At 39.1% G+C, this 57,671-nt stretch carries 48 protein-coding genes and 1 riboswitch (1 of these 49 running past the window's edge); of the genes, 21 read left to right on the top strand and 27 right to left on the bottom strand.

The window, feature by feature from the left end; genetic code table 11:
• From rfbA to cpxR, 3 genes are all read right to left on the bottom strand, one after another.
• Positions 1 to 375, bottom strand: the 5' end (the start) of a protein-coding gene (rfbA, locus tag QSH13_RS10740) for a glucose-1-phosphate thymidylyltransferase RfbA (RefSeq protein ID WP_286039123.1). It extends 486 nt beyond the left edge of the window; only the first 375 of its 861 coding nucleotides appear in the window; the start codon lies at positions 373 to 375; its stop codon lies off the left edge, out of view.
• A gap of 447 nt (positions 376 to 822) precedes the next feature.
• Positions 823 to 2,214: an envelope stress sensor histidine kinase CpxA gene (gene cpxA / locus QSH13_RS10735; protein ID WP_109398474.1), complete on the bottom strand. Its 1,392-nt coding sequence runs from the start codon at positions 2,212 to 2,214 to the stop codon at positions 823 to 825.
• Positions 2,215 to 2,226: 12 nt separating this feature from the next.
• Entirely contained in the window at positions 2,227 to 2,925 is a 699-nt protein-coding gene (gene cpxR, locus QSH13_RS10730) for an envelope stress response regulator transcription factor CpxR (RefSeq protein ID WP_109398473.1), read from the bottom strand.
• A 198-nt stretch (positions 2,926 to 3,123) separates the two neighbouring features.
• Here cpxR and cpxP point away from each other — a divergent pair, with 198 nt between their 5' ends.
• The gene (cpxP, locus tag QSH13_RS10725) at positions 3,124 to 3,666 is read left to right on the top strand and encodes a cell-envelope stress modulator CpxP (RefSeq protein ID WP_286039122.1); all 543 of its coding nucleotides are present in this window, start codon (positions 3,124 to 3,126) and stop codon (positions 3,664 to 3,666) included.
• Between the two features lie 150 nt (positions 3,667 to 3,816).
• Here the strand turns inward: cpxP and QSH13_RS10720 are convergent, their stop codons facing one another.
• The 3 genes from QSH13_RS10720 to fabG all read right to left on the bottom strand — a co-directional run bounded on the left by QSH13_RS10720 (position 3,817) and on the right by fabG (position 7,136).
• Positions 3,817 to 4,548, bottom strand: a complete 732-nt coding sequence (locus QSH13_RS10720; protein WP_286039121.1) for a glycosyltransferase family 32 protein — start codon at positions 4,546 to 4,548, stop codon at positions 3,817 to 3,819.
• A 172-nt stretch (positions 4,549 to 4,720) separates the two neighbouring features.
• Positions 4,721 to 6,259 (bottom strand): phosphoethanolamine transferase, encoded by a 1,539-nt coding sequence (locus QSH13_RS10715; RefSeq protein WP_286039120.1) that lies wholly within the window; start codon positions 6,257 to 6,259, stop codon positions 4,721 to 4,723.
• 121 nt (positions 6,260 to 6,380) lie between these two features.
• Positions 6,381 to 7,136 (bottom strand): 3-oxoacyl-ACP reductase FabG, encoded by a 756-nt coding sequence (gene fabG / locus QSH13_RS10710; RefSeq protein ID WP_286039118.1) that lies wholly within the window; start codon positions 7,134 to 7,136, stop codon positions 6,381 to 6,383.
• Positions 7,137 to 7,668: 532 nt separating this feature from the next.
• Here fabG and pfkA point away from each other — a divergent pair.
• Both pfkA and QSH13_RS10700 read left to right on the top strand, forming a co-directional pair.
• Positions 7,669 to 8,646: a 6-phosphofructokinase gene (gene pfkA / locus QSH13_RS10705; protein ID WP_023583426.1), complete on the top strand. Its 978-nt coding sequence runs from the start codon at positions 7,669 to 7,671 to the stop codon at positions 8,644 to 8,646.
• 268 nt (positions 8,647 to 8,914) lie between these two features.
• Complete coding sequence (locus QSH13_RS10700) at positions 8,915 to 9,916, top strand: sulfate ABC transporter substrate-binding protein (protein ID WP_185901533.1); 1,002 nt, start codon at positions 8,915 to 8,917, stop codon at positions 9,914 to 9,916.
• A 105-nt stretch (positions 9,917 to 10,021) separates the two neighbouring features.
• On the opposite strand, the gene tpiA is transcribed toward QSH13_RS10700, so the two are convergent.
• Together tpiA and QSH13_RS10690 are read right to left on the bottom strand one after the other, a co-directional pair.
• Positions 10,022 to 10,792 (bottom strand): triose-phosphate isomerase, encoded by a 771-nt coding sequence (gene tpiA / locus QSH13_RS10695; protein WP_069366847.1) that lies wholly within the window; start codon positions 10,790 to 10,792, stop codon positions 10,022 to 10,024.
• A gap of 106 nt (positions 10,793 to 10,898) precedes the next feature.
• A complete protein-coding gene (locus QSH13_RS10690; RefSeq protein WP_109398467.1) occupies positions 10,899 to 11,534 on the bottom strand; it encodes a DUF1454 family protein in 636 nt (211 codons plus the stop codon).
• A 97-nt stretch (positions 11,535 to 11,631) separates the two neighbouring features.
• Between QSH13_RS10690 and QSH13_RS10685 the strand changes: the two genes are divergently transcribed.
• Positions 11,632 to 12,063: a DUF805 domain-containing protein gene (locus QSH13_RS10685; RefSeq protein ID WP_185901534.1), complete on the top strand. Its 432-nt coding sequence runs from the start codon at positions 11,632 to 11,634 to the stop codon at positions 12,061 to 12,063.
• Between the two features lie 55 nt (positions 12,064 to 12,118).
• Here the strand turns inward: QSH13_RS10685 and fpr are convergent, their stop codons facing one another.
• Entirely contained in the window at positions 12,119 to 12,865 is a 747-nt protein-coding gene (fpr, locus tag QSH13_RS10680; protein WP_109398465.1) for a ferredoxin--NADP(+) reductase, read from the bottom strand.
• 332 nt (positions 12,866 to 13,197) lie between these two features.
• Here fpr and emrD point away from each other — a divergent pair, with 332 nt between their 5' ends.
• Positions 13,198 to 14,382, top strand: a complete 1,185-nt coding sequence (gene emrD, locus QSH13_RS10675) for a multidrug efflux MFS transporter EmrD (RefSeq protein ID WP_286039117.1) — start codon at positions 13,198 to 13,200, stop codon at positions 14,380 to 14,382.
• 84 nt (positions 14,383 to 14,466) lie between these two features.
• On the opposite strand, the gene glpK is transcribed toward emrD, so the two are convergent.
• The gene (gene glpK / locus QSH13_RS10670; RefSeq protein ID WP_109398463.1) at positions 14,467 to 15,999 is read right to left on the bottom strand and encodes a glycerol kinase GlpK; all 1,533 of its coding nucleotides are present in this window, start codon (positions 15,997 to 15,999) and stop codon (positions 14,467 to 14,469) included.
• 42 nt (positions 16,000 to 16,041) lie between these two features.
• Positions 16,042 to 16,857, bottom strand: coding sequence for an MIP/aquaporin family protein (locus QSH13_RS10665; protein ID WP_109398462.1), 816 nt, complete (start codon positions 16,855 to 16,857; stop codon positions 16,042 to 16,044).
• Between the two features lie 294 nt (positions 16,858 to 17,151).
• On the opposite strand from QSH13_RS10665, the gene zapB reads away from it, so the two are divergent.
• Positions 17,152 to 17,394: a septal ring assembly protein ZapB gene (zapB, locus tag QSH13_RS10660; protein WP_072064652.1), complete on the top strand. Its 243-nt coding sequence runs from the start codon at positions 17,152 to 17,154 to the stop codon at positions 17,392 to 17,394.
• 93 nt (positions 17,395 to 17,487) lie between these two features.
• Here zapB and rraA read toward each other — a convergent pair whose 3' ends face one another.
• The 7 genes from rraA to priA all read right to left on the bottom strand — a co-directional run bounded on the left by rraA (position 17,488) and on the right by priA (position 25,507).
• The gene (rraA, locus tag QSH13_RS10655) at positions 17,488 to 17,991 is read right to left on the bottom strand and encodes a ribonuclease E activity regulator RraA (protein WP_006534154.1); all 504 of its coding nucleotides are present in this window, start codon (positions 17,989 to 17,991) and stop codon (positions 17,488 to 17,490) included.
• A gap of 109 nt (positions 17,992 to 18,100) precedes the next feature.
• Positions 18,101 to 19,018 carry a 1,4-dihydroxy-2-naphthoate polyprenyltransferase gene (locus QSH13_RS10650; protein ID WP_072064651.1) on the bottom strand — a complete coding sequence of 306 codons (918 nt, stop codon included), beginning with the start codon at positions 19,016 to 19,018 and terminating at the stop codon, positions 18,101 to 18,103.
• Positions 19,019 to 19,115: 97 nt separating this feature from the next.
• Positions 19,116 to 20,450 (bottom strand): ATP-dependent protease ATPase subunit HslU, encoded by a 1,335-nt coding sequence (gene hslU, locus QSH13_RS10645; protein WP_196543979.1) that lies wholly within the window; start codon positions 20,448 to 20,450, stop codon positions 19,116 to 19,118.
• Between the two features lie 12 nt (positions 20,451 to 20,462).
• Positions 20,463 to 20,993, bottom strand: coding sequence for an ATP-dependent protease subunit HslV (hslV, locus tag QSH13_RS10640; protein ID WP_006534149.1), 531 nt, complete (start codon positions 20,991 to 20,993; stop codon positions 20,463 to 20,465).
• Positions 20,994 to 21,106: 113 nt separating this feature from the next.
• Positions 21,107 to 21,898 carry a cell division protein FtsN gene (gene ftsN, locus QSH13_RS10635; RefSeq protein WP_109398460.1) on the bottom strand — a complete coding sequence of 264 codons (792 nt, stop codon included), beginning with the start codon at positions 21,896 to 21,898 and terminating at the stop codon, positions 21,107 to 21,109.
• Between the two features lie 70 nt (positions 21,899 to 21,968).
• The gene (gene cytR / locus QSH13_RS10630) at positions 21,969 to 23,000 is read right to left on the bottom strand and encodes a DNA-binding transcriptional regulator CytR (RefSeq protein WP_072064648.1); all 1,032 of its coding nucleotides are present in this window, start codon (positions 22,998 to 23,000) and stop codon (positions 21,969 to 21,971) included.
• Between the two features lie 305 nt (positions 23,001 to 23,305).
• On the bottom strand, positions 23,306 to 25,507 hold the full coding sequence (gene priA / locus QSH13_RS10625) for a primosomal protein N' (protein WP_109398459.1): 2,202 nt from the start codon (positions 25,505 to 25,507) through the stop codon (positions 23,306 to 23,308).
• Between the two features lie 203 nt (positions 25,508 to 25,710).
• On the opposite strand from priA, the gene rpmE reads away from it, so the two are divergent.
• A complete protein-coding gene (rpmE, locus tag QSH13_RS10620; RefSeq protein WP_006534140.1) occupies positions 25,711 to 25,923 on the top strand; it encodes a 50S ribosomal protein L31 in 213 nt (70 codons plus the stop codon).
• A gap of 135 nt (positions 25,924 to 26,058) precedes the next feature.
• Here rpmE and metJ read toward each other — a convergent pair whose 3' ends face one another.
• The gene (metJ, locus tag QSH13_RS10615; RefSeq protein WP_109398458.1) at positions 26,059 to 26,376 is read right to left on the bottom strand and encodes a met regulon transcriptional regulator MetJ; all 318 of its coding nucleotides are present in this window, start codon (positions 26,374 to 26,376) and stop codon (positions 26,059 to 26,061) included.
• A gap of 282 nt (positions 26,377 to 26,658) precedes the next feature.
• Between metJ and metB the strand changes: the two genes are divergently transcribed.
• The 3 genes from metB (at position 26,659) to ppc (ending at position 33,809) form a co-directional block, all read left to right on the top strand.
• Positions 26,659 to 27,819, top strand: coding sequence for a cystathionine gamma-synthase (gene metB / locus QSH13_RS10610; protein WP_109398457.1), 1,161 nt, complete (start codon positions 26,659 to 26,661; stop codon positions 27,817 to 27,819).
• A 9-nt stretch (positions 27,820 to 27,828) separates the two neighbouring features.
• Positions 27,829 to 30,267 carry a bifunctional aspartate kinase/homoserine dehydrogenase II gene (locus QSH13_RS10605; protein ID WP_286039116.1) on the top strand — a complete coding sequence of 813 codons (2,439 nt, stop codon included), beginning with the start codon at positions 27,829 to 27,831 and terminating at the stop codon, positions 30,265 to 30,267.
• A gap of 905 nt (positions 30,268 to 31,172) precedes the next feature.
• Positions 31,173 to 33,809, top strand: coding sequence for a phosphoenolpyruvate carboxylase (ppc, locus tag QSH13_RS10600; protein ID WP_109398455.1), 2,637 nt, complete (start codon positions 31,173 to 31,175; stop codon positions 33,807 to 33,809).
• A 76-nt stretch (positions 33,810 to 33,885) separates the two neighbouring features.
• On the opposite strand, the gene phrB is transcribed toward ppc, so the two are convergent.
• Both phrB and proP read right to left on the bottom strand, forming a co-directional pair.
• The gene (gene phrB / locus QSH13_RS10595; protein ID WP_286039115.1) at positions 33,886 to 35,313 is read right to left on the bottom strand and encodes a deoxyribodipyrimidine photo-lyase; all 1,428 of its coding nucleotides are present in this window, start codon (positions 35,311 to 35,313) and stop codon (positions 33,886 to 33,888) included.
• A 10-nt stretch (positions 35,314 to 35,323) separates the two neighbouring features.
• Complete coding sequence (gene proP / locus QSH13_RS10590; RefSeq protein ID WP_109398453.1) at positions 35,324 to 36,826, bottom strand: glycine betaine/L-proline transporter ProP; 1,503 nt, start codon at positions 36,824 to 36,826, stop codon at positions 35,324 to 35,326.
• 706 nt (positions 36,827 to 37,532) lie between these two features.
• Here proP and QSH13_RS10585 point away from each other — a divergent pair.
• Positions 37,533 to 38,546 carry a LysR substrate-binding domain-containing protein gene (locus QSH13_RS10585; RefSeq protein ID WP_109398452.1) on the top strand — a complete coding sequence of 338 codons (1,014 nt, stop codon included), beginning with the start codon at positions 37,533 to 37,535 and terminating at the stop codon, positions 38,544 to 38,546.
• Between the two features lie 73 nt (positions 38,547 to 38,619).
• Here QSH13_RS10585 and QSH13_RS10580 read toward each other — a convergent pair whose 3' ends face one another.
• Genes QSH13_RS10580 through QSH13_RS10570 form a run of 3 tightly spaced genes read right to left on the bottom strand, consistent with a single transcriptional unit; the run spans position 38,620 to position 41,065 of the window.
• Positions 38,620 to 39,798 carry a M20 metallopeptidase family protein gene (locus tag QSH13_RS10580; RefSeq protein ID WP_109398451.1) on the bottom strand — a complete coding sequence of 393 codons (1,179 nt, stop codon included), beginning with the start codon at positions 39,796 to 39,798 and terminating at the stop codon, positions 38,620 to 38,622.
• Positions 39,798 to 40,247 (bottom strand): hypothetical protein, encoded by a 450-nt coding sequence (locus QSH13_RS10575; RefSeq protein WP_006534124.1) that lies wholly within the window; start codon positions 40,245 to 40,247, stop codon positions 39,798 to 39,800. The genes QSH13_RS10580 and QSH13_RS10575 overlap by 1 nt, the downstream gene beginning before the upstream one ends.
• The gene (locus QSH13_RS10570) at positions 40,244 to 41,065 is read right to left on the bottom strand and encodes a DUF3100 domain-containing protein (protein ID WP_023583450.1); all 822 of its coding nucleotides are present in this window, start codon (positions 41,063 to 41,065) and stop codon (positions 40,244 to 40,246) included. Before QSH13_RS10570 ends, QSH13_RS10575 begins: the two co-directional genes overlap by 4 nt.
• A 567-nt stretch (positions 41,066 to 41,632) precedes the next feature.
• Between QSH13_RS10570 and poxB the strand changes: the two genes are divergently transcribed.
• Positions 41,633 to 43,357, top strand: a complete 1,725-nt coding sequence (gene poxB, locus QSH13_RS10565) for a ubiquinone-dependent pyruvate dehydrogenase (RefSeq protein ID WP_286039114.1) — start codon at positions 41,633 to 41,635, stop codon at positions 43,355 to 43,357.
• Positions 43,358 to 43,483: 126 nt separating this feature from the next.
• Here poxB and argE read toward each other — a convergent pair whose 3' ends face one another.
• Positions 43,484 to 44,647, bottom strand: a complete 1,164-nt coding sequence (gene argE, locus QSH13_RS10560) for an acetylornithine deacetylase (protein WP_196544858.1) — start codon at positions 44,645 to 44,647, stop codon at positions 43,484 to 43,486.
• A gap of 100 nt (positions 44,648 to 44,747) precedes the next feature.
• On the opposite strand from argE, the gene argC reads away from it, so the two are divergent.
• The 5 genes from argC to oxyR all read left to right on the top strand — a co-directional run bounded on the left by argC (position 44,748) and on the right by oxyR (position 50,397).
• Positions 44,748 to 45,752: an N-acetyl-gamma-glutamyl-phosphate reductase gene (gene argC / locus QSH13_RS10555; protein WP_109398448.1), complete on the top strand. Its 1,005-nt coding sequence runs from the start codon at positions 44,748 to 44,750 to the stop codon at positions 45,750 to 45,752.
• Between the two features lie 20 nt (positions 45,753 to 45,772).
• A complete protein-coding gene (gene argB / locus QSH13_RS10550) occupies positions 45,773 to 46,546 on the top strand; it encodes an acetylglutamate kinase (protein WP_109398447.1) in 774 nt (257 codons plus the stop codon).
• Between the two features lie 75 nt (positions 46,547 to 46,621).
• Positions 46,622 to 47,830 (top strand): argininosuccinate synthase, encoded by a 1,209-nt coding sequence (locus QSH13_RS10545; RefSeq protein ID WP_109398446.1) that lies wholly within the window; start codon positions 46,622 to 46,624, stop codon positions 47,828 to 47,830.
• 76 nt (positions 47,831 to 47,906) lie between these two features.
• Positions 47,907 to 49,289 (top strand): argininosuccinate lyase, encoded by a 1,383-nt coding sequence (gene argH, locus QSH13_RS10540; protein WP_109398445.1) that lies wholly within the window; start codon positions 47,907 to 47,909, stop codon positions 49,287 to 49,289.
• Between the two features lie 190 nt (positions 49,290 to 49,479).
• Positions 49,480 to 50,397: a DNA-binding transcriptional regulator OxyR gene (gene oxyR, locus QSH13_RS10535; protein ID WP_023583455.1), complete on the top strand. Its 918-nt coding sequence runs from the start codon at positions 49,480 to 49,482 to the stop codon at positions 50,395 to 50,397.
• On the opposite strand, the gene sthA is transcribed toward oxyR, so the two are convergent.
• Entirely contained in the window at positions 50,389 to 51,786 is a 1,398-nt protein-coding gene (gene sthA, locus QSH13_RS10530) for a Si-specific NAD(P)(+) transhydrogenase (RefSeq protein WP_023583456.1), read from the bottom strand. The genes oxyR and sthA overlap by 9 nt on opposite strands.
• 199 nt (positions 51,787 to 51,985) lie before the next feature.
• Between sthA and fabR the strand changes: the two genes are divergently transcribed.
• Positions 51,986 to 52,672, top strand: coding sequence for an HTH-type transcriptional repressor FabR (gene fabR / locus QSH13_RS10525; RefSeq protein WP_072064633.1), 687 nt, complete (start codon positions 51,986 to 51,988; stop codon positions 52,670 to 52,672).
• Positions 52,672 to 53,073 carry a YijD family membrane protein gene (locus tag QSH13_RS10520; protein WP_109398444.1) on the top strand — a complete coding sequence of 134 codons (402 nt, stop codon included), beginning with the start codon at positions 52,672 to 52,674 and terminating at the stop codon, positions 53,071 to 53,073. Before fabR ends, QSH13_RS10520 begins: the two co-directional genes overlap by 1 nt.
• Before the next feature lie 123 nt (positions 53,074 to 53,196).
• On the opposite strand, the gene trmA is transcribed toward QSH13_RS10520, so the two are convergent.
• Positions 53,197 to 54,294, bottom strand: a complete 1,098-nt coding sequence (trmA, locus tag QSH13_RS10515) for a tRNA (uridine(54)-C5)-methyltransferase TrmA (RefSeq protein ID WP_109407009.1) — start codon at positions 54,292 to 54,294, stop codon at positions 53,197 to 53,199.
• 111 nt (positions 54,295 to 54,405) lie between these two features.
• Positions 54,406 to 54,612: riboswitch (cobalamin riboswitch) on the top strand.
• A gap of 69 nt (positions 54,613 to 54,681) precedes the next feature.
• On the opposite strand from trmA, the gene btuB reads away from it, so the two are divergent.
• Positions 54,682 to 56,538 carry a TonB-dependent vitamin B12 receptor BtuB gene (gene btuB / locus QSH13_RS10510; protein ID WP_286039113.1) on the top strand — a complete coding sequence of 619 codons (1,857 nt, stop codon included), beginning with the start codon at positions 54,682 to 54,684 and terminating at the stop codon, positions 56,536 to 56,538.
• Complete coding sequence (gene murI, locus QSH13_RS10505; protein WP_196544854.1) at positions 56,483 to 57,349, top strand: glutamate racemase; 867 nt, start codon at positions 56,483 to 56,485, stop codon at positions 57,347 to 57,349. The genes btuB and murI overlap by 56 nt, the downstream gene beginning before the upstream one ends.
• Positions 57,350 to 57,671 lie beyond the last annotated feature (322 nt).

The raw sequence follows: 57,671 nt of genomic DNA, 5'->3' as shown, positions 1-57,671 counted from the left end.
ATTAGCAGCATTTATTAGTTTTGGAGAGAATCCTTGACCCCAGAATATATTATCTCCTAAAACTAAGCAGACACTATCATTACCAATAAATTTTTCACCAATAATAAATGCTTGAGCTAACCCTTCAGGTTTTGGTTGTACAGCATATTGAATAGAAATACCAAATTGTGAACCATCGTTTAATAAGCGTTGAAAACCATTTTGATCTTCTGGTGTTGTAATAATGAGTATTTCTCTAATACCTGCAAGCATCAATACAGATAAAGGATAGTAGATCATAGGTTTATCATAGATAGGTAGTAATTGTTTAGATACACCCATTGTAATTGGGTAAAGTCTTGTCCCTGAGCCACCAGCTAAAATAATGCCTTTCATTTTTAAATCCTAAGAAGGTATATTTATTTTATATAAAAAATAAATATACATAAAATATTTACTAAATTCGTATAATTTAAATATTCTATATTAAAGATACTATAAATTTTATATAGCCTTTTCTACAAAGCTACCGCACTGGGTTTACGGCCCCCAGAGCGCCAAATTTATCTCAAAAAACCCTTATCTATATGTAATATAAAGGTTTTATTATATAAGCATACTTTAACAATATGCGAAAAACCGCACTGAGAGTAGACTCTTCAAACCAGACGGTCAAGTAATAGCTGGGTATTTTAGCATTGATTGTAGATATATAAATATCGGAATAGCGGTCGATTCAGCCAGATCATTCTGAATTGCATCGTTAGATGCTAGCAAAAAGAATATGCCACCTATTCTTCAATAGATGGCAGTATATTTTGATACAACAGTTTAATTACTCTATTAAGCCGTTGGTGATTTATTACTTGCGCCCGCTCTTGGCAACCAAATCTCTACTCTTAAACCACCTAATGGACTGTCATCGGCTTTAACATGGCCTCTGTGTTGGCTGACGGCAGTTTCAACAATCGCTAATCCTAAGCCTGTACCACCGGATTCACGATCTCTAGCTTCATCAGTGCGATAGAATGGTCGGAAAATATGCTCTCTATCTTCAGGACTAACGCCAGGGCCATCATCATCAACAATAATGGTGATGCCTTGGTTCTGTTCAGTAAAGGCGACTTCAATGCGAGAATTTGAATAACGCAGGGCATTACGAACAATATTCTCAAATGCACTCGCCAGAGAATATGGATTGCAGTAAATAGGCCATGCTCCTGGAGGTGTAGTGACTTGCAGTGTCTTATTATTTTGTTCGGCCTCAAATTTAGCGTTATCTAAAATGTCATCCCACAATTCATTGGCTTTTACTGTTTCGCGTAATAACTCGTTTTTATACTGATTACGGGAAAGCACCAGTAAGTCATTAATCATACCATCAAGGCGTTGAGTCTCAGTTTCAATACGCTCTAGCTCCTTGCTCTCTCCACTACGACGACGTAACAATGCGCTGGCTAATTGTAAGCGTGTTAATGGGGTACGTAGTTCATGAGAAATATCAGAGATCAGACGTTGCTGAGCCTCTACCATACGTTCAAGAGCGCTTATCATCTGATTAAAACTCGTGCCTGCGGCTAAAAACTCTTGAGGACCCGTTTCTAGTTCAGGGTGAGGGCGTAGGTTACCTTTAGCTACATCATCAGCAGCATTTTTAAGTTGTCTTGCGGGTTTTGCTAAGCTCCAAGAAAGCCATACTAATAATGGTGTGCTGATAAGCATGGTGAATATGAGTAACAATAATGGTTTATCAAATAATAAGTTGATAAAGTCAGATTGAGGGCTACTTGAAGGGCGTACGAGATAAAGTTGGTAATGATCTTCACCATCCCTTACAGAAAAAGGCCCTAACATCTCAGAGCGACCATATTTTTTCTTTTTGGGGTGATCGGCGTTATCAGATTGACCAATAAAGTTTCTGACAACTTGCATCTCATTACGTTGAGCACCGATGATCCGGCCTTCACTCGTGACAATAATTAAACGTTGGCCAGGGGGAGCCCATTTATCAATGGCTCGAATTAATCGACGCCACCAAAGGAGATCGTTAGCCGGATCTTGAGCTAATTCAGCTTCGATATGTTGTTCTAGCATAACGCCTTGACGGTATTCACTCTCTAAAAGAGGGGTAAGCTGGCGCGAGTCCAGCTTTGGAACCATCATAACTAGCACGAGAACTAATGCTAGCGTCAGCCAGAATATTGCGAAAATGCGCGCTGACAGACTATTTATCATAAAGAATATTTATCAAGTTATTGAAACCATTAGATAACCGCGGCCACGTAACGTTTTAAACCAAGGTTGTCCATCTGTTCTTTCTGGTAATTTACGGCGTAAATTAGAAATATGCATATCGATCGCTCTATCAAACGGTGTTAAGCGCTTGCCAAGGACTTCTTGGCTTAGATGTTCGCGTGATACGACTTGTCCTAAATGCTGAGCAAGTAAATAAAGCAAAGTAAACTCTGTTCCTGTTAACTCTAGCGGTTCATTATCAAAACTTGCTTCTTGTCGGCCAGGGTTAAGTTGTAATTTATCAACCTGTAATGTTGGAGATGTAGTGCTATCAGTCTGTTTTTGTTCGCTCCAGTTTGAACGACGCAAAATAGCTCTGATACGTGCAACCAGTTCTCTATCATTAAAAGGTTTTGGTAAATAGTCATCAGCACCTAGCTCTAAGCCAAGAACTCGGTCAAGATCACTGCCTCTTGCCGTTAACATAATGACTGGGGTCTGGAAATTTTGGCGTAACTCTTTGAGTGTCTCAATCCCGTTTTTACGTGGCATCATGATATCCAGTAATAACAAGTCGATAGAAGCATCCAAAAGTTTAAGTGCTTGCTCGCCATCAGAGGCGATTACAACATTAAAGCCTTCCATTTCAAGTAGTTCTTTCAATAGCGATGTTAATTCGCGATCGTCATCCACTAATAAGATTTTATGCATTCGTCAATTCCTCCAAGAGAAAAATACGATAATAAATAGCGCGAATCTATGACTTTACGTTCTTTTACACGCTCTGACGCTAGTTTGCAGCCGTAACGGTATAGTAATCCACATAGCAAAGAATTACACATATGAATTATACACATTGAGGTCGTATTAATTAGGTCGGTATTAATTTACCGAATTAGGAGTGAAGCAATGCGTAAAGTAGCAGTAGTTGCACTAGCATCAATGTTTTTGGCAGCTCCGACGATGGTATTAGCTGAAACTGCAAATACTAATCCGCCTACTGAGCAACAGTATAGTGGTAACTACCACTGCGGTTATGGCTATGGAATGCATGGCGACCGTGATTATAGAGGTCACCGCGGACAACGAGGACATATGATGGATCGCAATTATGGCGAGTCACGTATGTTTAACGGTATCACATTAACTGAGCAACAACGTACTCAAATGCGTGATTTAATGCGCCAGCATCATCAAGATAGATATAACGGAAATTTCCGTCAGCATCATGAGAATATGCATAAATTAGTCACTGCACCTCAATTTGATGAAGCTGCTGTAAGAGCACAGATGCAAGATATGGATAAACAAGCAATAGAGCGCCATGTAGAAATGGCAAAAGTCCATAACCAAATGTATCAGTTGTTAACCCCAGAACAGAAAGCGCAGTTGGAAAAGAATTACCAACAGCAAATGTCATATTTTGACCAACAAAGTCAACAAAATCAGTAATGAAGTAAGAGTGTAGTAAAGAAGTACCTAGTTAGAGAGTAAGTAGCAACAACGAAGTTTTTTCCTTGCCATAGACACCATCCCTGTCTTTTGCAGCCCCTCTGGAGAGGGGCTTTTTTTTTGCCCTTTTGTTTAATAATTTTTAATTGTTTAAAAATCAATTGAAAATTTTTCCTTTTTTCTTTCTGAAATCTTTTTAAGAAAAATTTTTCTCATTTTTTTCTGTTGTTTAGCTTTAAAGATATTAATGGGATTAATACTTTTTTTATATTTTGCTGATGTCGAGCCAAATAGTTGTTTTGAATAAACTTTATCATCACCGTTATAAACTATTCCTTCATAATGAATAGGATTAAAATAGTGTGATGGAAAAATTGTGATATCTGGATTATATTTTTGGATCATCTTGGCTACAAAAAAGTTTCCTGTTGATATCCAAGGATAATCCAAGTCTAAAGGTGTTAATTGCAGTAATTCATTTATCAATTGTCCAACGAATTCATTTTTAGGTTCACATGCATAAATAGGTGCAACCAAATTTCCTCGAATAAATTCATTTTCATATACGGTATAGGCTTGCTTTTTTGTAAATAATTCATTTGTATTATGATAACAGATGCTATCTGCTTCAGGAATAAATCCACCAAATTCGTATAAAATTTCATATCGCATTAAGTCAGCGACACCAGCATATAGGCCTAGTTTATAATAGAACTCAATAAGGTTTCGTGTTTTGAAATGATAATTATTTAAAAAATTATTATCATAAACAGTGTATTTCCAATCCGTATGTTTCTTTTCCCATGTGTTCATCCATTGAGTCGGTTTAGGATTAGGACCTATCCATATATGTCCTAGTAGCTTAGGGATTAAGATATTCATGATTTTAAATCACATTTATCAATATAAGGTTATCTAATTATATATTAATTGAATGTAATTGGATAATATTTTGAAAGCTTTCGATTGGTTAGGATAAAATAATAGCTCTCTTTATTGAGAGAGCTATATAAAGAGCTATATAAAGAGCTATATAAAGAGCTATATAATGTGGTTAATTGATTTTGTCTTCTGGTAGCAGATTATAATTAATTTCTTCTTTTTGGAAGTTTATAACTGTATTTTGATCAGAACAAATATCATTAGATATCATATGACAATGATTAGGAATTTGTGGCTCTTGAATACTTGTCCATTCAGAGAAAATAGACATGAAATATCGGCCATTTCTTCTTTCGGTTACATGTATTTTTTCTTTGCTATCACTGGATAGGATGAAAAGAGGTACTTCGAAATTTTGCTTAAATTTATCGTCATGACTTAACTTTGCATAACTTTCACCTTTATGTTCATAAGATACCCCATGATCAGAAAGGTAGAGTAATGACCAAGATTTTCCTGTTTTTTTAGACATGGAAACAATATCTTCTAATAACTTATCTGTATTCTTAATACTTTGAATATAACAAGAAATTTCAGTAGATTGGAAAAATTCATCATATTTATCTTGTGTTCTAGCACAGGCTTGTGAATGCGAACCAATTAAATGAATAACAATAAGATTGGTTTTTTTACCGCTAAATAATGCCCTTTTAATATCAGTTAATAAATCATTATCGGTTGTTAATCCATTATTATGATAATCACCTTTACTTAAAAAATGATAAGAATCAGCGCGTTTACCTATAGTGGAAATAACCGAATCTGAACCAATCATAGAGCCTTGGTTTGAAAACCAATATGTATTTAATCCAGCTTTCTTTGCTAATGTGATGATATTGTTTTGTAATTCAATATTATTGGTATTCTTATTTTTTAATGTTAATGAAGGTGGTAATGAAAACAGTGTTGAAGGCGCTGCTGAAATATAGTTATCAAATTGAATAACAGGGCTTTTTTCCAAAAATGGTGTGTTTTTTATAGAAAAACCATAACTTTGCATAAAGTCTCGCCTAACACTTTCTCCAATAACTAGAATATAATTATTATATTGTGAATTATTAATAGGTTGCCAATTATCTTTTTTATTGAGCTCTTTATTTATCCACTCATTTTCTATTTTTACAGTATCATAATATTTTTTTATATCACTAAAAAAACGAAGTATCGGTAATTTGGCTTCAAAGTTATAGGTGCCATTATTTATTAGATCTTTTATTGGCCAAGTAATGCTCGTCATTATAAAAATAAAGATAATGAAAAGAGATGACTTATTTTTAATAACAATGCTAACTTTTAGACTGAGAAGGCCAAATAAAATAATTAAAAAACTAAACATTAAGTTTATGGGTGAAAGGGTTTGAATAAACTCTAAAGTCTCATTCGTATTTGTATAAAAAAATGAAATTACAGAGTTAATATTAGGAGAACCATATTTTAAACCGATAGGCGTATAAATAGCACCTATTATAGATAACAATATTATACAAATAGAATAGATTTTTTTAACACGACCAGATAAGCATAAAAGAAATGCAGTAAAAGTAAGAACATAAAAAAAACGTAGTATATAGCCTAGAGAAATGTGTAGTAACAAAACGAAAATAAGTAAAATTAAAAATTGAATAATGTTGTTTTTGAAGGTTTTTTTCATGATATCAATTATGGGTTAATAGTTATTGATTAATTATGGCTGTATTATTTTCAGCATTATAGTTTTTTTTAAGGATAGGAAAACCAAGGAAATCAAATTATTTCCTTGGTTAATGAGATTATTACAACAACGCCTCTGGAGATTCAGGTAAAATCTGTCCGCCATCGACGATAATTGTCTGGCCTGTAATATATTTTGCTTCATTCGACGCAAAGAATGAAGCAGCGTAACCGATATCTTCTGGTTCACCTAAAGTATGTGTTGGGATTGACGCTTTCATTTGATTTAAATAGGCTTCGCCTTGCGCTTGTAAGCCTTCGGTGAGGATATTGCCCGGCATCACTGCATTAATGGTAATACCATGACGTGCATATTCAAGAGCTGCGCTACGCATAAAACCTAATTGTCCCGCCTTACTTGCACCGTAGTGGCTCCAGCCTGGATAACCTGTAATAGCACCGGTAATAGAAGAGGTAATGATCACTCGACCTTGTTTTTGTTTCTCCATTACACGCAGTGCCGCTTTAACTAAAAAGAACATGCCTTTTAAGTTTACGGTATGCATTTTATCCCAGTCGGCTTCCGTCATCTCTTTAATGGTAGCTTGAGGGAAAATACCAGTATTGGAACAAAGAATATCAAGTTTGCCATACTCTTTTACAACATTATCAATCACTTTTTCACAGGCGGATTGTTGGGTGACATCAAGGTGCATAAAACCTACATCTAATTCATCTTTTGTTTTATTACCTGCTACATCATCAATATCGGCAATAATCACTTTCGCACCACTCTTTTTAAGTGCGATAACGATACCTTTACCAATGCCTTTTGCACCACCTGAAACTAAAGCGATTTTACCCGTTAAATCAAACATAAAACCTCCTATTAAGTGAAAGTTCCACTGTATCAGTCTAGCTTGAAAAGCGGTAAATCAACCAGAGAACTTTGTTGTTGGTCACAAATGTACCCTAGATCATTTTTTTCTTTAAAAGGATGACATCACAAAATAGAGAGATAAACGGCAGATAGAACATCACACCAGAGAAAATTGAATATTTATCAAAATATGCCGATGCTATTTTTTAGCATAAATAGCGTTTTTTTGAGATGAATGCAAAAAGGCAGTAAAGTGTCTGTATAAAAAGTGTTAACTTATTAAGGAAACACATTTGAGATAGACTAGTATAATCTTTATACAGGCTATTTGATTAGTTTAATGCGCATCAAGTTTATGAAAAAAAATGTACGATAATGATGAACTGGTAAAAAATATGCGTACAATGGTATTGTTGAATCAATTCAGCATTTACGATATCGGTATATAACACCAGACAAACCGGTATTGAGATAAAAAGTTATTCCAACAATTTTGCAATAATTACATCGAATAAGAATCAGAGGTAATCATGGTCAATAGGATCAAAAGAATTGGGGTTTTAACAAGTGGTGGTGATGCACCAGGTATGAATGCCGCGATCCGTGGTGTTGTTCGTGCTGCACTAAGTGAAGGTTTAGAGGTTTATGGGATTATGGATGGCTATATGGGGCTATACGAAAATCGCATGAAAAAACTCGACCGTTTTAGCGTATCAGACATGATCAACCGTGGTGGTACATTCCTTGGTTCTGCTCGTTTCCCTGAATTTCGTGAAGACAATGTGCGTGCTGTTGCTATTGAAAACATGAAACAAAATGAGCTTGATGCCTTAGTCGTTATTGGTGGTGATGGTTCTTATCTAGGTGCAAAAAAATTAACGGAAGCAGGTTTTCCATGTATCGGTTTACCGGGCACAATCGATAATGATGTTGCTGGTACTGATTACACTATCGGATATTTTACTGCATTAGAAACGGCTGTTGAAGCAATTGACCGCTTACGTGATACCTCAACTTCTCACAAACGTATCTCTATCGTGGAAGTGATGGGACGCTACTGTGGTGACTTAACACTGTCTGCGGCAATCGCAGGGGGTTGTGAATTTGTTGTTCTGCCTGAATCTGAATTACCTTTTAATCGTGATGAATTGCTGGCAGAAATCAAAGCGGGTATTGAACGTGGTAAACGCCATGCAATCGTCGCTATTACCGAACACGTTTGTGATGTGCATGAGTTAGCACGTTTTATTGAAGCTGAAACTAAACATGAAACGCGTGCAACGGTATTAGGTCATATCCAACGTGGTGGTTCTCCAGTTGCTTACGACCGTATTCTTGCTTCTCGCATGGGTGCTTACTCTGTACAACTGCTATTAGAAGGCTATGGCGGTCGTTGTGTCGGTATTCAAAACGAAAAACTGGTTCACCATGATATTATTGATGCGGTTATGAATATGAAACGTGTCTTTAAAGCAGACTGGTATGAGACAGCGAAAAAACTGTATTAATAGATTTTCCGCAATACCAGAGCCTTTCTGAGTTCTATCCTTATTCGTGAACTGCTCTGATACATTTTCTTTGTGTCAGAGTAGCTTCTCGAGTGAAAATATTTCATTTAGCTATTTCTATCCTCCTTTATTTCTTCTTATCCCCTTATATTGCCCTATATTGCTAGTCATATTCCCGTTGTGTATATCCATCGGTTTTTTGTTATTTCATCGTGATAACACTTTCTGTCAGCCTAGTTAAATACTTAACGATAAAGGGTGGATAGCTATGTTTAAACAATGGGGCTTATTATCAACTGTTTTAGCGACGTTACTTTTTTCCAATACCGTATGGGCTAAAGATATTCAATTATTGAATGTCTCTTACGATCCAACGCGAGAGCTTTATCAGCAGTATAACCAAGCATTTAGTCAGTATTGGAAGCAGAAAACGGGAGATAGTGTCACTATTCGCCAATCACATGGTGGTTCAGGAAAGCAAGCGACATCAGTTATCAATGGTATTGAGGCCGATATTGTGACATTAGCACTCGCTTATGATATCGATGCGATTGCACAAAGAGGAAGCATCGACAAGCAATGGATAACACGATTACCTGATAACTCAGCCCCTTATACTTCAACAATCGTTTTTCTAGTGAGAAAAGGAAATCCCAAACAAATTAAAGATTGGGATTCATTGATTCAACCGGGTGTTTCCATTATTACACCTAATCCCAAAACCTCAGGAGGTGCAAGATGGAACTATCTTGCGGCATGGGGTTATGGATTAAAAGCTAATCATCAGGATAGTGAAAAAGCGAAAGCCTTCGTTAAAGCTCTTTATCAGCAAGTTGAAGTATTAGATTCAGGTGCGAGAGGAGCAACAAATACCTTTGTTGAGCGAGGTATCGGCGATGTATTAATTGCATGGGAAAACGAAGCTTTATTAGCGATTAATGAATTAGGCGCTGATAAATTTGAGATAGTTACACCATCAGTATCTATTCTTGCAGAGCCTACTGTGTCGGTAGTTGATAAGGTTGTTGATAAACGAGGAACACGAGAAATTGCCACAGCATACTTAGACTATCTTTACTCACCAGAAGGACAAGAGATCGCGGCAAAAAATTATTACCGTCCCAGAGATAAAACAATAGCAGAGAAATACCAAAGCAGTTTTCCAACACTAGAACTCTTTACTCTTAATGATGTTTTTGGTGATTGGCAATCTGCGCAGAAAATACATTTTGCGACTGGGGGGATATTTGATGAAATTAGTCGCCGTTGATTAAGCCGAGGTAAGCAAAACAAAAAAATCACCTTCTGCTTTATATTCAGTAAGGTGATTTTCTCTATTTTTATCGATTAATGGCAGAAGCCAGAAAGATAAAAATTATTTTTTCGCTTTAGCTTGTGCAGCTGCTTTAACGATAACGGCAAATGCGTCAGCTTTCAGTGAAGCGCCACCGACTAATGCACCATCAATGTCTGGTTGACCAAACAGTTCTGCTGCATTTTTATCGTTAACAGATCCACCGTACTGAATGATAACTTGTTCAGCAATAGCCGCATCTTTCTTCGCAATATGATCACGAATAAATTTATGAACAGCTTGAGCTTGTGCTGGAGTTGCAGATTTACCTGTACCGATAGCCCAGATTGGTTCATAAGCGATAACGGCATCTTTAAATGCTGCTGCACCATGTGCATTTAACACGGCATCGATTTGGCGAGCACAAACTTCTTGTGTTTTGCCAGCTTCATTTTCTGCTTCAGTTTCACCAATACATAATACTGGTGTTAAACCTAACTCTTTTAACACGCCGAATTTTTGAGCGATAAACTCGTCAGATTCTTTATGATAAGTACGACGCTCAGAGTGACCAATGATAACGTATTTAACATCAACGTTTTTCAGCATTTCTGCTGAAGTTTCACCAGTGAAAGCACCTGATAAGTTAACACCTGTATCTTGAGCACCTAATGCGATACGGCTTCCACCAATTTCATGGCGTGCTTGGCATAGGTAAACTGCGGGTGGTGCGATAGCAACATCACAACCTGCAACACCGCTAACTTCTTTACGTAATGCAGCAATTAATTCATGAACCATATGAATGCTGCCGTTGAGTTTCCAGTTACCCATGACTAATGGATGGCGCATAACTTTTCCTCCAACCGAGTGGTTTAAATTTAGTTTGCTAATAAACACGAATTCTGTTGATGCACAACAGTATAGAGAACAATGAATAGAATAGCTTTGTTTTTTATCACGGAATAGCTGAAACGATCTTGCTGTTTAAAGAAAGCTTAATCGGTTCAATAGCAAAGGTTGTTAATTGATCATCTTCATGGGCAATAATATAGCGAATAGCCCCCACATCATGGCTAATATAATCAGAAGTTTGATTTTTAAAAGCGAATAAATTGAGAGCCTCTTGAATTTGCTCTTGGGTTATAGATGGATCAAATTGAGTGACTAAAGTGATAATGTATTGTGTTGTGATCTCACGATTTCTCTTTTCTAATTCAGGTGCATCAGGGGTATGGATCAGCGTGAGTTGTAAACTTTTTATTTTTTCGCTACCACGCTCTAATATCGCAGATGAATAGAGATAAGGCGTAATACGCGTTGCGGCTCTGACAAGAGGGATGGCAATATCGTGATTAGTGATAATTTTATATTCATTAAGCGATAACAACGGATTTTGTTGATTGAACTTGGCTCTTAGCTCCGGAATGGTCATCTCAAAAACAGGCGCATCTTGCTTAAGATAGGCAATATCATCTTTACTGGGCTGTTTTTGTGCGACAGACATCTCTGTTGCAAAAACAGAAGTTGGCAAACAAAGAGCAATGCTTATGATTATCAGGTATAACGTAGAAAGTGTGCTTGCTTTTATCATCTGTCCTCCGTTTGTCTGTGCTGTTATTGGCTAGTCTGTATTATTTGATACTAAATGGACAGTGTAATTCACAAATTAAGTAAATTATTGAGAGTTTATGACCTTACAACATTGGGCATTTTCATTCAAAGGGCGAATTGGGCGTCGTGACTTTTGGGTTGGTTTTGGTGTTTGCTTTGCGCTGTTTTTAGGCCTCATTATTATTAATGATGTGATTTATCCATTACCTACCACTGTAATATGGATAGTGTTCTTTTTTATTCTTTATCCGCTATGTGCAATTTTTACAAAAAGACTTCATGACAGAAATAAAAGAGGAATATGGCTTTTATTACTCTTACTTGCAGTGATGTTAGGATTAGCCGATACCAGTAGTTTAGAACCATTTTGGCAATGGGCGATAGGGCGTTTTCTTCCTTCTTTTATCGGAATGATTATGTTGCTTGATTGCGGAGTCTTTGTTGGTAATGACGGTGAAAACTATTTTGGTAAACAGACTGAACAAGTGGATTATCGTCGCTGGCGTTAATCTATATGGTGAAATCAATGAGGGTGAGAGAAATAAGCTCACCCTTATTTTTTTATTACCAATATTGCTCACTGGTGATATGTCCGGGTTTGCGTCGTAAGTGCTTACGCATTTCTCGTTGTTCTTTTAAGAGTTGTTGTGTCTCTCTGACCATTTGAGGATTACCACATAACATAATATGGCTCTCTTCCGGGCTGATGGTTAGGCCAACTGTTTTTTCTAAGGCACCACTTTCAATTAATGCAGGAATACGTCCGGTTAATGAGCCAATATGATTTTCACGGCTGACAATGGTTTGAATGCGCAATTTGCCTTGATAACGTTCAACGAGTTTTTCCATTAAAGGTAAATAGCTTAAGTCATTAGCATATCGAACAGCGTGAACAAGAACGATATTTTCAAATCGCTCAAGATCGTGACCTAATTGCAAAATAGATAAAAAAGGCCCAATGGCGGTTCCTGTCGAAAGCATCCAAAGTGTATTTGTTGTGGGGATCTCTTCTAATACAAAAAAACCACTGGCTTGTTCAGTGATCAGGACTTCATCACCAACCTCTAGTGCGCTTAATTTAGGGCTTAATTTTCCATCAGGCACAGTTACCAGATAGAACTCTAAATTGGGATCATCTGGTGCGTTTACATAAGAGTAGGCTCGTTGTACTCGCTCGCCATCAATATCTAGTGCTAATTTTGCAAATTGTCCGGCTGTAAACTTATCAATAGGAGCATTGACGACGAGACTTATTAACGCATCAGTCCAGTGATGAACTTGAATAACTTTTCCATTCACCCAATTAGCCATAGAGATTATCTCCTTTTGATAAACACGCTTATGTTGCTTATTTATTCTAAATAGGATGTGGTTTTTTATTTATCAATATGGTGTGGTGATGTGATTAATCTAAGATTTTGTCAATAATTGACACAATATGTACATTTATATTGACAACTATGGTGTATTTCTCTGACATTAATCTTTATACAAAAATTGCTGGCTATCTCGCAAATTTCTCCAAATTTGTTAACTTAGTCTCATTCTGAAAAGGTACGCATTTTGCAGAGTTTATTTTTATAAATTCTCTGTGGTATGCGCCTGTCCGTTAATGTATTTATCTAAAATTCTTGAGAAAAGAAATGAGAAAGTTAGAGCATGCAAATCTATTATTATTGATAATTGCATTGGTTGCTGTGGGTCAAATGACTCAAACTATTTATGTTCCTGTTATTGCTGATATGGCCGTTTACTTTGGTGAACCCACAGGGGCGGTACAGCAAGTTATGGGAGCTTATCTTTTTTCTTATGGTTTTTCACAGTTAATTTATGGACCTATATCCGACAAAGTAGGGCGCCGTCCTGTTATTTTAGTCGGAATGACTATCTTTTGTTTATCAACGCTGGTGGCAATTTTCTCGCAAAATTTAACCACTCTGGTTATCGCAAGTACCTTACAAGGAATGGGAACGGGTGTTGCAGGCGTTATGACACGTACTCAACCTCGTGATTTATATACAGGAACTGCATTACGTTATGCCAATAGTTTGTTAAATATGGGCGTTTTAGTTAGCCCATTATTAGCGCCGATGATTGGTGGTGTTGTCGCTCATTTCTTTGGCTGGCATGCGTGTTATATTTTCTTATTATTATTAGGAACCAGTGTCCTACTTTGTATGTATCGTTGGATGCCAGAAACGCGGCCAGTGCGAGTTGAAAAGCGTAATATGTTGTCATCATTTTACTTACTACTTTCAAATAGTACTTTTAGTGCATTTTTGATTATGCTGATTTGTGCATTATCCGGTATTGCTGTTTTTGAAGCATCAAGCGGTGTGTTAATGGGAGGAGTATTAGGATTAAGCAGTATTACTATCAGTATATTGTTTATTCTACCGATCCCTGCTGCATTCTTTGGCGCTTGGTATGCAGGTCGTGAAGGTAAAACCTTTGTGCAACTGATGTGGCACTCTGTTTTTTGTTGTTTATCTGCGGGTATCTTAATGTGGATCCCTGGTTGGCTAAATATTATTAATATTTGGACATTACTGGTTCCTGCTGCACTGTTTTTCTTTGGTGCAGGTATGCTATTTCCGTTAGCAACGACAGGAGCAATGGAACCATTTCCTTATTTAGCGGGCTCTGCTGGTGCGCTGGTAGGTGGTTTACAAAATGTAGGTTCCGGTGTGGCAACATGGTTTTCTGCTTTACTGCCACAGCATAATCAATTTAGCTTAGGGATGATTATGTTTGCTATGTCAGTGGCGATTATGCTTTGTTGGCTTCCGTTAGCTCATCGTTTTAGCCATGAAGAACATACTATTTAGTGGAATAAAAAATGCCGAGATAAAAAATCTCGGCATTTGGTTTTGTAGCCTAGGCTACTTCTCTCTCAAACTGTTTTACTGCAATTAACCGCGATCTTCCCACTCTTGAGCGCGCGCGACAGCTTTTTTCCAGCCGTTATAGCGATAGTTACGCTCAGTGGTTTCAATGCCTGGACGGAATTCTTTATCAATAGCTGCTTTGTTTTTCACTTCTTCTAAATCACTCCAAAAACCGATAGCAAGACCTGCAAGGAATGCTGCACCTAATGCAGTACTTTCACGAACTACAGGGCGTTCTACTCGAGTACCTAAAATATCGGATTGGAACTGCATTAAGAAGTTGTTGGCAACGGCGCCACCATCAACACGCAGTGATTGTAAACGTGCACCTGAATCGGCTTGCATTGCATCAAGCACATCGCGTGTTTGATAAGCGATAGATTCTAAGGTTGCACGAATAATGTGATTACGGTTAGCACCACGGGTTAAACCGAAAATAGCGCCACGGGCATACGGATCCCAATATGGTGCGCCTAAACCTGTGAATGCAGGAACAACATAGACGCCGTTAGTATCGTTCACTTTCGTTGCAAAGTATTCAGAGTCAGTTGCTTCATCAATAAGTTTTAGCTCATCACGTAGCCATTGAATAGAAGCACCCCCAACGAATACTGCACCTTCTAGAGCATAGTTCACTTCACCACGAGGGCCACAACAGATGGTTGTTAACAAACCATGATTAGAACGAACCGCTTCTTTACCTGTGTTCATCAATAAGAAGCAACCCGTACCATAGGTATTTTTTGCCATACCGCTTTGTACGCAAAGCTGACCATAAAGTGCTGCTTGTTGGTCACCCGCCATACCTGCGATAGGAATACGTGTCCCCCCTTTACCACCAATGTTTGTTTGGCCATAAACTTCTGAAGATGGCACCACTTTTGGTAGCATATTGCGAGGAATATCCAGTAGGTCGAGAATTTTTTGATCCCAATCTAAAGAGTGGATATTGAATAACATAGTACGTGAGGCGTTAGTATAATCTGTAACGTGAACGCGGCCTTGTGTCATTTTCCAAACTAACCAAGTATCAACAGTACCGAATAACAATTCGCCTTTCTCTGCTTTTTCACGTGCACCTTCGACGTTGTCGAGGATCCATTTTAATTTTGTACCAGAGAAATAAGGGTCAACCATTAAACCTGTGTTTTGGCGAATATATTCTTCAACGCCTTCTTTATCTTTTAAGCGAGTGCAGAAATCCGCAGTACGGCGACATTGCCAGACAATCGCGTTATAAACAGGTTTACCGGTTTCTTTATCCCATACAATCGTGGTTTCACGTTGGTTTGTGATACCGATACCAGCAACGTGGTCGGAGGGAATATCTGCTTTTGCTAATACTTCAACTAAGGTTGCGCTTTGTGTTGCCCAAATTTCCATTGGATCGTGTTCAACCCAACCCGGTTTAGGATAGATTTGGGTGAATTCACGCTGTGAAATACTGACGATATTGGCATTGTGGTCAATGACTACGGCACGTGAACTGGTTGTGCCCTGATCCAGCGCAACAATGTATTTTTTCTCGGTATTCGATGTATTTGTTTCTGTTGTCATATTAGTAACCTGTTCTGATAATCAACAATATTGCTCTTAATTTTATTTATCGTCTTCAATTTTGCAGGTATCGCAAGGCAAGTGACGGCCAATTAATTTACGGTAAGCCAGTGCACCTAAAATACCACCGATAAATGGAGCAATTATTGGAACTAAGAAATAAGGGATATCGCGTCCACCAGTCAGCGCAATATCACCCCAGCCAGCAAAGTACGCAACCAATTTTGGACCAAAGTCACGAGCTGGGTTTAAGGCGAATCCGGTTAATGGGCCAAATGCACCACCGATTACGGCAATTAAGATACCAATTAATAAAGGTGCTAATGGGCCTTTAGGCACACCGTTGCCATCATCAGTTAAGGCTAAAATTAAGCCAACTAATATAACGGCAATGATAACTTCAACAAAAAAGGCATGTATAACGGAGATTTGAGCTGCAGGATAAGTTGAAAATACACCGGCAGTGAAGAGACTTTCTTGTGAGCCTCTGACAATACCATTAACTTGTTCGTAGTCGAGGAAAACATTGTAGTACATAAAGTACACAATTGCTGCGGCAAAGAAGCCACCTAACATTTGTGCAATAATATAAGGGATGACTTTTCTGCGTTCAAAGCAAGCAAATAACCAAAACGCAACAGTCACTGCAGGGTTCAAGTGAGCACCAGAGGTACCAGCGGTAAGATAAACGGCTAAGGCAACACCCAGCCCCCAGATAATACTTATCTCCCATAGCCCTAGCTCTGCGCCTGCAATACGTACCGCAGCAACACAACCAAGACCAAAGAAGACTAGCAAAGCAGTTCCGATAAATTCAGAAATGCATTGACCCATAAGAGAGGTTTTCGTCTGGCTCATATATTCTATCCTGAAAGAGGGTTATTTATTGTTAGTATTCTTTTCGAATTGAAAAGATAACTGTGAATTTATCGTTAATGAGCGTAAACGAGAATAAGCGAAATTGAAATTTGTGTGTCTCATCAAGAAAATGAGTGAAAACGCTCTTAATTAGTGACTTGATCGACATTTGTAATGTGATCTGACCAGTGTTTTTGAAAAATTGAAAAAAGAATGTAATTCCTCGGAAGATGCTAGACAGTTGTTGATAGGCTACTTACAATCGGAAGTATCGATTATATGGGGGATTACAGTATGTCATTTGAAGTTTTCGAGAAGTTAGAATCAAAAGTACAACAAGCCATTGATACCATCACGTTATTACAGATGGAAATCGAAGAGCTAAAAGAAAAAAATGATGCGCTGAGCCAAGAAGTTCAAGAAGCGAAAGGATCACGCGAAGCCCTTGTTCGTGAAAATGAAGAATTGAAACAAGAGCAATCAAGCTGGCAAGAGCGTTTACGCGCGCTGTTAGGTAAAATGGAAGACGTGCAGTAATTGTCTTTGTTTGCTTAAAGCCTAAAAAACAAAAGCCACCGTTAGGTGGCTTTTGAGTATTGAAATCGTAAGAATATAACTAAAAAGTAACAATTACTCTTCAATCAAATCTTCATCTAAGCCTAATGGCTCTTCAGATAAAATAATCCCTGTGTTATCAGCATAAAGATAATCACCAGAGAAGAAGGTAACACCACCGAAGTTAACACGGATATCACTTTCACCAATGCCTTCACTTTGACAACCCGCAGGGATAGCTGCCATTGCTTGAATACCTAAATCAAGCTCTGATAATGCATCAACTTGACGTACTGCACCGTAAACAACAATGCCTTCCCATTCATTAGAAACGGCAAGTTGCGCTAGTTCAGCATCAACTAAGGCTTTACGTACAGAGCCACCTCCATCAACTAAAAGAATACGGCCTTTACCATTTTCTTCGAGTAAGTCATAAAGCAGGCCATTATCTTCAAAGCATTTAACGGTGATGATTTGCCCGTTAAAGGCACTTTGACCACCAAAGTTTGAGAAAAGCGGTTCTACGACATTGATATCTTCTTGATAGATATCACAGAGTTCAGAAGTATCATATTTCATAGGAGATTACGTCAGGTTGCCACAGGAAAGGTCAGTATATCCCTTAACAGGGGTAGTTGGCAAAAGACTCACTGAAAATTCAGTGAGTCAAATCAACAATCGAGTGAAATTATTCTAAAACTAAACCTAAAGAGAAAAGAACGTTAGTTAGCAGTGCTGCTTTTACCATGTGTTCGAGTAGGGGACGCATCCCTTCACCGGAGTGATCGGCATTTACACGTTTGATATGCAGTAAAAGCATTGGGGTGGCGAGTAAAAATAACCACGCGGTCCAGCGATGCATATAGAGTAGAGTAAAGATAATTAAGCAGGCAATAGAGAGAAAAATAACACAGGTATGGTAAGTTCGTGAGCCAGCAGGGCCTAAGCGAACCGCTAATGTATTTTTACCTGCCTGAATATCACTTTCTAAATCGCGCATATTATTAATGTTTAGAACAGCGACAGAAAGTAAACCACAGGCTGTAGCAGGAAGTAAGGTAACAATATCAAAGGTGTTGGATTGTAAGTAATAAGTTCCGATGACACTTAACCAGCCAAAGAAAATTAACACAGAGATATCACCTAGCCCCATATAACCATAAGGGCGCTTACCCACGGTATAAGTAATTGCGGCAACAATAGCGAGTAAACCCATCACTAGGAAGCCAATAGCGTCTTCAGGCTTTTTACAGGCGACAATAATCAGTGCAATACCACAGATACAGGAAATAATAACATTTAAGATCAGCGCTTTTTTCATTTGAGCTGCTGTTATTATGCCTTTTTGCATTCCACGAAGTGGCCCTAAACGTTCTTCAGTATCTGTTCCTTTTACGGCATCACCATAGTCATTGGCAAGGTTTGATAGGATCTGTAACGTTCCCGCTGTCAATATAGCAAGCAGTGCAATAGGTAGCTCAAAATGACCCATCCAATACGCTAATGCGGAACCCGTCACAATGGCAATTAACCCTAAAGGCAGTGTTTTGGGTCGTAAACTTTCAAGCCAGGCTTGAGTCCGGCTAGTGGAATTTAGAGAGCTCATGCTGAAATTCGATACTCATGTTCGTTGTTATTATAAAAATAAGAATGGGAGGCAAGCCTCCCACGTAAATATTGCTGATAAGGATCGCACAAGTTGATTATAAAATAAATCGACTCAGATCTTCATCTGCGACAAGCTCATCCAGATGCTGTTTCACATATTCTGCATCAATCAATATTGATTGACCTTGACGTTCACTCGCATCGTAGGAAATTTCTTCCATCAAACGCTCTAAAACAGTATGCAAACGACGAGCACCGATATTTTCAGTGGTTTCGTTTACACGCCATGCTGATTCAGCAATTTTGCGAATACCGTCTTCGGTGAAGCTAATAGTCACCCCTTCGGTTGCCATTAATGCTTCATACTGTTTTGTTAACGATGCGTTAGGTTCAGTTAGAATACGCTCAAAATCTTCTGCTGTCAGCGCTTGAAGTTCAACACGAATAGGTAGACGTCCTTGTAATTCAGGAATTAAATCAGAAGGACTTGAAACTTGGAATGCGCCTGATGCAATAAACAGAATATGGTCTGTTTTTACCATACCGTGTTTTGTCGAAACAGTACAACCTTCAACCAGTGGTAAGAGGTCACGCTGTACGCCTTCACGAGAAACGTCTGGGCCAGAACTTTGTCCACCACGTTTACAGATTTTATCTACTTCATCAATAAAGACGATACCGTGTTGTTCTACCGCATCAATTGCTTGTTGTTTAAGCTCTTCAGGGTTAACTAATTTCGCAGCTTCTTCTTCAACAATAAGTTTAAACGCATCTTTGATTTTCATCTTGCGCGCTTTTTGTTTCTGACCTGCTAAATTTTGGAACATAGATTGTAATTGATTAGTCATCTCTTCCATTCCTGGAGGAGCCATAATTTCAACACCCATTGGTGTTGCAGCTAACTCAATTTCAATCTCTTTATCGTCTAATTGGCCTTCGCGTAATTTTTTACGGAAAGATTGACGTGCTGCTGAAGGTTCAGACGCTTGTTCCGCTACACCCCAGTTATTTTTTGCTGGTGGAATAAGTACATCGAGGATACGTTCTTCAGCCATTTCCTCAGCACGGAAACGATTTTTATCGATAGCTTGGCTACGTACCATTTTGACCGCAGAGTCGGTTAAATCACGGATAATAGAATCAACTTCTTTACCTACATAACCCACTTCGGTGAATTTGGTTGCTTCAACTTTGATGAAAGGCGCATTTGCCAGTTTAGCTAAACGGCGTGCAATTTCAGTTTTACCTACACCAGTAGGTCCAATCATCAGAATGTTTTTAGGTGTTACTTCGTGACGCAGCGCTTCATCAAGCTGCATACGACGCCAGCGGTTACGCAGGGCAATTGCCACGGCACGTTTCGCTTTATCTTGGCCAATAATAAATCTATCGAGTTCGCTGGCAATTTCGCGAGGAGTCATTTCAGACATGCTCTCTAATCCTTACTCTTTTGAAGAGAGTTCTTCAAAGTTGACATTGTGGTTAGTGTAAATACAGATATCTCCAGCGATGCTAAGTGCTTTTTCAGCAATTTCTCGTGCAGAAAGTTCGGTATTTTCTAGCATAGCTCTAGCCGCTGCTTGTGCATAAGGACCACCAGAACCGATAGCAATTAAATCGTTTTCTGGTTGAACCACATCACCATTACCGGTGATGATAAGAGATGTATTTTCATCTGCAACAGCAAGCAACGCTTCTAATTTGCGTAGCATTCTGTCTGTACGCCAATCTTTAGCAAGTTCTACCGCAGCTTTAGTTAAATGCCCTTGGTGAAGTTCTAATTTGCGTTCAAACAGTTCAAAAAGAGTAAAAGCATCAGCAGTGCCACCAGCAAATCCCGCAATGACTTTGTCGTTATAAAGACGGCGTACTTTGCGAACATTGCCTTTCATGACGGTATTACCCATCGTCGCCTGTCCATCACCACCGATTACAACTTGGCCCTTACGGCGAACACTTACGATTGTAGTCATGAGTCAGCCCCTGGTTTAATCAATAAAAAATGAGACGGGAAGTGCTTTTATCTAAGATAAAGTACGACCCGTTGTGTGAATTAGAATTATAGGTGGGGGAGATAATTTATTTTTCAACCCCCAGAAGAGCGAAGAATACAACCTGATACACCAGCTCCAGCCGCTTGTTTACTCACAGAGTTGGCTTGTTCCTTACTGTAAGGACCTGATAACACGCGGATCCAGCCATCATTGCCTTTCGTTACTCGGCTTTCAACACCAGAAAAAGCTAGCGTTGCTCTCACTGATTCAGCTTGTTCGGTATTTTTAAATGAGCCACATTGCACTAAAAAGTTTGCTTCAGTCACCGCAGGTTTAGGCGTTGTAACAATCGCAGGTGCTTGCGGTTGTTGAGTTTGTACTGGCTGTTGTGTAACAGAAGGCGTTGTTGTTGCTGGCGGCGTTACAACCACTTGTGAGCGCGGTACTTCACCATTATAAGGCACTTCTGGCAGTTGAACGGCGGGTTGGCGTTTATCCGCTTCAATTTGTTGTAAAAAACGCAACTGTTCAGGCGAAAGTGTTGCTTTCGGATTAATCTGGCTACCCGATGAAGGAAATTCAGGTTGTAAAGGTGTACCCACCTGACGATTTTCCAATTCTTTAATATATTGCCAACGCTCTTGCGGTTTGGGCGGTAAGCTATTTGCTGGATGTTGCCCAGTGATAGCTGGCGTTGTTTCTACGGCTTCTTTTTTATTATGTGTAATAAAATAGAGGCCGCCGATAAACAGCGCCACAATAGCGATTGCCGCGATAAGCGTCGTTAAAGGCAGCCCTTTAGCAGCCTTTTTGCTCTTACTTTTCGTTGTTTTTTTACGACGAGCAGATGTCTGCCCTCGTCCCACATAGTCTCGTTGTGCCACAGTTCGATTCGCTGGTAATTAAAGGAATAGGTATCACAAACGATATGTTACTTAACATAGTGTGTTTTGCCTAGCTTTTAAGCCGACAGACACTGTCTCTTATAATTAGCTCACAATCTAATAAGCGAGATCCGGGTGCAACAGGTCTACCTTGTAGTTGGTCGAGTAATAACAACATAGATTCACGTCCAATCTGATAACGAGGTTGTTCCATTGTGGTGAGAGCAGGCTCGCTATAACGTGTGATATCAAGATTATCAAAACCAATCACAGAGAGATCTTTAGGGAGCTCTAACCCTAATTTTTTTGCCTGCCACATAACGCCAATTGCCATTATATCACTATGACAGAACACAGCAGTTGGTGGCTCAGGTAATGAAATCAACTTTTTCAGACTTTCTGCACCGCTTTCATGGGTAAAATCACCACGAATAATATAATCTTCACGCAAGGGGACGCCTGTTCTACGCATGGCTTGAATGTAGCCTTGTAAGCGATAACGACATAAAGGCATATCTTCAGGGCCTGTAATACAGGCAATACGCTTATGCCCCATTTGCTGTAAATAGTGTGTCGCTCTAAACGATGCTGTCAGATTATCGATATGAACAGTAGGTAATTCAAGTTCAGGTGCAAACTCATTTGCCATGATCATCGGCGGTAAATTTTTCTGCTCTTCTTTGGAAACATCAAAAGGGATGTGTGAGCCAAGAAGTAACATGCCGTCAATTTGTTTGGTGATAATAAGATTAATAAAGGCATTTTCATGTTTTTGCTGATGCTTACAGTCACCAATTAATACGAGATAACCATGTTGTGCAGCGGTTTCTTCGATGCCACACACAACATCAGTAAAAAAGGGATCGCTGATATTAGGGACGATCACAAGGATCGTTTTTGACTCGTTACGTTTAAGGTTTTTTGACAGGTTATGTGGATAATAGCCCACATCAAGAACAGCCTGTTCAACTTTCTGACGGGTTTGTGAGGATACTTTTTCCGGATTCATTAATGTACGTGACACAGTTGCTGTGGACACGCCGGCTGCAAGGGCAACATCTTTCATTGTTGCTTGCGTATTATCTTTATTATTTTGTTGCAAACCCCATACCTCCCTTTTGGATGGTTTAGTTAAACGATTGCTTTTTTATTGCAAAAAAACCGCCAATATTTAAAAAAGGATTTTATCGACGGTTTTTAATTCAAGAAATATTCTAAATTGTTATTCTACCCACTTTTTAAATAGATACTGTTACCTAGTTTGCATAAAAAGTGTGATACCAATCGTTTTTATGAGGTAGTTCGCAAAATTGATAAATAGTCTTGGATTGTAACTAGTATTCAAGCGGAATTATATCCTTAACATAACACTGGCTAAAATATATTCAATTTAGGCAGAAAAGAGCCTTAACAATCTGTTGGGTCAACATCAATATTCCATTTCACTTTTTTACTCTCAGGTAAGGCGACAATCTGAGGATAAGTGACAGACATTAATTTTTGTAAATAACTTCGCGAAGGATGTTGGAGCAATAATTGCCAACGATAATTTCCACCTCGTTTAGCTTGAATGGCAGGAACAGGCCCCATTACCCATAAATTAGCATCTCGCATCGGGTGTTGTTCAAAAAACTGCTTAAGCTGTCGTAAGAACTGGGGTGCACGTTGATTATTGTGATCTTCAGAGCGGATCATAATATGACTAGAATAAGGTGGTAAAAAAGTGGCTTGTCGCTCTTGTAAAGCCTCTTTAGTGAAAGCGTCATAACCTTTTTCTAATAGTGTCAGCAACAGAGGGTGATCTGGCTGGTGTGTTTGTAAATATACCGCGCCTTGTTTACCCGCTCGACCTGCTCGACCTGATACTTGTATATAAAGTTGAGCAAAACGTTCGGCTGCACGAAAATCACTAGAGAACAGTGCTCCATCCACATCAAGTAAAGCCACTAAGGTGACATCAGGGAAGTGATGCCCTTTGGCTAACATTTGTGTACCGATAAGAATACGTGAGCCACCTTGATAAATATCTTCCAGTTGTTGTTCTAAAGCGCCTTTGCGACTTGTTGTATCTTTATCAATCCGCGTCACTGGTGTGTCAGGAAATAATTCACCAATCCCTTGCTCAAGTTGCTCGGTTCCCAACCCTACGGGGATTAAATTTGTTGAACCACATTGTGGACATTGTGCTGGAATTCGTCGCTGACTATCACATTGATGGCAACGTAACATGCCATGCTTTTGATGGATCGTATAATAGTGATCACAGCGGGGGCATTCTGCTATCCAACCACATTCATGACATAACAATGCGGGCGAAAATCCTCTGCGATTTAGAAAGAGCATCACTTGGTTACCCGCATTAAGGTGCTCTTTGATTGCTTTAATAAGAATTGGAGACAACCCTGTTGTTAACGGTTGGCCTTTTAAATCAATTAAATGCTCTGTTGCAGGTTTTGCATTGCCTGCACGTTGAGTCAGAGTGAGTTGTCGGTATTTTTTTTGCTCAACATTAAAACTGGTTTCAATTGATGGTGTTGCGGTTCCCATCACGATAGGAATATTTTCTTGTTTGGCACGGAAAACAGCGAGGTCACGAGCATGGTAACGCCAACCATCTTGTTGTTTATAAGAGCCATCATGCTCTTCATCGATAATGATAATACCAAGATGCTGGAAAGGGGTGAGAAGCGCTGATCGCGTACCAATAATAATGGCATTATCACCGCGTTTTGCTCGTAACCAAACGGCTAAGCGTTCAGTATCATTTAATCCTGAATGAAGTACATCAACAGGAGCATTAAAGCGCGCCTTAAAACGACGGATCGTTTGAGGTGTTAAGCCAATCTCTGGCACGAGAATCAATGCTTGTTTACCTTCCGCGAGAATTTTTTCTAATACACTTAAATAAACTTCTGTTTTACCTGAACCTGTAATACCCAATAATAACCAAGGTGAGAATTGATTAGCCTGTGCTGTGATCGCACCAACTGCAATAGCTTGTTCAGTGTTTAATTTAAACCGTTCGCCTTGAACAGTGAGATCCTTGTGCCAGTGTATAGGAGCAGGTTGGATAGGACGGAGATCTGCAAAGGCTTTCTTTTTTAAGTTATTGAGTGTTGCCGTGGTGATCTCAAATTCATCAAGTTGATGGCGATATAATGGTGTACGGCGAAGCGCCGCTAATGCTTGTTGCTGTTTTTTGGCACCTTTTAAACTATTGAGGTCAAGATTAAGCCCCTCTTCAGTGGCGTACCATTGCCATAATGGTGTGAATTCGGCGGGTTTTCCTTGTCGTAACAAAATTGGCATGGCGTGAAATAGCACTTCCCCTAATGGATAGTGGTAATAAGCCGATGCCCAATTTAACATATCCCATAGCACCCCAGGAAAGAGTGTTTCGCTATCAAGGATCTCATCAATAGGCTTTAGCTTTTCGATAGGAAACTCACTGTGAGTACTGAGTCCTTTGACAATACCAAGAGAGCGACGTTTATTACCAAAAGGCACGATCACCCGACTGCCGATAACAGGCGCATCAATCCCTTCTGGTAACAGATAATCAAAAGAGGAAAATAGTGGTACAGGTAAAATCACCTGAACTATGGTCATATCAGGGTTTCCGAGAGTTTTAGCGAAAAGGTGGCCTTAAGAATATCACAAAAAGTGTGCAGATTTCATTGCGCGTTTAGTGGATATTCTGTATGATCCGCCCCCTTTGGTAGATAAATTACCAAACACTTAATTTCAATCAACACGACGTGTGGTGTTCGGCTGTGGGCTGAATGGCGACACGGCCTTAGTAGAGGTTTTCCATGCAAAAAGATATCCATCCTAAATACGAAGAAATTACTGCATCTTGTTCTTGCGGTAACGTTATGAAAATCAACTCCACTGCGGGTCATAACCTGAATCTGGACGTTTGTGACAAATGCCACCCATTCTATACTGGTAAACAACGTGATGTTGCAACTGGTGGTCGTGTTGATCTGTTCAACAAACGCTTCAAAATTCCAGGCAGCAAATAAGATATTTGTTGTCACAAGATGTCAGCCTAGTCTGACATCTTGCAGACAGTTCGGAATTGAAAAAAAGCCCAAGGTTTTTGCTTTGGGCTTTTTTTGTTCGTGTTAATCAAGCAATAAGTCAAAGACTGACGCTGATTAATACTCCCAAGTATCGGGATCAACCCCGTGCTGGCGCATTATTTTTTTTGCCTCTTCAGGGATTTCATCATTACGTTCTTTACGTAAATCTTCATCATTTGGCAGAGGTTGTCCAGTAAATGCGTGCAAAAATGCTTCACACAATAATTCACTATTGGTTGCATGTTTTAGGTTGTTAACCTGACGGCGAGTGCGTTCATCAGTCAAAATTTTTAGCACTTTCAATGGAATTGAAACTGTAATTTTTTTAACTTGCTCACTCTTTTTGCCATGCTCAGCGTAAGGGCTGATATATTCACCGTTCCATTCAGCCATGGATTACCTTAATTAATATCATTTAGTTGAAGCCAGAATAGGGTTAATCCACATTCTGACGGGCAATACCAGTTTATCATGACTTTTCTAAAACCACCGACTCTTCTGGCTAAAGGTGAGAGAAAAAGTAATAGCCACTGGCGATATTCTCAATTTATGTATTATTCCATTACTTAATCTATCCGTAAAGTAGTTTAGATGGCTAGATGTATTGACGTCTTGGTGTCTAATTGGATATGCTGTTGTAGACTTCTCCACTTATCGCTGTGACAAGGTGCCTGTATGACGAAGAAAACAGCAACAATTGCTATCCATAATGGGCTAAATGAAGACACGCAATTTGGTTGTGTCGTACCGCCTATCTATCTTTCTAGTACTTATAATTTTTTAGAATTTAATCAGCCTCGCGAGCATGATTATTCTCGTCGAGGTAATCCAACTCGAGATATGGTGCAAAAGACATTAGCCGAGTTAGAAGGTGGAGTAGGGGCCGTTGTCACTAGCAGTGGAATGTCAGCAATTCATTTAATTTGTACGGTTTTTCTAAAACCTGGCGATGTGATTGTTGCACCTCATGACTGTTATGGGGGAAGTTATCGCCTTTTTAACAGCCAACAAGAGCGTGGTGCTTACCGTGTCATTTTTGTTGATCAAAATGATGATATTGCCCTTAAGCAGGCTTTAGCACATCAGCCTAAAATTGTTTTTATTGAAACACCAAGTAATCCTCTTTTAAGAATAACGGATATTCAAAAGATCAGTGAACTGGCTCATCAGCAAGGAGCTTTAGTCGTTGCTGATAACACCTTTATGAGCCCTGTCTTGCAAAAACCGTTAACATTAGGCGCTGATATTGTTGTGCACTCATGTACAAAATATCTTAATGGACATTCAGATATTGTCGCAGGGGTTGTTATCTGTCAGTGTCAGAAACAACTTGAGGAGCTAAGCTGGTGGGCGAATAATATTGGTGTCACTTCTGGCGCATTTGATAGCTATTTATTATTACGTGGCATAAGAACATTAGTGCCTCGAATTCGACTTCAACAAGAAAATGCACAGGCATTAGTGGCTTTTTTACAAGCACAGCCTTTAGTCGAAAAAATGTATTATCCCGCACTGGAAAATCATGCTGGACATCAAATAGCAAAAAAACAGCAACAAGGTTTCGGTGCGATGTTAAGTTTTGAGTTAAAAGGGGGATTGGATGTGATTAAACTCTTTTTATCTCAATTAACACTCTTTACACTGGCAGAATCTTTAGGTGGGGTAGAGACCTTAATTTGTCACCCTGCCACCATGACACATGCAGGTATGTCAGAAGAAGCGAAAAAAACAGCAGGGATAAGTCCCTCATTACTTCGTATCTCAGTGGGTATTGAAGATAGTCAGGATTTAATCAACGATTTGCAAAGTGCGTTTGATGCAGCAACTAAAAGGTAACCATGGATCATGAGCGTAGTGGCGATTAAACAACAGGCGGAGCCGATTTGCCGTCAGTTACATAAATTCGGTGGTAGCAGTCTTGCAGATATAAAATGTTATCAACGTGTCGTGAATATCATGACGAACTATAGCCAACCTAATGACCTAATGGTGGTTTCTGCGGCGGGCTCGACGACAAATCAGTTGATTAGCTGGCTAAAACTTAGCCAAAGCGATCGTATTTCTGCTCACCAAGTTCAGCAAACTTTACGCCGTTACCAATTATCTTTAATTGAGGGGGTACTTTCAAAAGAGAATGCAGAGCAGCTTTCTCAAGCCTTTATTGCTGATCTTGAACGTTTAAGCTATTTGTTAGATAAACCTATTACAGATGCAACTTATGCTGAAGTTGTCGGCCACGGCGAAATTTGGTCTGCAAGATTAATGGCGAGTTTACTTACCGAGCAAGGTTTACCTAGTGTGTGGTTAGATGCACGTGAATTTTTGTGTGCTGAAAGAGCCGCTCAACCACAAGTAAACGAAACGTTATCTCGCCCATTATTACAATCACTATTAGCTCAATATCCTGAAAGCCGTTTTGTTGTAACGGGTTTTATTAGTCGTAATCAACAGGGTGAAACGGTCTTGCTAGGTCGTAACGGTAGTGATTACTCAGCTACACAAGTAGGTGCTTTAGCTGATGTTGGTAAAGTCACAATTTGGAGTGATGTTGCAGGGGTTTATAGTGCAGATCCTCGCAAAGTAAAAGATGCGTGTTTATTACCCTTGTTGCGTTTAGATGAAGCGAGTGAATTAGCTCGATTAGCCGCCCCTGTTTTACATACGCGTACACTTCAACCCGTTTCAGGCAGTAATATTGATTTGCAACTTCGTTGTAGCTATCAACCAGAACAGGGTTCAACTCGTATAGAACGTGTTTTGGCATCAGGAACGGGTGCTAAAATCGTGACTAGCCATGATGATGTTTGTTTGATTGAACTCCAACTTTCATCTCATCAAAATTTTGAACAAGTGGTGAAAGAGGTTGATGAATTACTTAAGCGTGCACAAATTCGTCCTTTAGCCACGGGTGTGGATAAAGACAGCCAACTTTTACAACTTTGTTATACCAGTGAAGTTGCTAACAGCGCATTAGATGTACTACAAGATGCCGTTTTACCAGGTAAATTGCATTTACGAGAAGGCTTCTCATTAGTGGCTTTAGTGGGAGCGGGTGTCTGTAAAAATCCATTGCATTGTCATCGTTTTTATCAACAACTTAAAGATCAACCAGTTGAATTTATTTGGCATGCGGAAGATCACATCAGCTTAGTTGCCGTGCTACGTAACTATACTGAGCACTTACTGCAAGGTTTGCATCAAACATTATTTAGGGCTGAAAAACAAATTGGCTTAGTGCTGTTTGGTAAAGGGAATATTGGTTCTCGTTGGTTAGAATTGTTTGCTCGTGAACAAGAGCCTTTATCAGCGCGTAGTGATTTTGAGTTTATTCTTGCCGGTGTGGTCGATAGCCGTCGTAGTTTACTTGATTATCAAGGGATTAATCCTAGTCGTGCTTTGGCTTTCTTTGATGACGAAGCGACTGAACATACGGAAGAATCGCTCTATCTTTGGATGAGATCTCATCCTTATGATGATTTAGTGGTTGTTGATATTACAGCCAATGAGTCTCTTGCTGCTTCTTATGAAGATTTTGCTAGCTACGGTTTTCATGTTATCAGTGCGAATAAAATTGCAGGCTCTGCTTCGAGTGTACGTTATCGTGCTACGCGAGATGCGTTTTCTAAAACAGGCCGCCATTGGTTATATAACGCTACAGTGGGTGCGGGTTTGCCAATTAATCATACGGTGCGTGATCTGCGTGAAAGTGGTGACACGATTTTATCAATTAGCGGTATTTTTTCTGGCACGCTCTCTTGGTTATTCTTGCAATTTGATGGCACAGTCCCTTTCAGTGAGCTGGTGGAACAAGCTTGGCAACAAGGATTAACAGAGCCTGATCCTCGTATTGATTTATCAGGGCAAGATGTGATGCGTAAACTGGTTATTCTTGCTCGTGAAGCGGGTTATGATATCGAGCCAGAGCAAGTACGAGTTGAATCTTTAGTGCCTGTACAAGCTGAAACGGGTTCGCTAGAAGCGTTCTTTGATAACAGTGCGTTGATCAATGAACAAATGGAACAACGATTAGCCGCCGCAAATGAAATGGACATGGTATTACGTTATATCGCTCGTTTTGATGCTAATGGCAAAGCCAAAGTTGGTGTTGAAGCCGTGAGAAAAGATCATCCTCTCGCTTCACTATTACCGGGGGATAATTTATTTGCGATTGAAAGCCGTTGGTATCGTGATAATCCTCTTGTGATCAGAGGGCCAGGAGCTGGCAGAGATGTGACAGCAGGCGCAATTCAATCAGATTTAAACCGCCTTTCTCAATTACTGTAATTTTATTATTTCTTTTTTATAAAGGTTATCAGTGGGTTATTTCTTGCTGATAACCTTTTGTCATTTTTGTGTCATATCACCCAATTTTTTTAATTTCTTTGGCTATACTTAACTTATCTCTAGTCACAAAGGAGCGATTGATGTCAAAAGTAGTAAGACAGATTGTCCCACTAAGAAATGAAATGACGGAGGTGAACCATCAAGCTAAAGAGAACTTTTGTCAGTAGCTCATGATGTGAATTTAAGCGTCTTGAGTGGAAGTTGAAGTACAGTTACAACGTGTTTAAACGTTATTTAGAGTACAATTCGATTAACCACATTATTTACAACAGACAACTTAACTTACTGAAAGACAATTCGTTATTCTTAATTTAAAGCGCTGATATTCAGCGCTTTATTCGTTTTTATCTTATGAAAATCTTAATCTAGTAAAAATGTAAAAGAGAAGGAAAATAAGGAGTGACAGAGAAACATGAGTTAGCCCTACGCGCGGAATAAGCTAAAAATCAAAAAAACAGACCAGACAATTTATCAATATTAAAAAAAATCATCTAAATTTACCGCCACATAAATTTTTACGTATTCCTCCCTTTTTAGTAAAAAACTCTTCGTAGTAGATAAGAAACGAAAAAATGTCCTTATTCTGAATAAAATTGAGCTAGAACAGCATGATTATTAGCCATTCTTATAAGACTAAAGCCGTAATTAAATTTCAGAAAAATCCCCCAAAACGATTATTTTCTGATATGAATAGTAGGCTAAGTAAAAAAAGCAGTGTGGCTTATCACAAAAATCAAAATAAAGTCACATCAGAAATGAAAGTTAATTACACAACTGGGAGGACATGACTTTTCTAATAGGAAGAAGCATGTTGTTACCGCCACAAAGACAAGGTCAGGAGTCTTATGAATCAACAATATTCTGCTATGCGTAGTAATGTCAGTATGCTTGGCAAGCTACTTGGAGATACGATAAAAGAAGCACTCGGTGAAGAAATTCTAGATAAGGTTGAATCTATTCGAAAATTATCTAAATCGTCACGAGCGGGTAATGAAGTTCAGCGACAAAAACTGTTGTTGACGTTACAAAATCTTTCTAATGATGAATTATTGCCCGTTGCTAGAGCATTCAATCAATTCTTAAACCTGACGAATGTGGCTGAACAATACCATAGCATTTCGCCTCATGGTGAAGCTGCTAGCAATCCTGTGGCATTGGCAAAACTGATCACGCGGCTAAAAGATAAGAATTTTACCGACGAGCAATTAAAAGAAGCAGTAGAGCAAATCTCTATTGAACTGGTATTAACGGCACACCCAACCGAAATTGCACGCCGTACACTTATTCATAAGTTGGTTGAAGTTAATTCCTGTTTATCTCAACTTGATCACGATGATTTAGCGGATTATGAGCGTACTAATATTATGCGTCGTCTACGCCAGTTAGTCGCTCAATCATGGCACACTGATGAAATTAGAAAAATTCGCCCAACACCGATTGATGAAGCGAAATGGGGCTTTGCGGTTGTTGAAAATAGCCTATGGGAAGGTGTTCCTGCTTTTTTACGTGAATTTAATGAACAGCTTAAAGAATCAATTGATTACAATTTACCAGTAGAAGCGTCTCCTATTCGTTTTACTTCATGGATGGGGGGAGATCGCGATGGCAACCCAAATGTGACGGCTGAAATCACACGCCATGCTTTACTATTAAGCCGTTGGAAAGCCGCTGATTTATTCTTAAATGATATTCAAGTTCTAGTTTCAGAACTTTCAATGACAGAAAGTACACCAGAACTGCGTGAATTAGCGGGAGGGGTTGAAGTTGCAGAGCCATATCGTGAAATAGCTAAACAATTACGTACTCGCTTACAAGTGACTCGTGATTATTTAGAACAACGTATTAAAGGACAGCAATCTCTACCTCCTGAAGGGCTGTTAATTGATAATGCCCAACTTTGGGATCCGCTATACGCTTGCTATCAATCATTGACTCAATGTGGGATGCGTATTATCGCTAATGGGCAACTGTTAGATACATTACGTCGAATCCGTTGCTTTGGCTTACAGTTAGTTAAGCTCGATATTCGCCAAGAAAGTACCAATCACACGGAAGCACTCTCTGAATTGACACAATATTTAGAAATTGGTGATTACGCGAATTGGTCCGAAGAGCAAAAACAAACGTTCTTACTTGAAGAATTAAATTCTAAACGTCCACTGATCCCGACAAATTGGCAACCAAGTGTAGCGACTCAAGAAGTCTTTGAGACTTGTCGTGTCATTGCACAATCACCTAAAGATTCTATTGCCTCTTATGTGATTTCAATGGCAAAAGTGCCTTCTGATGTATTGGCTGTAAAACTATTACTGAAAGAAGCGGGGGCGGATATCCGGTTACCTGTTGCCCCGTTATTTGAAACACTTGATGACTTAAATAATGCTGAAAGCGTCATGACCCGTTTGTTTGATATTCCTTGGTATCGCGATTTAATCGATGATAAACAAATGGTGATGATTGGCTATTCAGATTCAGCAAAAGATGCGGGTGTGATGGCAGCATCATGGGCGCAATACCGTGCTCAAGATGCATTAATCAAACTCTGTGAAAAATCAGGTGTGACATTAACACTATTTCATGGACGTGGCGGTACAATTGGTCGTGGTGGTGCGCCAGCACATGCGGCATTACTTTCTCAACCACCAGGAAGTTTAAAAGGGGGTCTGCGGGTGACGGAACAAGGCGAAATGATCCGCTTTAAGTTCGGATTACCTCAGGTCACCATTAGTAGCCTTGCTCACTATGCAGGTGCAATCTTAGAAGCGAATTTATTACCACCACCAGAACCCAAAGCGCCTTGGATTGATGTAATGGATTCTTTGTCTGACGTTTCTTGTGCGATGTATCGTGACTATGTACGAGGGGAAGAAGACTTTGTGCCTTATTTTAGAGCAGCAACCCCAGAAGGCGAGTTGGGCAAACTACCATTAGGTTCACGTCCTGCGAAACGTCGTCCTACCGGTGGTGTTGAAACTTTGCGTGCGATCCCGTGGATTTTCGCATGGACTCAAAACCGCTTAATGTTACCAGCTTGGTTGGGGGCTGGAGCTGCATTACAACATGAAATTGATAGCGGAAAACAAGCGGTATTAGACGATATGTGTGAGAACTGGCCGTTCTTTAATACACGTATTGCGATGTTGGAAATGGTGTATGCCAAAGCGGATTTATGGTTAGCGGAATATTACGATCAACGTTTAGTTGAAGAACGTTTATGGCCATTAGGTGCGAAATTACGTCAGCAACTTTCCGATGATATTAAGAGTGTTTTAGCAATTTCAAAAGATGAACACTTAATGGCGGATTTGCCATGGGTTGCTGAATCTATTGCACTACGTAATGTCTATACCGATCCATTGAATGTGCTTCAGGCTGAGTTGTTACAGCGTTCTCGCACACATAGCGAGTCAGATCCGCGTATTGAACAGGCATTAATGGTTACTATTGCAGGTATTGCTGCGGGTATGCGTAATACAGGTTAGAGTCATCAGTATTTAGAAAGAAAAACAGCGCTTAATAACAGCGCTGTTTTTTTATCTCTTATTACTGCTATTGGTTTTATTTTTTTGCTTTTTCATAAGACTCAATTGCTCTTATTCGTGCTTTGGCGTGATCAACAATGGGTAATGGATAATCGAGCGAATTATTGGTTTTTGCCGCCCATTCGTGAGGGGTGTGAATATATCGGCTCGGCACATTAGCAAGTTCAGGAAGCCAACGACGGATAAATTCACCATCAGGATCGAATTTACGACCTTGGGTGGTAGGATTAAAAATTCGAAAATAAGGTACGGCATCCGTTCCTGTGGATGCAGCCCACTGCCAACCCCCATTATTTGATGCGAAATCACCATCAATGAGTTGTGACATAAAATAAGCTTCGCCCCAACGCCAATCAATTAACAAGTCTTTGATAAGAAAGCTCGCTGTGAGCATCCGTAAGCGGTTATGCATCCAACCTGTTTGGTTAAGCTGTCGCATTGCAGCATCAATAATAGGAAAGCCTGTTGAGCCTTGAGTCCAAGCATTAAATTCATCTTGGTTGTTACGCCAATTGATTTTTTCTGTCCAAAGCTGAAATGCAATGTGTTTGCATAAATTGGGGTTTGTCACAATTAAGTGTTGATAAAATTCTCGCCAAATAAGTTCATTAAACCAAACAAATGCACCTGATGTATTGTTTTCTAAGAAATCAGGTTCAGTTTGGTAAAGGCGATTAAAACATTGGCGAATAGACAGTAATCCAATGGAAAGATAAGGGGATAATCGGCTTGTACCATCAACTGCAGGAATGTCTCGCCATTTTGCATAATGTGGCACGCTTTCGTAACAGAACTGTTTTAAGCGTTTAAGTGCCTCTTCTTCGGTAGAGATAAAAGAGAGCGAGTTTGTATTTTCAAGCGAGAATAGCGGTGCTTTTAAAGGCGATACTGCTTTTTGATGTGTTCTTATCTCTGGGATAGGTAATGAAGCGTTATCTTGTGAAACGAAGAGTCGCAAAAATGCATTTCTAAAGGGAGTAAAAACCTTGTACATCTCTCCTTGTTGGGTAACTACATCACCTGGTGGAATAAATACATTGTCATGATAAGTATAAATGGTTGTCTTATTCTTTAGTAACTCAGTGACTTTTTTATCACGGCGTTGTTCATTAAGAGCATATTGGTGATTGAAAAAAAGCGCAGTGACGTGATGTTGTTGGCAATACTCAGCCACTTTATCGGCTGCATTTGAATAAATATCGCTAATCACTATTGTCAGTGGAATATTGAGTTTTGCTAGTGAAGTTGAAAGATCCAGTAACGCATCATGAATGAACGCCTGACATGACAAAGCCATATTGTGAGCTTTCCATTGTTCAGGCGTTACGGTGAAAATAGCATGCACCTGTGCTTGTTTATCTTGGCAAGCGTGAAAGAGTGCCTTGTGATCTGTCACTCTTAAATCATTACGAAACCAAACTAAATGAACAGGGGACGGGTGCATGTAACCTCTCTTAATCTAACTTAGGATGTTGATCGATAAGGGATTGGCGTTTTTTCTGTAATGCTTCGATTTCTGCTTCAATATCTTCAACACGTTGTTCGATATTATCATAATGTTCAGACAGAATTTCTTTTGCCTCTGATTTATCTGATGCTGCAGGTGTTGCACCTCGTAAAGGTTTATTTGCAGTTTCGATCATCTTGATACCTGTTATCAAACCAACAACAGCGACAATCATCAGATAATAAGCTGGCATATATAAATCACCGGTTGCTTCAACTAACCAAGCCGCCGCTGTTGGTGTGGCCCCTGCAATTAATACTGAAATATTAAAAGCAATTGCTAATGCACTATAACGAATATGGGTTGGGAAAATAGCCGGTAATATTGATGCCATAACTCCAGTAAAACAGTTGAGTAGAACGGCAAGAATTAAGAGTCCTAAGAAAATTAAGCCGATCTCGTCACTGTTAATCATCATAAATGCAGGGTAAGCAAGGATAAATAACCCAATGCTTCCGCCGATAACAAATGGCTTACGACCAATTTTATCACTAAGTAACCCAATAACAGGTTGTACAAACAACATACCTATCATAATCGCGATGATGATCAGCACACCGTGATCTGCCGAATAATTTAGGTTATGAGATAAATAACTCGGCATATAAGTTAATAACATATAGTAGGTAACATTAGTGGCAATTACCAAACCTACACAGACAGTTAAGCTTTTCCAATATTTTGATGCGATTTCACGTAATGAAACACGAGGTGGATCTTGGATAGATTTACGATCGTCGCTATTCATTTCATCGACGTGTTGTTGGAATGCTGGGGTTTCTTCTAAAGCATGACGTAAATATAAGCCAATAAGACCTAATGGTAATGCTAAGAAGAACGGGATACGCCATCCCCACTCATGAAATGCTGTTTCTCCAAGGATAGTAGAGATAAGTACGACAACACCAGCACCCATAACAAAACCAGCAATAGAACCAAAGTCTAACCAGCTTCCCATAAATCCACGTTTACGGTCGGGTGAGTATTCAGCAACGAAAATCGCAGCTCCTGAATATTCACCACCAATAGAGAAACCTTGTGCTAATTTAGCGAGTAATAATAAGACCGGAGCCCAAATACCGATGGTTTCATAAGCAGGAATAAGGCCGATGGCAAATGTACTGAGTGCCATAATGATGATAGTAACAGATAACACTTTCTGACGACCAAATTTATCCCCAAGCATCCCAAATACAACACCCCCTAGCGGTCTTACAAGGAATGGCACTGAGAATGTGGCAAGGGCAGCAATCATCTGGACACCTGGAGATGCACCAGGGAAGAAGACTTGACCTAAGACATACGCAAGGAAGCCATAGACACCAAAGTCAAACCATTCCATGGCATTACCTAATGCTGCCGCCGTAATCGCTTTTTTAAGCTTACTATCATCAATAATAGTTATATCATTGATTCTTAGCGGTTTGTTTCTTTTTTTCTTCATTTTCATATTAAGTGACCTTTTATTAAGGTATTCGTAATTTCTTGTTGTTCAATTAATTAAAAGAAATGAAGTGACTATTTGTTAGCGAGAAGAGTGAGTAATAAAAATTCACTAAAAAACAGCTTACTTCTACCAAGTTTAAATAGTGGTATTAAGCTAATAGATAAGAGAATATTTATTAAGTATAGATGAGATTGAATAAGATATTAGAATGTTTTCTTTGTTGTTTTGATATAACAAAACAGAGCCTCTAAGTATTAAAACGTGATCAATATCATAACGTAATTCTGCTTTTGTGTAAAATTTATGGCGTTATTGAGTGATTATTTGCGTTAAGTTAATTGAAAGCTTCATTCAAATAAATAAAAAACAAATTTGTTTTTTTATTTTAATAACAGTGTGTTATATCCTTTTTCTGTTTTTTTGATTCAGGCTAACGCATTTATATGGGCATTGTGCATAATGTAAGGTCTGATAGATAAATAGCAAATAATAACGCCTTATTTTACTTAATTATTTGAGAGAATAATCAAGATGAAAATGTGGATAATAGAATAGATCTCGCTATTCTTATTATAAGTTTATATCAAGGCAGTTATGGGATATTACTACAGAGATATTAAAGGTCGCCAAGCGTTACCTATATTTAGAATAACAATTTATAAATTTAATAATTAACCGCGCATTTGTGCAGATAACCCCGGGTACCTCTATGAACATTAATCAACTGAAAAGCTTTGTTGAAGTCGTGAAAAATAATTTCAACATTACTAATGCGGCTGAAAAACTCTATACCTCACAACCGACAATCAGTAAGCAACTAAAAATATTAGAAGATGAGCTTAGTGTGTCGCTGTTTGTGCGTAAAAATAATAACTTATTAGCATTAAGCCCGATGGGTAAAGAAGTTCATAAAATTGCTTGCGATATTCTTGGCCAAGTGGACCGAATAAAAAGCATTGTGGCAGAAGAAGATCGTAATAAAAAAGTTGATTTACATATTGCGACAACACACACTCAAATACGTTATTCATTACCTAATGTGATTGATCACTTTCGTCGCTATTACCCTAATATTTCGCTACATTTTCATCAAGGTGCCCCTGCTCAATTAGCGGAGATGGTTAAAAATGGTGATGTGGATTTTGCTATTGCAACAGAATCCATGCACCTTTATGAAGATCTCATTACATTACCTTGTTACCGCTGGACTCGTAGTTTATTAGTTCCTTATGATCATCCTCTTGCCTTATTGAAAGATGAAGAGCAGGTTACCATCGAACAAATGGCAGAGTATCCATTGATTACCTATGTTTTCGGTTTTACAAGAGGATCTAAATTAGACAAGGTGTTTTATAAAAGTAACCTTAAACCGAAGGTGGCATTAACCGCGACGGATACAGAGATTATTAAATACTATGTTAAGCGACATTTAGGTATTGGTGTTATTGCGACCGCCTCTTATGATGAGACTGAAGATAGCGGCGCATTAAAATGTATTAATATCGATCATTTAGTGCAACCGAGCTATACCCATATTTGTGTCAGTAAACATACCCATATGAAAGATTATATGCATGAATTTATTTCTCTCTATGCGCCACATATTGATAGAAATATTATTCAGATGCCAGATCAGTGGGAAACACAATGGCACAGCAAAGAGGTATACCAAGGATTACCTGATTTACGATCAGTAAATGTAAATAATAGCGTTGCAGAATAGATACCGGAATCAGGTATAAAAAAGCCCGTTTTTTGCGGGGGCAATAACGGGCTTAAGGCAGAATAATAAGAGATTAACGAGTCAGAATATTAACAAAAATCTGAGCACCGACTAGTAAACAATCATCATCGACAAAATAAGGATTTGCGTGAAGGTAATTATTAATACCTTTCGCTTGATTACCACTTCCTAAGAAGAACATTGCACCGACTTTACCTTTTGTGGCATTAACCATATAGCTAAAGTCTTCACTGCCTGTCATTGGCTTACCGTTTGATTCAATATTCTCTTCTGGTAAGAATTTACGCATCGCATCTAATAAATGCTGATGTGCAGTTGGATGATTCACAACAGCTGGGTATCCGCTATAGCTTAATGTGGTTTTAAATCCACCCGCTGTACTGCGTGCAACGATTTCATCAAAACTTGCTTTCAGTACTTGGTCGGTATTTTCATCCATAGAACGGATAGTACCACGAGCTTGTACGTGATCAGCTAATGCATTAGGGATTGTTCCCCCATTGATCATGCCACAACCAAAGACTGCTGGGCTAAATGGATCTGTTTTTTTCGCAACAACATAATCCATATAATCAATTAAGCGCGTTGCTTCACGAATCGCATCTAAGCCTTTGTGTGGTGTAGAACCATGGGCAGAAACACCATAAACATCCAATGTCCATGCAGAGCCATAAGATGACATCACACCATCATTAAAGCGAACACAACCCGTTTCAATTGCGGCATCGTTATGAAGTGCATAAGTTTCATCAACGCCTTCCATGCAACCTAGTTCAACCATTTTTTCAGCGCCAGGTACACGCATATCTTCTTCAGCCATTTGGAAAATAAAGCGAACGTTCGCGCTCATCTCTTCTCTATTTTCGGCAAGATACTTAGCACTGGTTAATGCCATGGTCATATGAGTATCGTGACCACAGTTATGTGCACAACCTTGGTGAATTGAACTATGTTCATTATTTGTTAAGTCTGGCATTTCTAATCCGTCCATATCGGCACGGATAGCAATTAATGGAAATTCAGAATTAACAATTAAGTCTGCGGTAAAACCAGTATATCCATCAAAAGTTTTAATTTGATAACCGAAACTTTCCATTAATTCACGACAATATTTAGATGTTTTATATTCTTCACCTGATAGCTCAGGTATTTTATGCAGGTCTTGTCGTGTTTTTTTACTAAAGTCATTTAATTGAAAGAGTTTTTCACTGACATTATAAATATTATTCATTAGATAACTCCCTGGATAGTAAATCCAATTTGCGCGACGATTGATGCCCCAAAGAAACAACAAGTTGAAACAATCATGAAAATAAGAATAACTTTCCATGACATTTTCTTAAGTTCTTCTAATTGACCACCAACGGATAAACCAGCAAATGCTAATAAAGGAACACAACAAGATAAGAAAGAAACTTTACCAATAGAGCTAATAAAGAAATCTCTTACCGGAGTTTCGGGTAAACAAATAAGTATCCCGATAATTGTTGCATAAGCAAATGTTGGTAAAGATGAAGGTAAATAATGTTTTGCAACGAGTGAAATAAATACCACTAATGACATAGCAATAAAGCTATCCCACATTGCATAAAGAGCGATCCCTGATGTTAACGTCTGAGTAAACATTGCCAGTAAAATAGCAACGAATACAAATTTCATATCAATAATTATATTTTTCATGCAGTTTTGCCTCTGGTGAAAATTTTATAAATTTTTTCTGAAAGAGGTAAACCTAAATAGGTTAATGACAGTGCGCCTAATGCTGAAGATAATAAGTTAGATGCAGCGGCAACACTTAATACTTGCTGTGCTAATGCTTCATCAAGACCATTAATTAATGCACCTGATGCAGCACTTAACATTGAACCTGAACCCACGCCAGAGCCGGCGGCAAGAGCAAGTGGATGTAATCCAGTTAATGGTGCAATACTACCTAATACGCTAAACCATAAAGTACCGATAACAGAACCGCATAAATAAATGGCTAATACACCAATATATTCTTGAGAGCCTGTACCAAATTTACCTTGAATAACAGCGATAGAAGGTTCACGGCTAATAGATGAACAAGCACCAATTGCACGACGACCAAATCCAAATTTAATGGCTAATGGAACCGCAATTAATACTGGTAATAAGTTACCGAGTTCCTGAACAAATAAAGGAATACCGACACTTAAAATCATTTTAATATTAGGAACAATCATTCCTGCATATTGTGTGCCTAAAATAAGTAGGCTGAAACCTACCATTTTACCGCAGAAGCCTTCTTCTTTTTCTGTAAATAATTTACCCCATACTTTAATTTTTTTACGGGTAAATCCAGCAGATATACACATACCAATAATTACAGCAAATAACATTGGTAAAATAGGTATTACCGCAATGCCAATCTTAATTTCTTTTTTACCAATGACATATTGTGAAATAAAAATTAAGAAAAGGACTGCCAGAATACTAATAAAGAAAACCTTTATCGGACTTCTACTTTTGTCCATCCGTTAATCTCCGTTGAAAAATAATCAGGCTTTATTCTAGAGGACAAAAAGCAAAAGGTAGCGTGACCAATGTCATGTTTATTTCATACCTATTTTTCATGGAGCATGAAATAATGCAATGGTGATAAATTTATTAACAAATAGAGGAAAGTTAAATTTTTTAATAAAGACAGTGAGTAAGGCTGAAATGAGTCAGCTTAATTGTTAATAAAGATGTAATGAGAAAAATAATAATTAAAAATTATTTTAATTATTAAAATAATCCCATAATAAAAATTTGTCTACACTTTAGCAAATAATAATAAGTTATTAATGAGAGATATTCTTATTTGGTGCGGTTATTATAAATTTAATGAATGTATTTGGAAGTGATATTTTATTCTTTGTATTTTTAAGGACGGATCTTATCTTCACAGTGACATTATAGTGATTGGTGTTATTCTTTATATTTGAGTTAGTAAGATTATTTTCTCTGCAAGCTGATGAGGAAGAGAAACAGAATATGGGAAGGAGATAAATGTAGCTCGCAGAGGCACAATTCACCCAAAACTGAGGAAAAACATCACCATGAGTAAGCAAACAGTTGCAACCTATATTGCTAAAGTACTCCATAATGCAGGTGTAAAACGTATTTGGGGCGTGACAGGCGATTCTCTCAATGGATTAAGTGATAGCTTGCGAAAGATGGGAACCATTGAGTGGATGGGAACTCGCCATGAAGAAGTGGCTGCTTTTGCTGCAGGAGCAGAGGCGGCAGTTAATGGCCAATTAGCGGTTTGCGCAGGCTCTTGTGGACCAGGAAATTTACATCTTATCAATGGGCTTTTTGATTGCCATCGTAATCATGTTCCTGTGTTAGCCATTGCTGCACATATTCCTTCTGCTGAAATTGGTAGTAATTATTTTCAAGAAACACATCCTCAAGAACTTTTTCGCGAATGTAGCCATTATTGTGAATTAGTCTCAAATCCAGAGCAGATCCCTCAAGTGCTTGCCATTGCAATGCGAACCGCTATTTTGAAAAAAGGGGTCTCGGTTGTTGTTTTACCGGGAGATGTTGCACTAAAACCTGCTCCAGAAGATGCGCATGAAAACTGGTATCCGTTGCAGTCTCCACTCATCATGCCAAATCGTTTCGAAATCGAAAAATTATCCGATGCATTGAATAATGGAAAAAATATCACCTTAATGTGTGGTGCCGGATGTGCTCAAGCTCGTGATGAAGTGATTAAATTGGCTCAAACATTAAAAGCTCCTGTTGTACATGCATTGCGAGGGAAAGAGTACATTGAGTGGAATAACCCCTACAGTGTGGGGATGACAGGATTAATTGGTTTTTCATCGGGTTATCATGCGATGGAAAATGCTGATACGTTAGTGTTATTAGGTACGCAATTCCCTTATCGCGCATTTTATCCATCAAAAGCCAATATTATTCAAATCGATATTAATCCAAGTAGTATTGGTTCACATTGTCATGTTGATATGGCGATGGTTGGCGATATTAAAGCCACACTGAATGCGATACAACCTCGTTTAAAAGAGAAAACCGACACAACTCATCTTGATGCTTCATTAAAACATTATGCCAAAGCACGGCAAGATCTGGATGCATTAGCACAACCCAGTGATCGTGAACTCATTCACCCACAATATTTAGCGCGTCGATTAAGTGAATTAGCAAATGATGACGCTATTTTCACCTGTGATGTAGGAACGCCAACAGTATGGGCGGCTCGTTATGTAGGAATGAATGGAAAACGTCGGTTACTGGGCTCTTTTAATCACGGCTCTATGGCAAATGCGATGGCTCAAGCCATTGGTGCGCAGTCGTTAGATAGAAAGCGTCAAGTTGTGGCAATGTGTGGTGATGGTGGATTTACTATGTTAATGGGTGATTTTATCTCATTAGCTCAAATGAATTTGCCGGTCAAAGTGATTATTTTTAATAACAGTGTATTAGGTTTTGTTGCGATGGAGATGAAAGCCGGCGGTTATTTAACGGATGGTACAGATTTACATAATCCGGATTTTGCTGCTATTGCTAATGCGTCTGGTATAAAAGGTATTCGAGTAGAAAAAGGTGAAGATCTAGATAATGCACTTAAAGAAGCTTTTGAACATGATGGCCCTGTAATTGTGGATGTGGTAACCGCAAAACAAGAGCTTTCTATGCCTCCTGAAATTAAATTTGAACAGGCTAAAGGCTTTAGTTTGTATATGATGAAAGCGATCATTAATGGTCGTGGTGATGAGATTGTACAACTTGCCAAAACTAATTGGTTACGTTAGTCGTTAAATTATACTCGTTATACTTCAAGTTGCAGGGGCGACTACGTTCAGTTAGTCACTTACCTGCAACTCAAATTATTTTGAGTATAAATTGAAGAGAAATAGACCAGACTCTATTAACTTTTATTATTGCGTTTTCTCTGTTAAACAGAAGTTTTCAATTAATTGCCCCATTAATTCACGAGTTGGTTCAATAAATGCCATATCAATAAATTCATCAGGCTGATGTGCTTGTTCAATAGAACCTGGGCCTAAAACTAAGGTAGGGCAGAGATCTTGAATAAACGGCGCTTCAGTACAGTAATTCACAGTTTGCGCTTTCTCACCTAACAGTTTTTCGATCACGGCGACCATTTTATGATCGGTTGGGCACTCATAACCCGGAATAGGATCGTGTAACGCTTCAACACTTAAACGACCTGGCCAACGTGCTTTGACTGGCGCTAATGTTTCGTGAAGTAAATCATCCAAGTCTTGCAATGTTAATCCTGGTAGTGGGCGAATATCCATATGTAATTCACAGCAAGCACAAATTCTATTTGCTGCATCACCGCCATTAATATAACCAAAGTTCATCGTTGGATAAGGAATAACAAACGCAGGGTTGTTATAGCGAGTTTTTAACGTATCGCGCAGTGTACTCAGGTGAGTAATAGATTCATGCATCAGTTCTATTGCATTCACACCTTTTTCTGGATCACTAGAGTGCCCTGATTGCCCTGTAATACGTATTGCATTTGATAAATGCCCTTTATGTGCACGAATAGGTTTTAGTGATGTGGGTTCGCCAATAATGGCAAAATCAGGGCGGATTGTTGTATGAGCGGCAAAATAACGAGCCCCTGCCATTGATGTTTCTTCATCTGCGGTAGCAAGAATGTAGAGAGGGTGAGTTAAGGTCTTAGTATCGACATCCCGCAATGCATCAAGAATAAAGGCAAAAAAGCCTTTCATATCAGCAGTGCCTAAGCCATATAACTTATTTCCTTTCTCTGTCAGCGTAAAAGGATCTTGTGTCCAACGGCCTTCATCAAACGGTACTGTGTCAGTGTGACCACAGAGTAGTAATCCACCTTTTCCCGTTCCTAATGTTGCCAGAAGGTTAAATTTACCTCGTGTTTCGGGCACGGGTTGGATTTCAATTGAAAAACCTAATGTTTCCAGCCAATTAGCAAGCAGATTAATCAGCGCTTCATTACTTTGATCGTTTTTAGCGTCTGTAGCACTGATAGAGGGTGTTGCAATTAATTGACGATAAATCTCAATAAATGTAGGTAATTTAATATTCACTGTTGACAGCCTTTCTTCATAATAGTATCAATATTCATGCACTTTTTTTGAATAAAAATACATTAATCGGTTTGTGTTCATAGTACAAGGTAAGAATGACATGTTAAATACTCTGATTGTAGGAGCAAGTGGTTACACTGGCGCTGAATTAGCCGCCTATCTTCAGCAGCATCCTCATGTGAATTTGAGCAGACTGATGGTATCCGCTCAAAGTGCAGATGCAGGAAAGTGCTTTTCTGAACTTTATCCACAATATCGTGGCTTAGTGGATCTCCCACTTGAGCCGATGGTTGATGTTGCTAAAGCCGCTGAAAACATTGATATCGTTTTTCTCGCAACGGCTCATGAAGTCAGCCATGACATCGCCCCTGTTTTTTTAGAGCAAGGTTGTGTGGTATTCGATTTGTCTGGTGCCTATCGAGTACAAAACAAGCATTTTTATCAACAATACTATGGATTTGAGCATAAAAATACTGATTGGTTATCACAGGCAGTTTATGGGCTGGCTGAATGGAATGCTGACATGATTAGTCAGGCTCAATTAATCGCTGTGCCAGGGTGCTATCCAACAGTCTCTCAGTTGTCATTAAAACCTTTAGTAGAAGCGGGATTTTTAGATACAGCACAGTGGCCAGTTATTAATGCGACTAGCGGGGTGAGTGGCGCAGGTAGAAAAGCCTCCTTAACCAGTAGCTTTTGTGAAGTGAGTTTGCAACCTTATGGCGTGTTTACTCATCGTCATCAACCTGAAATTGCAACACATCTGGGTATCAATGTGATTTTTACACCTCATTTAGGCAATTTTGCCAGAGGGATCTTAGCCACTATTACCTGTAAGTTAAAAACAGGCGTGACACAAGAGGATGTCAGACAGGTTTTTGAAGATGCTTATCAAGATAAACCATTAGTGCGTGTTTATGAAAAAGGGTTACCTGCATTAAAAGCCGTTGTAGGAACAGCATTCTGTGATATTGGGTTTGCTCAACAAGGTGAACATCTGATTGTCGTCGGTGTTGAAGATAACTTGTTGAAAGGGGCTGCTGCACAAGCAGTGCAATGTATGAATATTCGGTTTGGTTTCGATGAAACCGAATCACTTATTTAAATAATGAGTAGGGAAGTTTCATGGAACCATTAATTATCAAACTGGGTGGTGTGCTCCTTGATAATGAAGAAGCGTTAACGCGGTTTTTCACCGCATTACAACAGTATCGCTCAACGTATTCTCGTCCTTTAGTTATCGTGCATGGTGGTGGCTGTTTAGTGGATGAGTTGATGGGTAAATTGCAATTGCCTGTGGTGAAAAAACAGGGGCTTCGTGTCACACCTGCTGATCAGATAGATATCATCACAGGAGCACTTGCCGGAAGTGCCAATAAAACCTTGTTATCGTGGGCAACTAAGTTTGGGCTTAATGGCGTGGGGCTTTCTTTGGGGGATGGGCAATTAGCGAAAGTGACTCAAATTAATGAAGAGTTAGGCCATGTAGGAAAGGCCAATCCCGGCTCTCCTGATTTACTCAATTTACTATTGGGTGCTGGCTATCTACCTATTATCAGTTCTATTGGTATGACAGAACAAGGTGAGCTGATGAATGTGAATGCTGACCAAGCAGCAACCGCTATTGCTGAAACATTAGGCGCTGATTTAGTCCTGCTTTCCGATGTTAGTGGCATTTTAGATGGTAAAGGTCAGAAGATTGCCGAGATGTCAGCTGAAAAAGCACAGATGTTAATCGATCAAGGCATTATTACTGACGGCATGATAGTGAAAGTAAACGCAGCATTGGAAGCGGCTAAAACGCTAGGACGACCTGTTGAAATCGCAAGTTGGCGCCATGCTGAAAAACTGACGACATTATTTAATGGTGTTGCAGTAGGAACTCGTATTTTAGCTTAAAAAATCACTCTAGAAATCTTATCGCTATTTGATAGTTGGCGGATTTAAACAAATTGGGAATTGAAGGTTATCACTATGACTAAAGGTATTAAGAAAATTGTATTGGCATACTCTGGCGGATTGGATACATCGGCAATCATTCCTTGGCTAAAAGAACATTATGATAACTGCGAGGTTGTCGCTTTTGTGGCAGATGTGGGTCAAAGCCGTGATGATTTAGTTGGTGTAGAACAAAAAGCATTGGCATCAGGGGCTTCTGAGTGTCATATCGTCGATTTACGTGAAGAATTTATCAAAGATTACGTTTACCCAGTATTAAAAACAGGTGCTTTATATGAAGGTAGCTACTTATTAGGTACTTCAATGGCACGTCCTGTTATCGCTAAAGCACAAGTTGAACTAGCCTTAAAATTAGGTGCTGATGCTGTTGCTCATGGTGCAACGGGTAAAGGTAATGATCAGGTTCGTTTTGAAAGCACTTATGCGGCACTGGCTCCACAACTGAAAGTGGTTGCGCCTTGGAGAGAGTGGGATTTACGTTCTCGTGAAGCGTTATTGGATTATCTAAAAGTTCGTAATATCCCAACAACAGCAACCCTAGAGAAAATTTATAGCCGTGATGAAAACGCATGGCATATCTCAACAGAAGGAGGGGTATTAGAGAGCCCGTGGAATGCCTCAAATGAAGATTGTTGGGCATGGACCGTCGATCCTAAGAAAGCCCCAGAAACACCAGAATTAGTCACGGTTACAGTAAAAGCGGGTGAAGTTGTCGCAGTAAACGGTAAAACACAATCACCTTTTGAATGTTTAGATACATTAAATACATTAGGTGTGAAGCATGGTATCGGACGTATTGATATTGTTGAAAACCGTTTAGTGGGAATGAAATCTCGTGGCTGCTATGAAACCCCAGGGGGAACTATCATGATGGCGGCTTTGCGTGGTGTTGAACAACTTGTCCTTGATAGAGATGCATTTAAATGGCGTCAGCAATTAGGCTTAGAGATGTCTTATGTCGCTTATGATGGACGTTGGTTTACGCCAATTCGTGCTTCACTACAAGCTGCTGCTGAAGCACTGGCAAAAGATGTGAATGGTGAAGTGGTGTTAGAGCTTTATAAAGGTCATGTGAATGCAATTCAGAAAAAATCAGACAACAGCCTGTACTCTGAAGAGTTTGCAACCTTTGGTGAAGACGAAGTTTACGACCACAGCCATGCTGAAGGTTTTATCCGTCTATATTCTCTGCCATCACGTATTCGTGCATTGAGCAAGAAATAACGTAAGACAATAGAGTGGTGCGAATAAGCATCACTCTCACTCTTTTTATTATACAGAACAAATACAGGAAGCGATTATGGCACTCTGGGGTGGACGTTTTAGTCAGGAAGCAGATCAACGGTTTAAACAATTCAATGATTCACTGCGGTTTGATTTTCGACTGGCACAACAGGATATCTTTGGTTCAGTAGCTTGGTCTAAAGCGTTAGTCACCGTTGGTGTGTTATCACAAGATGAACAAGCTCAACTTGAGCAAGCTTTAAATGAATTATCAGAAGAAGTAACGGCAAACCCTCAGTCTATTTTGCAAAGTGATGCAGAAGATATCCATAGTTGGGTTGAAAGTAAGCTTATTGCCAAAGTGGGTGATTTAGGTAAAAAACTACATACGGGGCGTAGCCGTAATGATCAGGTCGCTACAGACTTAAAATTATGGTGTAAAGAAGAAGTGATTCATCTTCGCCAAGCGATTGTTGAGCTACAAAAAGCCTTAGTTATTACCGCAGAACAAAATCAAAATGCGGTAATGCCGGGTTACACCCATTTACAGCGTGCTCAGCCAATAACTTTTGCACATTGGTGTTTAGCATACAATGAAATGCTAGCCAGAGATGAAAGTCGCCTAGCTGATGCATTAAAACGTTTAGATATCAGTCCATTAGGTTGTGGGGCTTTAGCTGGAACGGCTTATGATATCGATCGTGAACAATTAGCGGGATGGTTAGGTTTTGCGAGTGCAACCAATAATAGCTTAGATAGCGTATCCGATCGTGATCATGTTTTAGAGCTCTTATCCTCTGCAGCTATTGGTATGGTGCATTTATCTCGTTTTGCAGAAGATCTTATTTTCTTTAATAGTGGTGAAGCGGGATTTATTGAATTATCAGACAAAGTGACCTCTGGCTCATCATTAATGCCACAAAAGAAAAACCCAGATGCACTTGAGCTTATCCGTGGGAAATGTGGACGAGTACAAGGTGCATTAACGGGTATGATGATGACCTTAAAAGGTCTACCTCTCGCTTACAATAAAGATATGCAAGAAGATAAAGAGGGGTTGTTTGACGCTATCGATACATGGTCTGATTGTTTGCATATGGCAACCCTTGTTCTTGATGGGATCCAAATTCGTCGTCCTCGTTGTGAAGAAGCCGCGAAACAAGGTTATGCTAATGCCACTGAACTGGCAGATTATCTTGTTGCCAAAGGTGTACCATTTCGTGAAGCTCACCATATTGTGGGTGAAGTGGTTGTTTGCGCCCTTGAGCAAGGTAAAGCGATTGAAGAACTTCCTCTTTCTGAATTACAGATGTTTAACAGTAAAATTATGATTGATGTGTACGATATTTTATCGCTCCAATCTTGTTTGGATAAACGTCTTGCCAAAGGTGGTGTTTCTCAAAAACAGGTCGCTTATGCGATAGCAAAAGCCAAAGAAGTTTTAAATATAAATAAATAAGAAAAGAGTTTATTTAAGACAACTTACTGTTATTAAAAAAGAACAGGGTGAATCTCACTCTGTTTTTTTATTTTAAATTGCCGATAATATCGAAAAAGAGAGACAGAATAACATTCGACTGATAGAAAAATTTATCAGTTACTATATTATCTATAGTCATTAACTATCAGCAATAAATGTGGGATCTGCAATGAATATCCGTGACTTGGAATATCTGGTGGCTCTAGCTGAGCATAAACATTTTCGTCGGGCGGCAGATTCTTGCCATGTGAGCCAGCCAACATTAAGTGGCCAAATTCGTAAACTTGAAGATGAACTCGGTGTAATGTTACTTGAAAGAACGAGCCGTAAGGTTTTGTTTACTCAACAAGGCTTATTGCTGGTGGATCAAGCGAAAACCGTTTTACGTGAAGTCAAAGTGCTACAAGAAATGGCTTCATTGCAAGGTGAAAGTATGGCCGGGCCTTTACATATCGGGCTTATCCCTACAGTTGGTCCTTATTTATTGCCTCACATCATTCCTGAATTACATAAAAACTATCCTAAGTTAGAGATGTATCTTCATGAAGCACAAACTCATAGCTTATTAGCTCAATTAGATAGCGGAAAACTCGATTGTGCCATTTTAGCAATGGTAAAAGAGAGTGCGCCGTTTATTGAAGTGCCTTTATTTGAAGAGCCGATGAAGTTAGCTATTTATGAAGGACATCCATGGCATGAACGTGGATCTGTGCCGATGGGTGACTTAGCGGGTCAACGTTTATTGATGTTAGAAGATGGACACTGCCTACGCGATCAAGCGTTAGGGTTCTGTTTCCAAGCGGGTGCAAAAGAAGATACTCATTTTAGAGCAACAAGTTTAGAAACCCTACGTAATATGGTCGCTGCCGGTAGTGGAATTACCTTATTACCTGATTTATCCGTCCCTCAAGAACAAAAGCGTGATGGGGTGTGTTATCTAGAATGTACAGATCCTAATCCATCACGTTCTATTATTTTGGTTTATCGTCCCGGATCGCCTTTGCGTAATCGTTATGAACAATTAGCAGAGACAATCCGTGAACATATGACCGCATTTTATGCAGAAAAACAAAACGCATTAAAATAAGCGGTTTAAACCATTAAGAGCCGCAACACGATAGGCTTCAGCCATTGTTGGATAGTTGAAGGTGGTATTAACGAAATACTCGATAGTATTGCCTTCACCTTTTTGTTCCATAATTGCTTGACCGATATGAATAATTTCAGCAGCACGTTCACCGAAGCAGTGAATACCTAAAATTTGCTTGGTTTCGCGGTGGAAGAGAATTTTCAAACTCCCTACATTCATGCCTGCAATTTGTGCTCTTGCCAAATGTTTAAATTGAGAGCGTCCCACTTCATAAGGGATTTTCATTGCAGTGAGTTGCTGCTCTGTTTTACCAACAGAACTAATTTCAGGAATGGTGTAGATCCCCGTTGGAATATCTTCAATTAAATGTGTTTCTGATTTACCAGTTGTGATAGCCAAAGCCGCAATTCGGCCTTGATCATAAGCGGCTGAAGCTAGGCTTGGATAACCAATGACATCACCGACTGCATAAATGTGTTCACAACTGGTTTGGTAATGTGCATTAACAGAAACTTGTCCACGACTATCTGTTTTGATACCCACGTTCTCTAAGCCTAGAGTGTCTGTATTTCCTGTTCGACCATTCGCATAAAGTAGGCAATCTGCTTTGACTTTTTTACCTGATTTTAGATGAACAATAACCCCATCATCGACACCTTCAATGCTTTCATATTCTTCATTATGACGAATAACAATGCCGTTATTCCAGAAGTGATAAGAAAGTGCATCAGACATCTCTTGATCAAGGAAAGACAATAGGTGATCACGAGTATTAATTAAGTCTACTTTTACTCTTAATCCTCTAAAAATAGAGGCATATTCACAACCAATAACACCGGCACCATAAATAATGACATGATGAGGCTCATGCTCTAAATCGAGAATAGTGTCACTGTTATAAATACGAGAATGAGAAAAATCGACATCTGGCGGGCAATAAGGACGTGAGCCTGTTGCAATAATAAAACTATCAGCCGAAAGAATATCGCAAGTGCCATCAGGATAACGCACGCTGATCCGGTGCTCGTCAATAAATGCAGCTTCACCTGAATACATCGTACAATTATTACGTTCGTAAAAACCTTGGCGCATTTTAGTCTGCTGATTAATTACGGTACTGGCTTGGCGAAGTATTTGGGAGAAAGAGGAGTTAATCAGACGAGATTGGTCACTGTAAAGCGGGTTTTGATTAAATTCGATAATACGACTTACTGCGTGACGTAGGGCTTTTGAAGGAATGGTTCCCCAGTGAGTACAGCCCCCACCAACTTTGTTATAACGTTCTATAACTGCGACGCGCTTTCCTTGTTTAACAAGCCCCATGGCCGCGCCTTCACCACCAGGACCTGAACCGATCACAATTGCATCGAAATGAGAATGTTGCATAGGAAGAGACCTGTTTTATACAAACCGACAACGCTATATTAACATTACAATGAATAATAGCCCAACGGACATTAAGGGCATTAGTCACACTTTGTTGAGTTTTTATGAGAATGTGTCTTGAGAGATGATTGTACGCACTGCTTTTTTAACAAAGTTTGATATATTGAGTATAAACCAAATTAGGATTATCAGGATTTCTGTGAGTAATAATATTGGCATCAGAGCTAAACAAAAAGAAAAAACCCGTCGCTCTTTAATTGAAGCAGCTTTTAGCCAACTCAGTGCCGAGCGTAGCTTTACAAGTCTAAGTTTACGAGAAGTGGCTAGAGAAGCTGGTATTGCACCCACCTCATTTTATCGTCATTTTAAAGATGTTGATGAACTTGGGCTGACCATGGTTGATGAAAGTGGATTGATGTTACGTCAATTAATGCGCCAAGCACGTCAACGTATTGCGAAAGGCGGTAGCGTTATCAGAACATCAGTAGCAACTTTTATGGAATTCATTGGTAATAATCCTAATGCGTTTCGATTATTACTTCGTGAACGTTCTGGGACTTCTGCTGAGTTTCGTGCGGCTGTCGCACGAGAGATCCAACATTTTATTGCAGAACTGGCAGACTATCTTGAGCAAGAGAGTCATATGCCACGCTATTTTACAGAAATGCAATCTGAAGCAATGGTCACTATTGTATTTAGTGCAGGCGCAGAAGCACTGGATATCGATATTGAAAAGCGTCAACAATTAGAAGAAAGATTAGTTATACAACTGCGAATGATTGCTAAAGGTGCCTATTATTGGTATCGACGTGAGCAAGAAACGCAAATACCTCAACAAGATAACCCAGAGATAAAGAAAAAAACGCATCAGAAAGGAGACAAATGATGGAACAAAATCGCTGTGAAAAAAGCACGCTATTACTTGCCACAGTCATTGGTGTCGCTTTACATGGTACATATTCAAGCTTTTTTAATCCGTTGATTGAGACGTGGTCGGTTTTCCCACTCATCAGTTTAATCTTGGCAGTTTACTGTTTATATCAGCGCTATTTAAATCAACCTATGACTGATGGAATGCCTAAGTTGATTTTTTCATTCTTTTTATTAGGCTTATTCGGTTATAACGCTTACACCAGAACCGTTAACCCTGAATGGGGTTCAAATTTCTTCTCTTCAGTTTGTATTGTTATCGTTGCGTTATGGATTTATCGTCAGTTCAAACATCGTCAACGTTTACGTATACAGGCAGAGGAAGCTGAGAGAGCATCACAAGCAGAACAGTACTAGTCTGTACTTATCTCTTTGTTGTAAACACAGCGAAATTTTGACACCAGCAAGTGATCTTGCTGGTGTTTTTGTTTTTATTCGTACTATTGGGGATTTTTTATCTATAACAAGTGAAATATGCAGTTATCTTTTTTCTAATAACACGCCACATTCCATATGATGAGTATATGGAAATTGATCAAATAAAGCTAACTTTTTGATTTTATGTGTTTTTATTAGGGTTTCTAAATTTTGGCACAGTGTTTCTGGATTACAAGAAATGTATAAAATACGAGGGTAAGTTTTAACCAACTCTACTGTTTTCTCATCTAAACCACTACGAGGTGGGTCAACAAAAATGGTTTCACATTGGTAATCTTTTAAATCAATCCCTTCTAGGCGTTTAAATTCCCTTACACCATTCATTGCTTGAGTAAAATCTTCCGCAGACATGCGAATAATCTTCACATTATCAATATGATTCATTGCAATATTATATTGCGCGGCATAAACAGAAGGTTTTGCAATTTCAGTTGCCAGTACACGATCGAAATTACGCGCGAGTGCTAATGAAAAGTTGCCATTACCACAATACAGCTCAAGCAGATCGCCTTTTGCATTTTCCGTTGCCTTTAATGCCCATTCCAACATTTTAATATTGACCTGAGCATTAGGTTGCGTGAAGCTATTTTCAACTTGGCGATAAATCATCTCTTTGCCAGCGACGGGTAATACTTCATCAATAAAATCGTTATCAAGCATAATTTTTGTTTTATATGCACGACCGATTAATTGCACATCAAAACCTTGAGCAATTAATGATTGGCGTAATGCCATTGCTTCTTGTTGCCAAGTTTCATCAATTTTCTTGTGATAAAGCAGTGAGACAATAATTTTATTACTCAACGTAGAAAGATAATCAATCTGAAACAGTTTCTTTCTGAGTGTTGGTTTATCTTTTATTTCTGCCAACAAGACAACCATCATTTTATTAATCAGTTGGCTGGCAACCGGAAATTGGTCAACACGAATACGCTGCTTAGTCTTTTGGTCAAACATAATATGATAGAGCGCGTCTTCTTCATGCCAGATACGGAATTCCGCACGCATACGATAATGCTGTTCTGGTGATGAAAAAACCTCTGCTTCAGGCGCATTAAAAGGTGCCATCATTGTTTGTAAACGTTGTGTTTTTTCATTCAGTTGAGACTGATATGTTTGCGTTGGTAATGAATTCTGCATGGTATCTCGCCTTTTTTGGCAGTAATAAAATTAAGCGAGCGAAATTGTAGAGATCCTCATGAAGATGTCCAGTATTCTTCATGTTCAATTTCTGGACTCAGTGGATTTGAAATCGTAGCATAGTTATTCGGTCTCCTAATAGGAGTGAAAAGGGAATCTGGTGCAAAGCCAGAACTGACGCGCAGCGGTAATAGGATCAAGGATAATAAAAGACACTACAAGTACCTTAATAAGTACCGTGGGAAGTCATTATCTTAAATACACAAAATTGTTTATTTAACCTAGAGTCCGAAGACCTGCCGAAGACCTGTCGCATCTTTAATTAAATACGCGTTTTATTTAATTTGGGCGGCATCCTGCTACTTATTCTGTTGGATGCAGATTTTCATGAATAATAAAAAAGTTTTTCTTATTTCAAATATAGCGTTGAGTGTAATGGTGGGCAGTTTTAGTGCGTTTGCGAATAACAGCGATACATTAAGTGTGACAGCAAACCGCTTTCAAGAGCCTGACTCGTCTATTTTAGCGCCTATCACTGTTGTTGAACGTGAACAGATCGATCGTTGGCAGAGTAATAGTGTTATTGATGTGTTACGCAGAATGCCCGGTATTGATGTGGGGCAAAACGGTGGAATAGGGCAGCAAAGCTCAATATTTGTCAGAGGTACAAATTCAAACCACGTGCTGATTTTAGTGGATGGTGTGCGTTTAAATCAGGCGAATGTATCTGGTAGTTCTGATATTAGCCAAATTCCCCTTTCTCTTGTTCAACGTATTGAATATATAAGAGGGCCTCGCTCTTCTGTTTATGGCTCTGATGCAATTGGTGGCGTGATTAATATCCTCACAGAAAGAAAAACAGAAGGAGGAACGCTTAATGCCACAATGGGTTCGCATGGTTATCAAGAATATGATGGTTCTATAAAACAGAAAGTCGGTGATAGAACGACATTAACTGCAGCGGGCAGTTATCTCTATACTAAAGGTTATGATGTAGAGGCGAATGGCAATACTGGTGGACATCCGCAACCCGATCGCGATGGTTTTATGAATAAATCTCTGTGGTTAGGTGTTAACCACGATGTTAACGATGATGTTTCTTTATATGCACGGGCTTATGGTTTCGATAATCGCACAGCGTATGATGCTTATTATGACAGTTATAATAAAACGTTAACGGATACAAGAGCTCTCTTTAGTCGTACCTATGATGGTGGTGTAAAGTTTCATCGTGATAATTACTCTTCTTCTTTAAATGCCAGCTATAACTACACCAAAGATTATGACTATGATCCCCGTTACGGTCGCTATGGTAAAGGAAGCCGTTTTACTAATTCGGAGCAATATAATGTGCAGTGGGGTAATCACCTTCTATTAGGCAATGGCAGTATTGGTGGTGGTGTTGATTGGCAACGTCAATCTGTTAAAGAAGGCTCTAACGGATTTCCTAATAAAGAACATTTCGATAATACAGGCTTATATCTAACCGGACAGCAAAAGTTAGGCAATGTGATTGCTGAAGCATCGGTACGTTCTGATCATCATTCTGAATATAATTGGCATACTACGTGGCAATCTAATTTAGCGTGGGAGTTTGTTGAAGGCTATAGCGTGATAGGGGGTTATGGTACAGCATTTAAAGCACCTACATTGATGCAACTTTATAGTGAATGGGGAAGTAATCCAGATTTACAACCTGAAAAAAGTAAACAGTGGGAAGGTGGATTTGAAGGCATAACGGGGCCTTTAACGTGGCGATTAACAGCATATAGAAACCGAATTAATAATCTTATTCAGTCAGATCCTAATCAAGGTTGGAAAAATCATAATATTGGCGAGGTGTTAATTAAAGGTGCTGAATTTACAGGGGAACTGGATACATGGGTTTTCCATCATACCTTTAATTATCAATATATAGATGCAAGAAATAAAGAAACGCACCAACGTCTTGATCGTCGAGCGCGTCAACAACTGAAATATCAGCTTGATTGGCAAGTAGAAAAACTCGATATGGGGGTAACTTACCAATATATCGGTCAACGGACAGATAAAGATTATGGAACTAATGAGAATGTTTCTTTAGGTGGTGTGAGTATTTGGGATTTAACTGCGTCATATCCTATTACATCACATCTCTCAATTCGTGGTAGAATAGCCAACCTGTTTGATAAAGATTATGAGACAGCTTATGGCTATCGCACGCCAGGACGTGAATACTTCCTTACAGGAAGCTACAACTTCTGATGTACAACTTACCGCTAACCCTACTGTATTGGTTTTTGATTCAGGGGTTGGCGGTTTATCTGTTTATCGTGAGATCCGTGAAAAATTACCGGATGCTCATTATATCTATGTTTTCGATAATGAAGCTTTTCCGTATGGTGAGAAATCACAAGAATTCATTATTGACCGTGTTGTTCGAATAGTTAGCGCGGTTGCTGAAAAGCATGATCTCGCCACCATTGTTATTGCTTGTAATACAGCAAGCACAGTGAGCCTCCCTGCTTTACGTGCTAAGTTTATTGATATTCCTATTGTGGGTGTTGTACCTGCTATTAAACCGGCAGCTAAATTAACCTGTAATGGCGTGGTTGGATTATTAGCAACAAGAGCAACAGTTAAGCGTCCTTATACCCATGAACTTATTGAACGCTTTGCGACTGATTGCAAAGTTCACTCTTTGGGTTCGGCTGAGCTGGTGGAGCTAGCGGAGAAAAAACTTCATGGTGAATCCGTTTCTTTAGATGCGCTTCGTAAAATCCTTATACCTTGGCTAAAAATGAAAGAACCACCGGATACTGTGGTATTAGGTTGTACACATTTCCCTTTATTAGCTGATGAACTTCTTTCTGTTTTACCTGATGGCACACGAATTATCGATTCTGGTGCTGCAATTGCACGAAGAACTGCGTGGTTGGTCGTAAATCAAGCGAAAATAAAAGGTTCAAATGAAATTAGCTTCGCTTATTGCTTAAAAGAAGATGAGAATAGTGAATTATTAAAACCTGTTTTAGCGGGCTTTGGTTTTGAATCGCTTAGAAAACTGGCACTTTAAGTGCAATTTGATTGAAAATTCAACGGTCAGTAAAAAAACTCAAAAAAAGTATTGCCAGCTTCACAAAACTCCCTATAATGCGCCCTCGTTGTCACGGCAAACCACGCTAAGTGAGTTAGCCGAGAGAACAAAGAAAAAAAGTGAAAAGCCTTGAAAATAAACGCTTGACACTGAATGAGGAAGATGTAGAATGCACCTCCTCGCAACAACGCAGAAGACCGGAAACGGCAGCGAATGTTGCACTGCTCTTTAACAAATTATCAGACAATCTGTGTGGGCACTCGCAGAGACGATATCTTCTAAAATATTAGATGTATCAAGT

The organism is Proteus faecis, from assembly GCF_030286765.1.
In the GTDB taxonomy this organism is placed as follows: domain Bacteria; phylum Pseudomonadota; class Gammaproteobacteria; order Enterobacterales; family Enterobacteriaceae; genus Proteus; species Proteus faecis.
This window is presented reverse-complemented; position numbering and strand designations above follow the sequence as displayed.

Coding starts and splice junctions, on each gene's coding strand:
- cpxA (WP_109398474.1), bottom strand. CDS start 2,214: ATGATAAATAGTCTGTCAGCGCGCATTTTCGCAATATTCTGGCTGACG.
- cpxR (WP_109398473.1), bottom strand. CDS start 2,925: ATGCATAAAATCTTATTAGTGGATGACGATCGCGAATTAACATCGCTA.
- cpxP (WP_286039122.1), top strand. CDS start 3,124: ATGCGTAAAGTAGCAGTAGTTGCACTAGCATCAATGTTTTTGGCAGCT.
- QSH13_RS10720 (WP_286039121.1), bottom strand. CDS start 4,548: ATGAATATCTTAATCCCTAAGCTACTAGGACATATATGGATAGGTCCT.
- QSH13_RS10715 (WP_286039120.1), bottom strand. CDS start 6,259: ATGAAAAAAACCTTCAAAAACAACATTATTCAATTTTTAATTTTACTT.
- fabG (WP_286039118.1), bottom strand. CDS start 7,136: ATGTTTGATTTAACGGGTAAAATCGCTTTAGTTTCAGGTGGTGCAAAA.
- pfkA (WP_023583426.1), top strand. CDS start 7,669: ATGGTCAATAGGATCAAAAGAATTGGGGTTTTAACAAGTGGTGGTGAT.
- QSH13_RS10700 (WP_185901533.1), top strand. CDS start 8,915: ATGTTTAAACAATGGGGCTTATTATCAACTGTTTTAGCGACGTTACTT.
- tpiA (WP_069366847.1), bottom strand. CDS start 10,792: ATGCGCCATCCATTAGTCATGGGTAACTGGAAACTCAACGGCAGCATT.
- QSH13_RS10690 (WP_109398467.1), bottom strand. CDS start 11,534: ATGATAAAAGCAAGCACACTTTCTACGTTATACCTGATAATCATAAGC.
- QSH13_RS10685 (WP_185901534.1), top strand. CDS start 11,632: ATGACCTTACAACATTGGGCATTTTCATTCAAAGGGCGAATTGGGCGT.
- fpr (WP_109398465.1), bottom strand. CDS start 12,865: ATGGCTAATTGGGTGAATGGAAAAGTTATTCAAGTTCATCACTGGACT.
- emrD (WP_286039117.1), top strand. CDS start 13,198: ATGAGAAAGTTAGAGCATGCAAATCTATTATTATTGATAATTGCATTG.
- glpK (WP_109398463.1), bottom strand. CDS start 15,999: ATGACAACAGAAACAAATACATCGAATACCGAGAAAAAATACATTGTT.
- QSH13_RS10665 (WP_109398462.1), bottom strand. CDS start 16,857: ATGAGCCAGACGAAAACCTCTCTTATGGGTCAATGCATTTCTGAATTT.
- zapB (WP_072064652.1), top strand. CDS start 17,152: ATGTCATTTGAAGTTTTCGAGAAGTTAGAATCAAAAGTACAACAAGCC.
- rraA (WP_006534154.1), bottom strand. CDS start 17,991: ATGAAATATGATACTTCTGAACTCTGTGATATCTATCAAGAAGATATC.
- QSH13_RS10650 (WP_072064651.1), bottom strand. CDS start 19,018: ATGAGCTCTCTAAATTCCACTAGCCGGACTCAAGCCTGGCTTGAAAGT.
- hslU (WP_196543979.1), bottom strand. CDS start 20,450: ATGTCTGAAATGACTCCTCGCGAAATTGCCAGCGAACTCGATAGATTT.
- hslV (WP_006534149.1), bottom strand. CDS start 20,993: ATGACTACAATCGTAAGTGTTCGCCGTAAGGGCCAAGTTGTAATCGGT.
- priA (WP_109398459.1), bottom strand. CDS start 25,507: ATGACCATAGTTCAGGTGATTTTACCTGTACCACTATTTTCCTCTTTT.
- rpmE (WP_006534140.1), top strand. CDS start 25,711: ATGCAAAAAGATATCCATCCTAAATACGAAGAAATTACTGCATCTTGT.
- metJ (WP_109398458.1), bottom strand. CDS start 26,376: ATGGCTGAATGGAACGGTGAATATATCAGCCCTTACGCTGAGCATGGC.
- metB (WP_109398457.1), top strand. CDS start 26,659: ATGACGAAGAAAACAGCAACAATTGCTATCCATAATGGGCTAAATGAA.
- QSH13_RS10605 (WP_286039116.1), top strand. CDS start 27,829: ATGAGCGTAGTGGCGATTAAACAACAGGCGGAGCCGATTTGCCGTCAG.
- ppc (WP_109398455.1), top strand. CDS start 31,173: ATGAATCAACAATATTCTGCTATGCGTAGTAATGTCAGTATGCTTGGC.
- phrB (WP_286039115.1), bottom strand. CDS start 35,313: ATGCACCCGTCCCCTGTTCATTTAGTTTGGTTTCGTAATGATTTAAGA.
- proP (WP_109398453.1), bottom strand. CDS start 36,826: ATGAAAATGAAGAAAAAAAGAAACAAACCGCTAAGAATCAATGATATA.
- QSH13_RS10585 (WP_109398452.1), top strand. CDS start 37,533: ATGAACATTAATCAACTGAAAAGCTTTGTTGAAGTCGTGAAAAATAAT.
- QSH13_RS10580 (WP_109398451.1), bottom strand. CDS start 39,798: ATGAATAATATTTATAATGTCAGTGAAAAACTCTTTCAATTAAATGAC.
- QSH13_RS10575 (WP_006534124.1), bottom strand. CDS start 40,247: ATGAAAAATATAATTATTGATATGAAATTTGTATTCGTTGCTATTTTA.
- QSH13_RS10570 (WP_023583450.1), bottom strand. CDS start 41,065: ATGGACAAAAGTAGAAGTCCGATAAAGGTTTTCTTTATTAGTATTCTG.
- poxB (WP_286039114.1), top strand. CDS start 41,633: ATGAGTAAGCAAACAGTTGCAACCTATATTGCTAAAGTACTCCATAAT.
- argC (WP_109398448.1), top strand. CDS start 44,748: ATGTTAAATACTCTGATTGTAGGAGCAAGTGGTTACACTGGCGCTGAA.
- argB (WP_109398447.1), top strand. CDS start 45,773: ATGGAACCATTAATTATCAAACTGGGTGGTGTGCTCCTTGATAATGAA.
- QSH13_RS10545 (WP_109398446.1), top strand. CDS start 46,622: ATGACTAAAGGTATTAAGAAAATTGTATTGGCATACTCTGGCGGATTG.
- argH (WP_109398445.1), top strand. CDS start 47,907: ATGGCACTCTGGGGTGGACGTTTTAGTCAGGAAGCAGATCAACGGTTT.
- oxyR (WP_023583455.1), top strand. CDS start 49,480: ATGAATATCCGTGACTTGGAATATCTGGTGGCTCTAGCTGAGCATAAA.
- sthA (WP_023583456.1), bottom strand. CDS start 51,786: ATGCAACATTCTCATTTCGATGCAATTGTGATCGGTTCAGGTCCTGGT.
- QSH13_RS10520 (WP_109398444.1), top strand. CDS start 52,672: ATGGAACAAAATCGCTGTGAAAAAAGCACGCTATTACTTGCCACAGTC.
- trmA (WP_109407009.1), bottom strand. CDS start 54,294: ATGCAGAATTCATTACCAACGCAAACATATCAGTCTCAACTGAATGAA.
- btuB (WP_286039113.1), top strand. CDS start 54,682: ATGAATAATAAAAAAGTTTTTCTTATTTCAAATATAGCGTTGAGTGTA.
- murI (WP_196544854.1), top strand. CDS start 56,483: ATGGCTATCGCACGCCAGGACGTGAATACTTCCTTACAGGAAGCTACA.